Origin of the sequence: Sphingopyxis terrae subsp. terrae NBRC 15098 (genome assembly GCF_001598815.1) — a bacterium.
In the GTDB taxonomy this organism is placed as follows: domain Bacteria; phylum Pseudomonadota; class Alphaproteobacteria; order Sphingomonadales; family Sphingomonadaceae; genus Sphingopyxis; species Sphingopyxis terrae.
This window is the reverse complement of sequence record NZ_BCZQ01000012.1, coordinates 1-57,671: the sequence shown is the minus strand read 5'-3', so window position 1 is coordinate 57,671 and position 57,671 is coordinate 1. Positions and strand designations below refer to the sequence as shown.

General features: G+C 65.0%; 46 protein-coding genes, 1 pseudogene and 2 riboswitches (1 of these 49 running past the window's edge). Of the genes and pseudogenes, 20 read left to right on the top strand and 27 right to left on the bottom strand.

What is annotated here, in order from left to right:
• Window positions 1–1,518, bottom strand: partial view of a M20/M25/M40 family metallo-hydrolase gene (locus tag STE01S_RS07660; RefSeq protein WP_062766586.1) — the 5' portion only. 90 nt of this gene lie to the left of the window's left edge; only the first 1,518 of its 1,608 coding nucleotides appear in the window; it begins with the start codon at window positions 1,516–1,518; its stop codon lies beyond the left edge, outside the window.
• A gap of 147 nt (window positions 1,519–1,665) precedes the next feature.
• Here STE01S_RS07660 and STE01S_RS07655 point away from each other — a divergent pair, with 147 nt between their 5' ends.
• A complete protein-coding gene (locus STE01S_RS07655; protein WP_322787071.1) occupies window positions 1,666–2,889 on the top strand; it encodes an alkaline phosphatase family protein in 1,224 nt (407 codons plus the stop codon).
• Between the two features lie 48 nt (window positions 2,890–2,937).
• On the opposite strand, the gene STE01S_RS07650 is transcribed toward STE01S_RS07655, so the two are convergent.
• The 5 genes from STE01S_RS07650 to STE01S_RS07630 form a co-directional block, all read right to left on the bottom strand.
• Window positions 2,938–3,453: a hypothetical protein gene (locus STE01S_RS07650; RefSeq protein WP_162928230.1), complete on the bottom strand. Its 516-nt coding sequence runs from the start codon at window positions 3,451–3,453 to the stop codon at window positions 2,938–2,940.
• A 131-nt stretch (window positions 3,454–3,584) separates the two neighbouring features.
• On the bottom strand, window positions 3,585–4,343 hold the full coding sequence (locus tag STE01S_RS07645) for a crotonase/enoyl-CoA hydratase family protein (protein WP_062766580.1): 759 nt from the start codon (window positions 4,341–4,343) through the stop codon (window positions 3,585–3,587).
• A complete protein-coding gene (locus tag STE01S_RS07640; protein ID WP_062766577.1) occupies window positions 4,340–5,962 on the bottom strand; it encodes an acyl-CoA dehydrogenase family protein in 1,623 nt (540 codons plus the stop codon). Before STE01S_RS07640 ends, STE01S_RS07645 begins: the two co-directional genes overlap by 4 nt.
• Window positions 5,963–5,973: 11 nt before the next feature.
• On the bottom strand, window positions 5,974–6,843 hold the full coding sequence (locus STE01S_RS07635; protein WP_003044683.1) for a crotonase/enoyl-CoA hydratase family protein: 870 nt from the start codon (window positions 6,841–6,843) through the stop codon (window positions 5,974–5,976).
• A complete protein-coding gene (locus STE01S_RS07630) occupies window positions 6,840–8,024 on the bottom strand; it encodes a CaiB/BaiF CoA transferase family protein (protein ID WP_062766574.1) in 1,185 nt (394 codons plus the stop codon). The genes STE01S_RS07635 and STE01S_RS07630 overlap by 4 nt, the downstream gene beginning before the upstream one ends.
• Window positions 8,025–8,063: 39 nt before the next feature.
• Here STE01S_RS07630 and STE01S_RS07625 point away from each other — a divergent pair, with 39 nt between their 5' ends.
• Window positions 8,064–8,882: a hypothetical protein gene (locus STE01S_RS07625; protein ID WP_255265909.1), complete on the top strand. Its 819-nt coding sequence runs from the start codon at window positions 8,064–8,066 to the stop codon at window positions 8,880–8,882.
• An 82-nt stretch (window positions 8,883–8,964) separates the two neighbouring features.
• Here STE01S_RS07625 and STE01S_RS07620 read toward each other — a convergent pair whose 3' ends face one another.
• The 6 genes and pseudogenes from STE01S_RS07620 to STE01S_RS07600 all read right to left on the bottom strand — a co-directional run bounded on the left by STE01S_RS07620 (window position 8,965) and on the right by STE01S_RS07600 (window position 15,990).
• Window positions 8,965–10,209, bottom strand: a complete 1,245-nt coding sequence (locus STE01S_RS07620; RefSeq protein ID WP_003044690.1) for an acyl-CoA dehydrogenase family protein — start codon at window positions 10,207–10,209, stop codon at window positions 8,965–8,967.
• Between the two features lie 96 nt (window positions 10,210–10,305).
• A complete protein-coding gene (locus tag STE01S_RS07615) occupies window positions 10,306–11,214 on the bottom strand; it encodes a LysR family transcriptional regulator (RefSeq protein ID WP_058812127.1) in 909 nt (302 codons plus the stop codon).
• Window positions 11,215–11,254: 40 nt separating this feature from the next.
• Complete coding sequence (locus STE01S_RS07610) at window positions 11,255–12,223, bottom strand: acyl-CoA dehydrogenase family protein (protein WP_062766571.1); 969 nt, start codon at window positions 12,221–12,223, stop codon at window positions 11,255–11,257.
• Between the two features lie 10 nt (window positions 12,224–12,233).
• Window positions 12,234–13,385 carry an acyl-CoA dehydrogenase family protein gene (locus STE01S_RS07605; protein ID WP_062766885.1) on the bottom strand — a complete coding sequence of 384 codons (1,152 nt, stop codon included), beginning with the start codon at window positions 13,383–13,385 and terminating at the stop codon, window positions 12,234–12,236.
• A 102-nt stretch (window positions 13,386–13,487) separates the two neighbouring features.
• Window positions 13,488–14,222, bottom strand: a pseudogene (locus STE01S_RS19550) (SDR family NAD(P)-dependent oxidoreductase); the annotation flags it as partial.
• 7 nt (window positions 14,223–14,229) lie between these two features.
• Complete coding sequence (locus STE01S_RS07600) at window positions 14,230–15,990, bottom strand: N-acyl-D-amino-acid deacylase family protein (protein ID WP_062766568.1); 1,761 nt, start codon at window positions 15,988–15,990, stop codon at window positions 14,230–14,232.
• Between the two features lie 178 nt (window positions 15,991–16,168).
• Between STE01S_RS07600 and STE01S_RS07595 the strand changes: the two genes are divergently transcribed.
• Entirely contained in the window at window positions 16,169–17,179 is a 1,011-nt protein-coding gene (locus STE01S_RS07595; protein WP_062766566.1) for a hypothetical protein, read from the top strand.
• A 9-nt stretch (window positions 17,180–17,188) separates the two neighbouring features.
• On the opposite strand, the gene STE01S_RS07590 is transcribed toward STE01S_RS07595, so the two are convergent.
• From STE01S_RS07590 to STE01S_RS07565, 6 genes are all read right to left on the bottom strand, one after another.
• On the bottom strand, window positions 17,189–17,767 hold the full coding sequence (locus STE01S_RS07590; protein WP_062766563.1) for a TMEM165/GDT1 family protein: 579 nt from the start codon (window positions 17,765–17,767) through the stop codon (window positions 17,189–17,191).
• 16 nt (window positions 17,768–17,783) lie between these two features.
• Window positions 17,784–17,962, bottom strand: a riboswitch (yybP-ykoY riboswitch).
• Window positions 17,941–18,183 (bottom strand): hypothetical protein, encoded by a 243-nt coding sequence (locus STE01S_RS07585; RefSeq protein WP_062766560.1) that lies wholly within the window; start codon window positions 18,181–18,183, stop codon window positions 17,941–17,943. It overlaps the preceding riboswitch by 22 nt.
• The gene (locus STE01S_RS07580) at window positions 18,183–22,415 is read right to left on the bottom strand and encodes a translocation/assembly module TamB domain-containing protein (protein WP_255265908.1); all 4,233 of its coding nucleotides are present in this window, start codon (window positions 22,413–22,415) and stop codon (window positions 18,183–18,185) included. The genes STE01S_RS07585 and STE01S_RS07580 overlap by 1 nt, the downstream gene beginning before the upstream one ends.
• The gene (locus STE01S_RS07575) at window positions 22,415–24,751 is read right to left on the bottom strand and encodes an autotransporter assembly complex protein TamA (protein WP_062766557.1); all 2,337 of its coding nucleotides are present in this window, start codon (window positions 24,749–24,751) and stop codon (window positions 22,415–22,417) included. The genes STE01S_RS07580 and STE01S_RS07575 overlap by 1 nt, the downstream gene beginning before the upstream one ends.
• A gap of 106 nt (window positions 24,752–24,857) precedes the next feature.
• On the bottom strand, window positions 24,858–26,060 hold the full coding sequence (locus STE01S_RS07570) for a nucleotide sugar dehydrogenase (RefSeq protein WP_062766554.1): 1,203 nt from the start codon (window positions 26,058–26,060) through the stop codon (window positions 24,858–24,860).
• Window positions 26,061–26,136: 76 nt separating this feature from the next.
• Entirely contained in the window at window positions 26,137–27,600 is a 1,464-nt protein-coding gene (locus tag STE01S_RS07565; protein ID WP_062766551.1) for a protein adenylyltransferase SelO, read from the bottom strand.
• A 525-nt stretch (window positions 27,601–28,125) separates the two neighbouring features.
• Between STE01S_RS07565 and STE01S_RS07560 the strand changes: the two genes are divergently transcribed.
• The 7 genes from STE01S_RS07560 (at window position 28,126) to STE01S_RS07530 (ending at window position 35,505) form a co-directional block, all read left to right on the top strand.
• Window positions 28,126–28,518, top strand: coding sequence for a hypothetical protein (locus STE01S_RS07560; protein ID WP_003044730.1), 393 nt, complete (start codon window positions 28,126–28,128; stop codon window positions 28,516–28,518).
• Between the two features lie 70 nt (window positions 28,519–28,588).
• Window positions 28,589–28,778: riboswitch (cobalamin riboswitch) on the top strand.
• A gap of 74 nt (window positions 28,779–28,852) precedes the next feature.
• Entirely contained in the window at window positions 28,853–30,820 is a 1,968-nt protein-coding gene (locus STE01S_RS07555; protein ID WP_082813261.1) for a TonB-dependent receptor plug domain-containing protein, read from the top strand.
• Window positions 30,821–30,843: 23 nt separating this feature from the next.
• Window positions 30,844–31,641 (top strand): ABC transporter substrate-binding protein, encoded by a 798-nt coding sequence (locus tag STE01S_RS07550; RefSeq protein WP_162928229.1) that lies wholly within the window; start codon window positions 30,844–30,846, stop codon window positions 31,639–31,641.
• A complete protein-coding gene (locus STE01S_RS07545; RefSeq protein ID WP_062766542.1) occupies window positions 31,638–32,624 on the top strand; it encodes a FecCD family ABC transporter permease in 987 nt (328 codons plus the stop codon). Before STE01S_RS07550 ends, STE01S_RS07545 begins: the two co-directional genes overlap by 4 nt.
• Window positions 32,617–33,393: an ABC transporter ATP-binding protein gene (locus tag STE01S_RS07540; RefSeq protein WP_062766539.1), complete on the top strand. Its 777-nt coding sequence runs from the start codon at window positions 32,617–32,619 to the stop codon at window positions 33,391–33,393. Before STE01S_RS07545 ends, STE01S_RS07540 begins: the two co-directional genes overlap by 8 nt.
• An 85-nt stretch (window positions 33,394–33,478) precedes the next feature.
• The gene (gene galE, locus STE01S_RS07535; protein ID WP_062766537.1) at window positions 33,479–34,498 is read left to right on the top strand and encodes a UDP-glucose 4-epimerase GalE; all 1,020 of its coding nucleotides are present in this window, start codon (window positions 33,479–33,481) and stop codon (window positions 34,496–34,498) included.
• Complete coding sequence (locus STE01S_RS07530) at window positions 34,495–35,505, top strand: NAD-dependent epimerase/dehydratase family protein (RefSeq protein WP_062766534.1); 1,011 nt, start codon at window positions 34,495–34,497, stop codon at window positions 35,503–35,505. Before galE ends, STE01S_RS07530 begins: the two co-directional genes overlap by 4 nt.
• A 39-nt stretch (window positions 35,506–35,544) precedes the next feature.
• Here the strand turns inward: STE01S_RS07530 and STE01S_RS07525 are convergent, their stop codons facing one another.
• Window positions 35,545–36,195: an acetyltransferase gene (locus STE01S_RS07525; protein WP_062766531.1), complete on the bottom strand. Its 651-nt coding sequence runs from the start codon at window positions 36,193–36,195 to the stop codon at window positions 35,545–35,547.
• Between the two features lie 30 nt (window positions 36,196–36,225).
• Complete coding sequence (locus STE01S_RS07520) at window positions 36,226–36,825, bottom strand: sugar transferase (protein ID WP_062766879.1); 600 nt, start codon at window positions 36,823–36,825, stop codon at window positions 36,226–36,228.
• A gap of 299 nt (window positions 36,826–37,124) precedes the next feature.
• On the opposite strand from STE01S_RS07520, the gene STE01S_RS07515 reads away from it, so the two are divergent.
• The 10 genes from STE01S_RS07515 to STE01S_RS07465 all read left to right on the top strand — a co-directional run bounded on the left by STE01S_RS07515 (window position 37,125) and on the right by STE01S_RS07465 (window position 49,827).
• Complete coding sequence (locus STE01S_RS07515) at window positions 37,125–38,162, top strand: polysaccharide biosynthesis protein (protein ID WP_062766525.1); 1,038 nt, start codon at window positions 37,125–37,127, stop codon at window positions 38,160–38,162.
• On the top strand, window positions 38,159–39,286 hold the full coding sequence (locus STE01S_RS07510; protein ID WP_062766522.1) for a polysaccharide biosynthesis C-terminal domain-containing protein: 1,128 nt from the start codon (window positions 38,159–38,161) through the stop codon (window positions 39,284–39,286). Before STE01S_RS07515 ends, STE01S_RS07510 begins: the two co-directional genes overlap by 4 nt.
• 4 nt (window positions 39,287–39,290) lie before the next feature.
• Entirely contained in the window at window positions 39,291–40,445 is a 1,155-nt protein-coding gene (gene wecB, locus STE01S_RS07505) for a non-hydrolyzing UDP-N-acetylglucosamine 2-epimerase (RefSeq protein WP_062766519.1), read from the top strand.
• Window positions 40,446–40,467: 22 nt separating this feature from the next.
• Window positions 40,468–41,700 carry a glycosyltransferase family 4 protein gene (locus STE01S_RS07500; protein ID WP_062766516.1) on the top strand — a complete coding sequence of 411 codons (1,233 nt, stop codon included), beginning with the start codon at window positions 40,468–40,470 and terminating at the stop codon, window positions 41,698–41,700.
• The gene (locus STE01S_RS07495; RefSeq protein WP_162928228.1) at window positions 41,697–42,914 is read left to right on the top strand and encodes a glycosyltransferase family 4 protein; all 1,218 of its coding nucleotides are present in this window, start codon (window positions 41,697–41,699) and stop codon (window positions 42,912–42,914) included. The genes STE01S_RS07500 and STE01S_RS07495 overlap by 4 nt, the downstream gene beginning before the upstream one ends.
• Window positions 42,911–43,882 (top strand): AAC(3) family N-acetyltransferase, encoded by a 972-nt coding sequence (locus tag STE01S_RS07490; protein WP_062766511.1) that lies wholly within the window; start codon window positions 42,911–42,913, stop codon window positions 43,880–43,882. Before STE01S_RS07495 ends, STE01S_RS07490 begins: the two co-directional genes overlap by 4 nt.
• Window positions 43,879–44,985: a hypothetical protein gene (locus STE01S_RS07485; protein ID WP_162928227.1), complete on the top strand. Its 1,107-nt coding sequence runs from the start codon at window positions 43,879–43,881 to the stop codon at window positions 44,983–44,985. Before STE01S_RS07490 ends, STE01S_RS07485 begins: the two co-directional genes overlap by 4 nt.
• Window positions 44,986–45,057: 72 nt before the next feature.
• On the top strand, window positions 45,058–46,137 hold the full coding sequence (locus STE01S_RS07480; RefSeq protein ID WP_062766505.1) for a glycosyltransferase family protein: 1,080 nt from the start codon (window positions 45,058–45,060) through the stop codon (window positions 46,135–46,137).
• 1,023 nt (window positions 46,138–47,160) lie between these two features.
• The gene (locus STE01S_RS07470; RefSeq protein ID WP_162928226.1) at window positions 47,161–48,534 is read left to right on the top strand and encodes a hypothetical protein; all 1,374 of its coding nucleotides are present in this window, start codon (window positions 47,161–47,163) and stop codon (window positions 48,532–48,534) included.
• Window positions 48,535–48,648: 114 nt separating this feature from the next.
• Window positions 48,649–49,827: a DegT/DnrJ/EryC1/StrS family aminotransferase gene (locus STE01S_RS07465; protein ID WP_062766496.1), complete on the top strand. Its 1,179-nt coding sequence runs from the start codon at window positions 48,649–48,651 to the stop codon at window positions 49,825–49,827.
• A 9-nt stretch (window positions 49,828–49,836) separates the two neighbouring features.
• Here STE01S_RS07465 and STE01S_RS07460 read toward each other — a convergent pair whose 3' ends face one another.
• The 7 genes from STE01S_RS07460 to STE01S_RS07430 all read right to left on the bottom strand — a co-directional run.
• The gene (locus STE01S_RS07460; RefSeq protein WP_062766493.1) at window positions 49,837–51,054 is read right to left on the bottom strand and encodes an acyl-CoA reductase; all 1,218 of its coding nucleotides are present in this window, start codon (window positions 51,052–51,054) and stop codon (window positions 49,837–49,839) included.
• Window positions 51,051–52,130, bottom strand: a complete 1,080-nt coding sequence (locus STE01S_RS07455; protein WP_218016977.1) for a LuxE/PaaK family acyltransferase — start codon at window positions 52,128–52,130, stop codon at window positions 51,051–51,053. Before STE01S_RS07455 ends, STE01S_RS07460 begins: the two co-directional genes overlap by 4 nt.
• Window positions 52,127–53,485, bottom strand: a complete 1,359-nt coding sequence (locus STE01S_RS07450) for an AMP-binding protein (RefSeq protein ID WP_062766487.1) — start codon at window positions 53,483–53,485, stop codon at window positions 52,127–52,129. Before STE01S_RS07450 ends, STE01S_RS07455 begins: the two co-directional genes overlap by 4 nt.
• Before the next feature lie 19 nt (window positions 53,486–53,504).
• Window positions 53,505–54,263: a 3-oxoacyl-ACP reductase family protein gene (locus tag STE01S_RS07445; RefSeq protein WP_062766484.1), complete on the bottom strand. Its 759-nt coding sequence runs from the start codon at window positions 54,261–54,263 to the stop codon at window positions 53,505–53,507.
• Entirely contained in the window at window positions 54,256–54,480 is a 225-nt protein-coding gene (locus STE01S_RS20770) for an acyl carrier protein (protein ID WP_062766481.1), read from the bottom strand. Before STE01S_RS20770 ends, STE01S_RS07445 begins: the two co-directional genes overlap by 8 nt.
• Window positions 54,481–54,531: 51 nt before the next feature.
• Window positions 54,532–55,806 carry a hypothetical protein gene (locus STE01S_RS07435; protein ID WP_062766478.1) on the bottom strand — a complete coding sequence of 425 codons (1,275 nt, stop codon included), beginning with the start codon at window positions 55,804–55,806 and terminating at the stop codon, window positions 54,532–54,534.
• Window positions 55,803–57,671 (bottom strand): GumC family protein (locus tag STE01S_RS07430; protein WP_062766475.1); only part of this gene is annotated, 1,869 nt, incomplete at its 5' end. The genes STE01S_RS07435 and STE01S_RS07430, both read right to left, overlap by 4 nt.

Genomic DNA, 57,671 nt, shown 5'->3' with positions numbered 1-57,671 from the left:
CGCCGTGACGAGCATCCCCGCCATCACGACCGAAGCCTGGCGCAAATCGTCGGCTTTCAGATGGTCGAAGGTATCGGCGTTGCTGTGGTGCGTGCGCGATCCATAATCGAGCGGATCCTGGATGAACTGGAACCCAGGCACGCCGACCGACTGCATATAGACATGATCGGTGCCGCTCGTCGGCCCCGCAACGACCTTGCCCGCGCCCATGCTCGCAAAGGGTGCGAGCCAGGATTGCAGGATCGGAACCGCGCCGACATTGCCCTCGGCATAGATGCCGCGCAGCTTGCCCGAGCCATTGTCCATGTTAAAATAGGCCTTGAGGTCGCCGTAACCGGGCTTTGGCGTGATCGGGTACCGGCTCGGCCAGCCATAATAGAGCGCGTTGCCGTCCTCGCCCTCGGTCGGGCCGGGGCGCGCCGCGAGATATTTGTCGACATAGGCGAGCGACCCGAGCAGCCCCTGCTCCTCCGCGCTCCACAGGACGAAGCGGATCGTGCGCTTCGGCCGGATGCCGAGCTTGCGAATGATGCGCGCGGCCTCCATCACGACGGCGCTGCCGGCGCCATTGTCGGTCGCGCCGTCGCCCGCCACCCAGCTGTCGAAATGCGCACCGGCCATGACATAGCCGGCCTTGGGGTCGGTCCCCGGAATTTCAGCGATAATATTATAGGCGCGCGTGTCGCTGTCGTCGTAACGGACGTTGGAATCGATCTCGAGCTGCGGCGGCGCCCCGCTTTTCGCGAGCCGTGCCAGGCGGCGATAATCCTCTGCGGCGAGTTCGATGCCGGGCAGCGTCGGCGAATGGCCGACGCGATAATTATAGCCCTCGCCATGGACGAGCTTGCCGTCGCGATAGGACTGCCGAACCATCGCCACCGCGCCTTCGGCCTTCAGAAAGGCATCGAGCTTTTCGGCAAACGTCACGCGCTCCAGCCGGCGATTGAGCGCATCGGGATCATATTTGGGCTGGCGAAACTCGTCGAGCTTGCCGATGTCGTCGCTGCTCAGGCGGCGAAAGGCCGGCTTGTCGGGCTCGTCACCATCGCCCGGCAGCGACACGAGCACGATCTTGCCGGCGAGCTTGCCCTTCCATTCGGCGAAATGTTCTTCCTTCGACATCGGCGCGACGATGATCGGGGCGGTCACCGGTCCGTTGGTCGACGGCGTCCAGGCAATCGGAATGGCGGTCAGCGCGAGCGGGCGCGGCGCGACCATACGTGCGCTGACCGACAGGATTTCCCATCCGCGGCCGAATTCAAAGCCATCGCGGCGGACATTGGACAGGCCCCAGCCTTCGAACTTTCCGATCGCCCAGGCTTCGGCCCGGCGCATGGCGGGCGAATTGGTCAGGCGCGGACCGATACCGTCGGTCATTTCCTGTGCCGTCTGCATCACCTGGCTGCGGTTATAGCCTTCATCGATGATGCGATTGGTGTCGTCGCCGCCCTGCCCGGTCGCCGGCACAGCCAGACATGCTGCGCCGACCAGCAGCGCCGCCATCAAACCCCTGTTCATAAACGCGTCCCCTTCATTTCGTCCGTGGTTTCGGTTGAAACCGGGTGCACCATGGCAAGTGTGCGATTGCAAGCATGATATGGCCGAACCGCCTCGCCGACGCGCAATGACCTTGTCGCGCGGTTGTCACGCCGCCATCCTAGCGCGATGACCATGACTCGCCTGATGATCCTGATCGCCGCGCTTTGCTCGCTGGCCTCGCCCCATGTCCGCGCTACGGAAGCGAACGCCGAACCGCGCGCGCCCGTCACCATCCTGATTTCGATCGACGGTTTCCGCGCCGACTATCTTGACCGCGGAATCACCCCCAATTTGTCGAAACTCGCCGCCGAGGGCGCGCGGGGCGCGCTCCGCCCCTCCTTCCCTACCAAGACCTTCCCCAACCATTATGCGATCGTCACCGGCAAACGCCCCGACACCAACGGCATCGTCGGCAACAACATGATCGACCCGCGGCGTCCCGCCGAACGCTTCAGCCTGGGCAATGCGAAGCAGGCGCTCGACCCCTTCTGGTGGGACGAGGCCGAACCCGCGTGGGTGACGGCGCAAAAGGCAGGCGTGCGAACGGCAACGATGTTCTGGCCGGGCAGCGAGGTCGCGATCCACGAGGTGCGTCCGGCCGATTGGCTGCGCTACGATGAAAAAGTCAGCAATGTGCAGCGCGTCAACGCGGTCCTCGACTGGTTGCGCCGCCCGCGCGCGATCCGCCCGGCCTTCGTGACGCTCTATTTCGACGCCGTCGATACCGCGGGGCATCATTTCGGCCCGGACTCGGCGGAACTCAATGCCGCGGTGACCGAGGTTGATGCCCGCATCGGCGACCTCTTGTCGGGGCTGAAAGACCTCGACCAGCCCGTTCGGCTTCTGGTCGTGGCCGATCATGGCATGCACGCGATCAGCGACGCGCGGATCGTCGACCTTGCCGACCTGATCGATTTGCCGAGTATTATCGCGGTGGAGACCGGCCCCTATGCCGCGATCGAACCCGCCGCCGGCACCGACGACCGGGTCTATGACGCGCTGCTGAAGCCGCACGACCATATGACCTGCCGCCGCCGCGAGGATCTGCCGGAACGCCTTCACTATGGGCACAATCCGCGCGTCGCGGCGATCATCTGCATCGCGGAGAACGGCTGGACGATCGTCGCGGGCAAGCCGGCCTACCCGGTGATGGGCGGAGCGCATGGTTATGACAATGACGACCCCGACATGCGCGCCTTGTTCATCGCCTATGGCAGCGGCCTGCGCGGCGACGTCGGGCTGGTCGACAATATCGAGGTCTATCCGCTTCTGATGCGCCTGATCGGCGTAAAGCCGCTGCCGAACGATGCGCGCGGCGCGCTGCTCGAAAGTCTTGCGCCGCAACGCTGACCCGCGAAACGCGATCGGAACCGCGCGCGCCGGTTCCGCTATGCCCGATCAGTCGCGCAACACCGCCATCGCGCGGATCGACAATTCGGGTGCGTTGACGATCTGGACGAGGTAGCGGCCCGGCGTCACGTCATATTCGACCATCTTGCGGATGCCCGAGCAGGCGGGGCCATGGCCGTGCGCCGCCGCCGGCTGCGCCTTGCCGTCGCGTACCAGATCGATCCAGGCGCCCGCGTCGAGCGCGATCACGAGCCGGCCGGCCCGTTTCACCTCGACCGGGATCATGCCGCCGAATTTGAACACATCCTGCCGTCGCTCGGGCGCGATCCAGTAGCGCAGGCTTTCGGCCTTATGGAGCAACAGGCCCGTTCGCGCCGCGCCGAGCGACGGCCAGTCGGCGGCGCGCGCCTCGCCATAGGCATAGATGGTCTTGGCCGAACTCATCCGCCCCCAATCGGCCAGATCGGGCGGCAGCGCGGGGTTGGCGGGACAATCGGCCACCGCCTTGACCTTGCGCGGCGCCTTGCCTGCCGCCGGCACCGCCAGAATCACGGCAGCGCTCAACGCCGCACCTGCAAAGACCCGAAACCGCATCGCTCACCCTCCCGCGCCGGAATAACCGTCGGCGGCAATCTATACCGGTGCGGTCGCTTTGTGGATGCCGGAAATAGCAGACGCGCCGGACCGTCACGCGATCAGTCGAAGCGCCCACTCCGCCCCGCCCCGCCGACAAAGCGTTCCGCCCCCTTTGCGGCTTCGGCGCGCAACGGCGCGGCGCCTTCGCGCCCCTCGAAGCGGAGCGCGTCGGCAAGGTCGAAATCCCATTGGCGATAGGCCGACATGCGGTCGGTACGCATGCACAGCGCCGGAAAATGTGCGATCTCGGCGGCGAGCGCCTGCGCGGCCGCCAGCGCCTGCCCTTCCGCCACGACCCGGTTGGCAAGCCCGATTACGAGCGCTTCGGCCGCATCGACCGGGCGCCCGGTCAGGATCATGTCGAGCGCGCGCCCCTGTCCCACGATGCGCGGCAGGCGGACCGTCCCGCCATCGATCAGCGGCACGCCCCACCGGCGGCAGAAGACGCCGAACACCGCGCTGGCGGACGCGACGCGCAGGTCGCACCACAGCGCGAGTTCAAGGCCGCCGGCAACCGCATAGCCTTCGACCGCCGCGATCACCGGCTTCGAAAGCAACATGCGCGACGGCCCCATCGGCCCGACGCCTTCGGGTTGGTAACGCTCGTTGCCCGCCCCCACTGCCTTCAGGTCGAAGCCTGCGCAAAAATGGCCCGACGCGCCGGTCAGCACCGCGACCGCGGCGCTGTCGTCGGCGTCGAAGTCGGCGAACGCCTGCCGCAACAGGTCGGCGGTGGCCGGGTCGACCGCGTTGCGGCAGTCCGGGCGGTCGATGGTGACGGTGCGCACCGCGCCGTCGTTGGTGATCCGTACGCTCATGCCGCGGGCATCGCACGGTCGACGATCGCGCGCGCATCGACGGCTGCATCGAACGCGCCATGGGCGCTGCCACGTGGGCTCAGGCGAAGGCGGCAGAAGGCCTCGGCAATCGGACTATCCTGTCCGATCAGGATCGCGGCCTGCGCCGCAAGCGCCAGCCGCTCGACGAGCAGCCGTGCGCTACTCTCGTCGGCGCGCGTCAGATCGATGTCCTCGACCCAGCGATCATAAAGGGCGTCGCGTCCGCGCTGCGCCGCCAGAAAATCCTGAAGCGCCGCCACCCCTTCTGGTTCGCGCGCGATGGCGCGCAGCACGTCGAGCGCGATGACATTGCCCGATCCTTCCCAAATCGCGTTGAGCGGCGATTGGCGGAACAGCCGCGGCATCGGCCCCGCCTCGACATATCCCGCGCCGCCATGCGCCTCCATCGCCTCGTAAACCAGCCCCGGCGCGCGTTTGCATACCCAATATTTGGCAATCGGCGTCAGCAGCCGCGTCAGCGCATCCTCTTCGTCGAACGCCTGCGCCAGCCGGAAACCGAGCGCCGTCGCCGCCTCGCTTTCGACGGCAAGGTCGGCCAGCACCGCCGCCATTGCGGGCTGGTCGATCAGCCGTTTCTGAAAAGCCGACCGATGGGCCGTGTGCCACAGCGCCTGGGCAAGCGCGCCGCGCATCTGCTGCGCCGAACCGATCACGCAGTCGAGCCGCGTATGCTGCACCATCTGGATGATCGTCGCGACGCCGCGTCCCTCGGCGCCCAGCCTTTGGGCCAGCGCACCATGATATTCGATTTCGGACGAGGCGTTCGACCGGTCGCCCATCTTGTCCTTCAGGCGCATGACGCGGAACCCCGCATTGCGGGTGCCGTCGGGCAGCCAGCGCGGGACAAGGAAACAGGTCAGTCCGCTTGTCGCATAGGCCAGCGTCAGGAAGGCGTCGCACATCGGCGCCGAACAGAACCATTTATGCCCCGTCAGGCTGTACCAGCCCGCTTCGCCGGTCGGTTCGGCGCGCGTCGTGTTGGCGCGCACGTCGCTGCCGCCCTGCTTCTCGGTCATCGCCATGCCGATCGTGACGCCCGCTTTCTCCGCCGCCGGGCGGAAGGCCGGATCGTAGCGGCCCGCCGCGATGCGCGGCACCCAGACGTCGGCGACCGCCTGCTCGGCTCGCAGCGCGGGCACGGCGGCATAGGTCATGGTCATCGGACAGCTTGTGCCCGAATCGGCCTGCCCGGTCAGGAAGAGGATCGCCGCGTGGAGCGTATGGCCGCGTGCGCTGCCGTCCCACGCCGATGCCGCAAAGCCGCTATCGAGCCCCAGCCGCATCAGGTCGTGATAGGCGGGATGAAAGCGCACCTCGTCGACGCGGTGGCCATAGCGGTCATAGGTTTCGAGCACGGGGGGCTGGCGGTTCGCCTCGACGCCCCATTCGATCACCTCGGCCGAACCACAGCGCTGCCCGAGCGCGGCGAGCCGGGCGCCATGCTCGCCCGCGCCTGCGCTGTTCACCGCATCGACCAGCGCCCGGTCGCCGGTAAACAGGTTCCTATTTTCGAACGGCGGCGCCTGGTTGAACACATCATGGGTGTCGAGCCGGTCGATCGGCTGGAGTGCGGTCATGCTTCGTCTCCTCAATCGTCGGCGGGCAGGCGCTTCGACACCTGGCTCGCGATCGGATCGCCGCTGTCGCGTTCGGCCACCGCCTGCTTGAAGCCGACCTCCTGCGCGCGGTCGCGGAACCATATGCCCTCGGGCGAATGGCGCGATACCCCGTCGAACAGCGTCGCGAACATCTGGGTATTGTTGAGGCCCATATTGTCATAGGCCTGATTGACCACCGTCTTGGTCATCATCAACTGGTTGCGCGGAACCCCGCGCAGCCGCCCGACGAGCCGCTCGACCGCATCGTCGAGTTCGGCCTCGGGCACCGCTTCGAGCGCCAGCCCGATCCGTTCGGCTTCGCGCCCGTCGATCAGGTCGCCCGTCATCATCATGCGCTTCGCCATCTGCGGCCCCAGGCGATAGACCCACATCGCCGGGGTCGGCACGCCCCAGACGCGCGCAGGGGGATAACCGATGCGCGCATCGTCGGCCATGATCAGAAAGTCGCAGCACAGCGCGATGTCGGACCCGCCGGCAACCGCGGCGCCATGAACGCGCGCGATTGTGGGCTTGGTCGCGCGCCACAGTGCCATGAAGTCCTGCGTATTGCGCCACATCATCTGGAAATCGAGCGTCGGATCCCACGGCATATCCTGCGACCCGCTGATCTCGCCCTTGCGTTCGGCATAATGTTTGAGGTCGTATCCGCCGCAAAAGCCCGGCCCCGCGCCGCGCACGACGATGACATGGACGTCCGCATCGGCCTCCGCCCGCTCGACCGCGGCGCGGATCTCACGCGGCATACCGTGCGCGATCGCGTTGAAATGTTCGGGACGGTTGAGCGTGATCGTCGCCACCCGATTTTCGGCGGCATAGGACAAGGTCTGATAGGTTGTCATGGGGTCTCCTCAGGGCAGCAGGCGGCGCCGTTTGCGATGGCGGCTTCGATCTCTTCGGGGGTGAGGCCGGCCGCGGCGAGCACCGTCCGGCTGTGCTCGCCGACGCGCGGCGCATGCATCTCGAACCCCGGCCGCGCGCCGTCGAAGCGCGCCACGGGCCGGGTCCGGCGCACCGCACCGGCCTGCGGGTGGTCGGTCAGCGCGACGAAGCCGTCATGGACGATCTGGGCGTGACCGGGGAGCGCCGCCGACCGGTTGGCGACGCCGCACGGCACGCCCGCATCGGCCAGCCGGGCCACCGCCTCGCGCGTGCTCAGCGCGGCAATGCGCGGCGCCGAGATCGCGCGCAGATCGTCCCAGTTGAGGAATCGCGTCGTCATGTCGGCAAAGCGCGGATCGGCGAGCAATTCGGGCGCGCCGATCGCGCGCGCCCAGCCTTCGAATTCCGATTGCGACAGCATGACAACGACGATCCAGCCGTCGCCGGTCGCCCAGGGGCGATAGACGGCGGCGATGTCGGGCATGCGCGAGGACGTATGAGGAAAGGCCTGCGCCCCGTGGAGGTCGATCCAGCCATAAGCGACCGCGGCCTCCAGCATCGAAATATCGACGACCGCCCCCTTTCCGCTGCGCGCCCGTGCGACGAGCGCGGCGGTCGCCGCCTGCGCCGCGTAGAGCCCGGCGGTCTTGTCGCAAATCCATTGCGGGGCGAGCAGCGGGCCTTCGGCGGTCCAGCTGACCATCCCCGATTCGGCCTGCACGATCGGATCATAGGCGCGCCCGCCCGCCATCGGCCCGTCCTGACCGAAGCCGCTGATCCGCGCGATGACCAGATCGGGGCGCAGCGCATGCAGCACATCGGTGCCAAGTCCCAGCCGCTCCATCACCCCGGGCCGGAAATTATGGATGAGGAGGTCGGCGTGCGGCACCATGCGGCGCAACAGCGCCTGCCCGTCAGCGCGCGCAAGATCGATCGCGACCGATTGCTTGTCGGCGTTGAGCGCGACATGCGCCGAGCTGAACCCCGGCGCGGCGACCGCGCCGAGCAGGCGCGCGCGATCGCCTTCGGGCGGCTCGACCTTCCATACGCGGGCGCCCTGCTGTGCCATGATCTGCGTCGCCAGCGGCCCCGCGACAACGCTGGTAAGATCGATTACGGTCACGCCGTCGAGGGGCAGCATCTTCCTCTCCCATCTTATTTGTTGCATATATTGTCGGATATGGACACAGAACGCAATATAGTAAACTCGGCCGATGCCGGAGGGATGAGCGCGCGGATGCTCATTCTCGATCTGCTCGACACCGGCGCTCCGCCGGCGTTCACGGTCGCCGAACTGGTGCGCGCCGGCGGGGCCTTCGGGATCGAGGCGCCGGGCATCCGGACGGCGTTGACGCGCCTCAAGTCGGAAGGCCGGGTTCAGACGATCGCGCGCGGTCGCTATACGATCGGCGCGAATGCAGAGGTGTTGAAGCAGCGGATCCTCGGCTGGCGCACCCGGCTCGAGCGGCGGCAGCCCTGGGAGGGACGCTGGCTCGTCGCGGTCGCGGGGCCGCAGGAGCGCGCCGACCGCACCATCTGGCGCCGGACTCTGCGCGCGCTTGATCTTGAAGGATTTGCCGAGGCCGACGCCAGTATCTGGGTGCGCCCCGACAATCTGGAGCGTGGGGCCGCGGGGATGCGGCAAGATTTGATCGAACTCGACGCCGCGCCATCGCTGTTCGTCGTCGAAGCGAGCGGGCTGGACGCCGCCCGCGACGCCCGCTTCCGGACCTTGTGGCAGGGCGAAGCCCTGCGCGCGTTGCACCAGCGGCTCGCCGCCCGCCTCGACGAAAGCGCGGCGGGCATCGATGAAAGCCGGCTGCCCGCGGCGGCGGCCGAAACGCTGCTCCTGGGGCGGCAGGCCATCCGCGCCATCATGCGCGATCCGCTGCTACCCGAAAGGCTTTGTCCAAGCGATGCGCTCGCCGCGCTGATTGCGGCGATGACGCGCTACGACCGCTTGGGCAAGCGCATCTGGGCGCGCTATCTCGAAAGCTGATCGGTCGCGGCGCGGAAAACGAACGCCGGCGGATGCGGGGCGAGCGGCGCTCCGGCGCCGCCCACCCCGCCCTTTCCGCGGCTTAGTGGCGCGCGAGTTCGTCGCGGCCCACGACCATATAGTGGACCTCGTCGGGGCCGTCGGCGAAGCGCAGATGGCGCACATCGGCATAAAGCTCGGCGAGCGGCGTCCAGTGCGAGATGCCGGTCGCGCCGTGGATCTGGATCGCCTGATCGATAATCTGGCACACGCGCTCGGGGATCATCGCCTTCGCCATGCTGACCCAGACACGTGCTTCACGATTGCCGAGCAGGTCCATCGCCTTCGCGGCCTTCAGCACGATCAGGCGCATCGCCTCGATATCGCAGCGCGCCCGCGCAATGACTTCCAGATTCTTCCCGAGCTGCGACAGCGGCCGGCCGAAGGCGGTCCGCGAATTGCCGCGCTTGACCATCAGGTCGAGTGCGACCTCGGCCTTGCCGATGGTGCGCATGCAATGGTGAATGCGGCCCGGCCCGAGGCGCATCTGCGAAATCTCGAATCCGCGCCCCTCGCCGAGCAGGATGTTATCGCGCGGCACGCGGACATTTTCGAACCGCATATGCATATGCCCCTGCGGCGCATGGTCGGCACCGAACACCCGCATCGGCCCGAGCACCTGCACGCCCGGCGTGTCCATCGGCACCAGGATTTGCGAATGCTGCGCCTTGCGCGGCGCCTCCGGGTTGGTCTTGACCATACAGATCAGGATCTTGCAGCGCGGATCGCCGGCGCCGCTGATGAAATATTTCTCGCCATTGATGACCCATTCGTCGCCCTCGAGCGTCGCGCTGGTTTCCAGATTGCTCGCGTCCGACGAGGCAACGCCGGGTTCGGTCATCACATAGGCGGAGCGGATTTCGCCGTTGAGGAGCGGCTTCAGCCAGCGATCCTTCTGTTCGGGCGTGCCGACCATTTCCAGCACTTCCATATTGCCGGTGTCGGGCGCCGAACAGTTGAGCGATTCGGATGCCAGCGGCGATTTGCCGAGTTCGGCCGCAATATAGGCATAATCGAGGTTGGTGAGCGGGGTTCCCGTATCGCCGTGGGGCAGGAAGAAATTCCACAGCCCTGCCGCCTTCGCCTTGGCCTTCGCGCCTTCAAGCAGCTCAAGCTGCCCCGGCGCCCAGCTCCAACGGTCGGCGCGCCCTTCGCCGAGGCGGAAAAACTCCTCGGTGATCGGATCGACATTTTCGGCGATGTGGCGCTTCACCGCATCGAACAGCGGCTGCGCTTCCTTTGACATTCTAAGGTCGTTGAGTTCGGCTTCGAGTTCGATCGGCGTCATCGCTATTCTCCTTGGTTGGGGCCAAGGCTAGTGCCCCTGCGGCATCAGGAAAAATGATAACTTCGAATAAAGTCTATTCGCCTGAGGAATAGGTGCCTATTCTTCGCGCATCACCTCGAGGATGATCGCGCGCAGCCAAGCGAGGCCGACATCCGCCTGAACCGCGCGATGCCAATAGAGATAGCTGCTGCTCTGTGCGACCGCGATCGGCAGGTCGAACAACTGCATCGGCCAGATGTGCTGCAACATGCGGACATGGCTGCGCGGAAGCGTGCAGAGCATGTCGGTCTTCGCCACGATCTGCCAGGCGGTGATCGCATGCTGGCAGCGCACCGCGACGCGGCGCTGCAAGCCGAGCCGCGCCAGCGCGATATCCTCTATCCCCGGCCCGTGCGGACGCGGTGTCGCGAACACATGATCGAGCGCGAGATAGCGATCGAGGTCGAGCGTCCCGTCGATGCGGTCATTACCGATCCGCGCCGCCACCAGCAGCGGCTCGACACCGAGCGGCTCGCGGCACAGCCGGTCCTCGACGGGCAGGTCGACGTCGATCGCGACGTCGAGATCGCCGTTGGCCAGCGCAGCGACCAGATCGCGGCGCCGAAAGGCGGTCGATATCAGGCGGACGTGCGGTGCCTCCGCAAGCACGCGCGAGGCCAGTGCCGGAAAGCGCGACATCTCGCCCGCCAGCCGGATTCCGATACGAAACTCGCGCGTCGATTGTGCGGGATCGAAGCTCCCCGCCCCGTCGAGCGCTGCGACCAGCTCGCGTAGTGCCGCATGGATCGGCTCGGCAACCGCCCGCGCGGTCCCGGTTGGGACGAGGCGGTTGCCCTGGCGGATGAACAAGGGATCGTCCAGCATCGCGCGCAGCTTGGCCAGCGCATGGCTGATCGCGGGCTGCGACAGATTGAGGTGCGACGCGGCGGCCGACACGCCGCCCTTGGTATAGATGGCGTCGAATATCTGGAGCAGGTTGAGGTCGAGCCGCGGCAGGCGCTTCATATCATGTTCCTATCGCCCTTGCCTCGGCAGCGCCAGGAGGTCAGGCCGGTGCCAGTGCCGTGCGGACGAAATCGACCGAACCCGACGGCGCCGCCAGCCGTTCGGCGCCGAGCAAGCGGTTCCAATAGCTTTCCGATCCGTCGGCGAGCCGCCAGGCCTGCAGCCGGCGCGTATAGAGCTGAAGATCATATTCCTCGCTGATACCGATCGCACCATGCACCGCATGCGCGATCGCCGCGACCCGCGCGGCGGCGCTGCTCGCAACGGATTTGGCGGTCGCCGCCGCCGCGAGCGCAGGCGGGAAAGAACCCGCGCCGCCGATATGCGCGGCAATGCGCGCCGCGACCATATCCTCCGCCATCACGGCAAGCTGCTGTTGCAGCGCCTGCTGCTTGCCGATCGGCTTGCCGAACTGGATACGCTCGTTCGCATAGCCCGCCGTCATGGTGGTCAGCCGATCCGCGGCGCCCGCGATCAGCGCGGCGCGCAGCACCGCCGCCGCGCGGCGCAATCCGTCGGGGACTATCGGCCCCACCGGTGTCGCGGCTTCGCTATCCCAGCGCACCGATGCCGCGAGTTCCCCCGCGCCGCCATCCGCTTCGCCTGCCACGCCGGCAAGATAGAGATTGCCCTCCCATTCGACGAGCAGATGTCGCGCCAGCGCCGCACCGATCACCCGCCCGGCTGCGCCGGACGCCTGCGCGGCGATCGCGATCGGTCCATCGGGCGCGGCCCTCCCCGCTTGCGCGAGCAACGCGCGCGCAATCATCGTTTCGCCGACCGGACAGGGTACCGCATGGCGGCCAAGCACCAGCCACAGCGGGACGATATCGGCAAAGGACAGCCCCGCGCCGCCGGCGTCTTCGGGAGCCAGTGCATCGAGAAAACCCGAAGCCGCGAGCTCCGTCCATGCCCTGTCGTCCGGCTCGCCGCGCTCCGCTGCGCGCACCGCGGCGGGGCTAAAAAGCGCGGCGATCATCCGTTCGAAAGGGTCGAGGAAATCGGTCATCTATGGCTCCTCACCGAAGGCCCATGCCGCGGGCGATGATGCCGCGCAATATTTCGCGGGTGCCGCCGCGCAGCGAAAAGCTGGGCGCGACATGCGTGACATAGGTCAGCGTGCGGTAAAGCTCGTCCGAGACGGGTTCATCGGGATGCGCGGCAAGGTCGTCGCCGATCGCGACCGGAAGCTGCTGCTCGAACGCCGTCCCCAGATCCTTGACCAGCGATGCCTCGACCACCGGGCTTTCGCCCGCCGCAAGCCGCGCGGTGCAGGCGATCGACATCGCGCGCAGCGTCGCGAGCCGCGCGGTGAAATCCCCCACCAGCGCGCGCACCGCCGTATCGTCGCGTCCGATATGCTGCAAATGCCGCACCCAGGCATCCAGAAGCACGACGCTCGAGTAGATACGCTCGGGGCCGCTGCGTTCGAAGGCGAGTTCGGCGGTGACCTGCTTCCACCCCTCGCCCTCGGCGCCGATCAGCGCGTCGGCGGGCAGATCGACATCTTCGAAGAATATTTCGCAGAAATGCGCGTCGCCGGTCAGATCGACGATCGGACGGATGGTGATCCCCGGCGCCTTCAGGTCGATGATAAGCTGCGACAGCCCGGCATGACGATCCTCGGCGCTTCCCGAGGTGCGGAGCAGCGCGATCATATAGTCGCAGTGCATCGCGCCGGTCGTCCATATCTTCTGCCCGTTGACCCGCCAGCCGCCCGCGGTGCGCTCGGCGCGGGTGCGAACGCTCGCAAGGTCCGATCCCGATCCCGGCTCGCTCATCCCGATGCAGAAGAACAATTCGCCGCGGCAAATGCGCGGCAAATAAAATTGGCGCTGCGCCTCGGTCCCGTAATTCAGGATCAGCGGCGCGCTTTGCCGGTCGGCGATCCAGTGCGCCGCCACCGGCGCGCCGGCCGACAGCAATTCCTCGACGACGACGAACCGCGCGAACGGGCCGCGCTCGCCGCCGCCATAGGCTTTGGGAAGCGTCAGGCCGAGCAGCCCTGCAGCGCCGAGCTTGCGGCTGAAATCGGCGTCGAACCCTTGCCACGACCGGGCGCGGACGTCGGCGGGCCGCGCCGCCGTCGCCGCCTCGGCGAGCGCACGGACGCGGCTGCGCAGCGCCTCATCCTCGGGCGGCAGGCTGCTCGGTTCCAGCGTGTCGAACACAATAGTCTCTCCCGCACCGACTCTGCAAAATCGCGTAGCCGCCCTCTCCTGCCGCGAAAATCGCGGCGCGTCACCTGCAGGAATTGATGGGGCGCCCGATCGGAGCGAGAGGCCCCCGTCGACGATCAGCGTATGACCGGTGACATAGGAGGCAAGCGGCGAGGCAAGAAAGATCGCCGCCCCCGCCATGTCCTCGGGCGTTCCCATCCGTCGCTGCGGGATATGCGCGAGTGCCCCCTCCAGCCGGTCGGGATTCTGCGTCGTCACCTTGGTCAGCTTGGTATCGACCAGCCCCGGCGCGAGGCCGTTTACGCGGATGCCGTCGGCAGCGAAGGCCTGCCCCAGCGTCTTGGTCAGGCTGATCGCCCCGGCCTTCGACGCGGCATAGGCGGGATTGCCGATATTGGCCTTGAGCCCCGAAATCGAACTGACGATGACGATCGATCCGGCGCTTTGCGACAGCTGCGGCCGGAACTTGCGCGATATATGCATCAGGCTGTCGAGGTTCACCGCCATCACCCGGTCCCATCCCTCGCGCTCGAACTCGCCGCGCCGATAGACGACCGTGCCCTGGCACAGGATCAGCACATCGAGCCGGTCGAACGGCATTGCCGCCGCCTCGATCGCGTCGGGGTCGCCGACATCGACACAGCTATAGCCGAGCCCCGCAAGATCGGACCCATCGTCCGGGTCGTAATCGGTCGCCTGCGCGCGTGTCCCCCAGACATGGACCGCCGCGCCGCGCGCGCGAAAGCCATGGGCGATGCCGTTGCCGATCCCGCTCGATCCGCCAACCACCAGCACCGCCTTTCCGGCGAAGTCGGTATCGTCCTTCATGCTGACCCTAGGCGGCACGCGGGATCGCCGGATCGCCCGCGCCGGCTGGCGCCGCATCCCGTCCCCGCCGCACGAGCCGACCAGGGAGCACGCCCGTCGGCTGCCCGTCGCGATAGGTGACCGCGCCCGATACGATCGTCGCCACATAGCCGTCGGCGGCCTGATGCATGCGCTTCCCGCCAGCGGGCAGATCGTAACGGATTGTCGGAACATGCAGGCGCAGTGCGTTGAAATCGATGATGTTGAGGTCCGCCTTCATCCCCTCGGCGATGCGACCGCGGTCGGTCATGCCGACGGTCGCGGCGGGACGCGCGGTCAGCTCGGCAATGGCGTCGGCGAGCGCGATCCGGTCGCCGGGATCGGCATCGCGGACCCAGCGCTGGAGAAAATAGGTCGGAAAGCTCGCGTCGCAGATCAGGCCGTAATGCGCGCCGCCGTCGGCGAGCGCCATCACCGTATCGGGATGACCCAGCATTTCGCGCACCGCGTTCAGATTGCCCTCCGAATAATTGGCGGCAGGCAGATAGAAGAGCCGCCGCCCTTCGTCCTTCAGCAGCAGGTCATAGGCGAATTCGGCAACCGACTTGCCCGCCGCCGCGGCGCGCGCCTCGATCCGCGTCTCGCGCTGCGGTTCATAATCGGGGCCGTCGCTCCATTCATGCGCGGCGCGGAACGCATCGATCAGCGCCAGCGTCACCGGATTGCTGTCCTCGGCCGTCTCGGCGAGCAGACGCGCGCGGAAGGCCGGATCGCGCATCGCCGCCACACGCTCGGCCAGCGGGCGGGCGGCGATCGCCTTGTAGCTCGGGTGCGAGCTGAACGGATGGAGGCTGAGGTCGAGGCCGAAGAACGTGCCGACCGGACGCGGCGCGACCTGGCCGCGCATCTGCAGCCCGTCGCGGCGCGCCTGTTCGAGCCCCGCGAGCATCGATCGCCACCCCGCCCCCGGCTGGTTGGGCACATCAAGCAGGGTGAAGGACAAGGGGCGCCGCCCATGTTCGGCAAGCGCGCGCAGCAAGGCGAATTCGCTCTCGGCATCATTGGCCGGTGCCGGGATGATCTGGAACACCCCTGCATCGGCATCGCCAAGGCCGTCCATCAGCGCGCGCAGCTCGTCGGCCTCGGAATAAAGGCTCGGCGCCAGTTCGCCCGCCTTGGTCCGGTGCATCATGTTGCGCGACGTCGTGACCCCGAAGGCTCCGGCGGCGACGGCATCGGCGACCAGCGCGCGCATCTGCGCCAGATCGTCGGCGGTCGGGGCCTCGTGCTGCGCGCCGCGTTCGCCCATCACGAAGATGCGCAGCGCCGAATGCGGCACCTGCGCCGCGATATCGATGTCGAGTTCGCGCGCATCGAGCGCGTCGAGATAGTCGGGGAAACTCTCCCAATTCCAAGGCAGCCCGTCGACCATCACGACCTCGGGAATATCCTCGACCCCCTCCATCAGCTTGACGAGCATGTCGCGTTGGTGCGGCCGGCACGGCGCGAAGCCGACGCCGCAATTGCCCATCAGCACCGTCGTCACGCCATGATTCGAGGAGGGCGCCATGCGTGTCTCCCACGTCGCCTGCCCGTCATAATGGGTGTGAATGTCGATGAAGCCGGGGGTTACGATGCGGTCGCTGGCATTGATCTCCTCGGCCCCGCGGCCCGTTATCTGCCCGATTGCGGCGATTTTTCCGCCGCGAAGGCCGATGTCGCCGACGAAGGGAGCGGTACCGCTCCCGTCGAAAACCAGCCCGCCGCGCACGACCAGATCGAAGTCCATAAGCCTCTCCTCGAAGCGCGCCGGCCTCGTCCGGGCGGGTCGTCGCTTGCCTTGCCGCTTTCAGCCATCCGCGAAACCGCACCCGATTGCAAGCGAGGGCGGGCGAACACCGCCCGCGATTTGCGTGGCAAGGCGGGGGCGGTTCGTGTTAGCCTTCGCCGCGACGGGAGGGACCACCATGTCGAACATCCGGATGCTGTTGGGTTTGTCACTGGCCGCGCTGCCGCTTGCCGGTCCGGCGCAGAGCGCGGCGCAGGGTACGGCGCAGCCGCGCCTGACCAGGGAACAGAGCATCCAGTTGTTCGAAGCTGCAGGCTTCCGGGTCGAAAACGGGCGCGCGATCAACCGCTGCGGCGGCGCGTCGAACCCGCGCGTCGCCTTTGCCGATCTCAACGGCGACGGACGGGCGGAGGCGCATGTCGCCGATGTCGATCCCAAATGCTATAGCAAGCCCGGCGCCTATTTTGCGGTGCTGACGCTCGGCACCGACGGGCGCTGGCGCCGTCTGATCGCCGAGGATGGCATCGTCGGCTTCGCCAAGACGCGCACCGGCGGCTGGCGCGACCTGACGCTCGAGGCGCGCTATTCGGCCTGCCCCGGCACGCGCCATTTCGCGGGCGGCAGCTACGGCGCGCCGACGGCGTGCAGCCAGGACGGGAAGGCCGCAGCCGCCCCGGCAAGCGCCGCGCCGCCGCGTAGCGGCCCGATGCCGATTTCGCGCGACTATCTGTTCGATTGGGACGGCTCGCAAACCCCCGAAGCCAAGGCGATCCCGGCGACCGAGCGCCTCGCGCTGTTTCGCGCCGCCGAAATCAAGCCGGTCAAGGGCGGCCGCTGGACAGCCTGCACCGACGACGACAGCGGCCATTCGGAGGCGCAGGTCGATTTTATCGGCGACGTCAACGGCGACGGCCGACCCGAAGCGATGATCCACGACAATGGCATCTTCTGCAACGGATCGGCCGGCGTCAATTCGATCGTCCTGACCAAGACGCCGGCGGGAAGCTGGAAAGTGATGCTGACCACCCAGGGCTTTGCAAACTTCCTCAAAAGCCACGGTGTCGACAATTATCCCGATATCCAGGTCGGCCTTCCCGGCTTCTGTTTCCCCTATCTGCGCTGGAACGGCCGCGAATATGATCTCGCCGCCCGGTTCGACGACAACGGCAAGCCCTGCAAGCCGTTCTGATCGCGGCGGTCAGCCTGCGCGGAACAGTCCCGCGGTCTGGGCCAGAACCCACAGGCCGATCACCAGGAACAGCGCCGCAGCGATCATGCGGACCTTGTTCAGATCGACGCGCTTGAGCAGTTCGTGGCCAAGGAAGATCGCGGGCACATTGGCGATCATCATCCCCAGCGTCGTACCCGCCGTGACGGTAAAGACATCGTGGAAGCGCGCGCCGAGCGCGATCGTCGCTACCTGCGTCTTGTCGCCCATCTCGACGAGGAAGAAGGCGACGAGCGTCGTCATGAACGCGCCCGCATGCGATTTGGGCGCATCATCATCCTCGAACTTGTCCGGAATCAGCGTCCACGCCGCCATTGCGACGAACGAAGCGCCGATGACATAGCGGAAGATATCGCTGTCGAGGAAGGCGGCCGCCTGCGCCCCCAGCAGCGCGGCGAGCGCATGATTGGCGAGCGTTGCGACCAAAATGCCGAGGATGATCGGAAGCGGCCGTTTGAAGCGCGTCGCAAGCAGAATCGCGAGGAGCTGCGTCTTGTCGCCGATCTCGGCGAGCGCGACGACCGCGGTCGAGGTGAACAAGGCTTCCATGAGTTACTCCGGGGCCGAGCGGCAAGCGAACTCCAACAGCGATCGCGCCCGCCGCCCGGCCCGGACGAAGGTGCGACGCCATTGGTCTCGCCCAAACGCTTTCGCGCTTCCGCGGCGCCACGGCCTCTCGACCGAGTATGTTGACGCTGCGGCCCGTCCGGCAGGACGGCTGGCTACTCCCCAGATGACGGGGGTGCGTTAGACGCGGTCGACGCGGCTGGCAAGCCCTTCGTCAGCGAACCATTGCCGGGTGCGGCCGCGGCGGCGGCCTTGTCCGCCTCCGACAGATCCTTGTCCATCGCCCGCGCGCGCGCTTCGATGTCGGATGCAGCCTTGTCGTACCGCTGGTCGAAATCGGGCTGCTGTTTGCACGCCGCCAGCGCGAACAGCGGCAAGAGCATCAGCGCGCGGCGCATCAATAATCCTTGCGGTAGCGGACGGAGAAGTTCGATTGTCCCGACCCGCCCGCCTGGCTCAGGATCGACAGCGCGCGCGTCAGGCTGATCTCGAGCTGGGTCGCGGTATAACCGCGTGCGTCGGTGATGACCTCAAGATAGATGTCCTTCGAGATATATTGCCCTGCCGCCAACGCGGTGCCGCGTCCGGTCGTATCGTCGGGCCCCAGAATGCGCAGGCGGTCGATCCCCGCCGCCGACTGGAGCGCGCCGAGCGGGCTGAGCCCGCCGCCGCCGCCGCGCAGCGTGTTGAGCGACGCAGCCAGTTGCACCGCCTGAAGCGGAGACAGCGAGGTGATCGAATCGCCGAACAGGATGCGCGAGACGATTTCGTCCTGCGGCAGTCCGGGCACGCTCGAAAAGGCGACCTGCGGGTTGCTCGCGCGCCCGGTCACCGCGACATTCACGGTCACATTGTCGAAAGTGTCGGTCGCAAGCAGGTTGATCGCGGGGTCATAGGCGTCGCCGGTGGGGAAGGTCACCTTGCCCTGTTCGAGGTTAAACGAGCGCCCCGCGAAATCGAGCGTGCCGCGCACCAGTTCGATCTCGCCGGTCACGCGCGGCGCGACGGTGGTTCCCTTCAAGGTGACGTCGGCCTGCCATTCGGATTCGAGCCCCATGCCGGTCACATAAATCTGTTCGCCGGCGCGCAGGCGGATGTCGAGCCGGATCAGGTCGAACAGGCTGCCGCCCACCGCCGCCAGCCCGTCGCCGCTGATCCGGCGGCGCCCGCTCGGCGGCTTGCGGCGCACGCCGGTGAGCACGGGAACGCTCGCCGCGCCCTCGCGCACGATGCGATAGCGCGTTTCGGGCAGGCGCAGGTCGCCCGACAGCAGCGCTGCCTCTCCCGCTGCTTTTGTGAGGGTCAGCGTGCCGGTCGCGCGCGCGCCGATATTCTCGCTGCGCGCCAGCCGCGCATTGTCGAGCGTGGCGACGATGTTCATCGGATAACCATCGGCCGACGACAGGCTGACATAGCCCTTCGCCGCGACGCTTCCGGTGCCGGCCTTGGCGGTAAGCTGATCGATTTCGAGCCGGTTGCCGGTAAAGCGGCCGCTGACCACCATGTCGGTCAGCTTGGTGCCATAGGTCTGGTTCTCATAGGTCATGCCATTGCCCTTGAGCACGCCCTGCAGACAGGGATCGGCAAGCTGGCAACTGAAGTCGGCCGCCACCGCGATCGGGCCGGCAAGCCCCTGATCGGCTGGGCCGACGAAGGAATAGAGCGTGTCGGCAGGTCCATTATAGCGCAGCCCGCCGCCGAGCGGTGCGGCGCGCAGGCGCGTCATCCAGTCTCCGGCCCCCGGCCCGAGCGGGCGCAGCGACGCCTGCAGCCGTCCGATCACGCTGCCGCGCTTGCGCACCACGGCGCGCAATTCGCCCCCGTCGGCGAGCAGCTTGCCCGCGAAATTGACGTCGACCGGCTGGCTGACCGCCGCCGCGGTCGTGCGCGTGAAATCGTTGATCGTCAGCCGCGCGTCGGCACGCGGGAAAGCGTCGGAATTTTCCTGCGCGAAGTCGAGGCTGCCGGTCGCGCGCCCGCCGAGCCCCAGTCCCGGATAGACGGCGTTGAGGATCGTCATATTGGCGCGCTCGAGGCGGCTCTGGACGACGATGCCCTCGCCGAAGCGCCCCGCGAGGCGCGCGCTGCTGCCGCGGCCGAGGTCGATGGTCGTCGGAAGCAGTTCATAGTCGTCGGCATGCGGCACGATGCGCGCCGGCGACGCGGTGCGGAAGTTGATGCCGCTGGCGCGGCCCTGCACCGATGCGCGCCACAGCTCGGGGGTCAGATCGGCATTGGCGGCGATGCGGAACGGCACGCCGCTGGTCCCCTCGACCAGCGCCTGCGCCTTGCCGCGCCCGTCACGATAGTCGATCTTCACCCGCCCGACCGCAATGTCATAATCGCGGATGCGCGTGTCGGCGAGCTGGATGTCGGCGATGATCCGCGGCTTGTCGTAAAGGATCATGTCGGCATCGACGATCGCGCTGCCGACCGCGAGCCGCGCGGCACCGGGCAGCACGACATTGTTCGCGCGGATATTCGCCGCAACCGCCTGATATTGACCATCGGCGCTCAGCCGCACGATGCCGCCCAGCCCCTGCCCCGACGCGTCGAGCTGTCCGACGAACGGCCCCGCCGCGCTTTGCTGCAGCCGTCCCTTGAAGCCGATTCCCGACAGGTCGGCGCGTTCGACATCGATGGTCAGCGGGCCGGCGGCGGTCAGCAGGACGACATCGGCGGTCAGCGGACCGTAATCTGTCTCCCCCTTCGCCGCGAGCCGGTATCCGTTGGGGGCGCCCGTCAGTCGCGCTTCCAGATTGGCGAGGCCGATGCCGAGGCCGGGGCGCTCGGCGCGCAGCGTCGCGCGCGGGTCGCTGATCGTCCCCGCCACCTCGACACCAAGCGGACCGTAATCGACCGAATTGGCGCGCGCGACGAGCTGGAGCTGGCCGCCCGGCGCATAGCTGCCCTGCCCGCTCGTCACCCGCAGCCGCGGCGCGGTGAGGCGCAGATTGGCGAAGCGCACGATGCCGTCGGTGCCATAGCGAATGTCGCTCGTCGCCACGGCATTGCCGCCGAGCAGGTCGCGAACGCCCGAATTGAACAATTGGGTCGATCGCGCGCGAATGCGGCCGGCAATCTCGAACCCGTCGGTACCGACACGCTTCAGATCGACGTCGGTGCCGATGTCGAAGATGCCGACGCTTTCGATGCGGTAATTATTGACCCGCCCGTCGATGGCGCCGGTGTAGAAGCCGCGGTTGAGGTCGGCGACGATGATCGCCTTGGCGTCGATGCGCGGCGACCGCAGCCGAAGGTTGTCGCTGAGCAGCCGCCCATTCTTGTAAGCAAGGTCGCCGTCGAGCCGCACCGCGACGAGCGTTCCGCCCGCCACCGTATCGAGCCCGCGGATGCGCGCCGCGCGCCCCGTCACCGGGATGACGATCTGGTCGACATCGACGCGCGCCTTGCCCGACAGGTTCAGCGCCTCGACGACGATATCATTGACCGCAAGGCTCGCCGCATCGACGCTATACGCGACCGTCGGCGTCGCAAAGGCGCCATCGAGCCGCGCCGACGCCCGGCCGCCGCTCGCCCGAAGCGCCGGCGCGATCGCGGCGGGGCGCAGCAGCACGAACGCCAGTTGCAGGCCATCGTAACGATTGGCGCCGAGATCGAGGCCGCCGCTGATCCCGAGCCGCATCGCATCAGACGAAAGCCGTCCGTCGAGATCGGCCTTGCGCCGGGCGAGCCGCGCCGTGACATCGACCGCCGTCTCGCGGCCGAGCAGCGCCGCCGGCGTGCCCGCAAACAGCCGCGCCGCCCGCGTGGTACCCTTGACCGCGAACGTCCCGTCGCGCGCGCTCAGCGCCAGCCCGGCGAGCGGCGCCGCGCCCAGCGTCGCGTCGAGGCGCCCGTCCCAGCGCGTCCAGTCGCCGCGGCCGGCAAGCTTGGCCGTCAGCGGCTCCTTGAACCCGCCGAGTGCCGCCAGCACCCCACCGGCGGGAGCGTTGACGTCGAGCGTCAGCGCCAGGCGGTTCTTTTCGGGCACCGCGTCGAGAAGCAGCGCGAGCCGGTCGCCCTTCGCCTTGCCGCCGATGGTCTCGGCCTTCGCCGTAACCTGCGCGCGCCGGTCGGCGATCGCGACCTTGCCGTCGATGCGGAGTTCCTGCCGCGCGCCCGTCACCGCAGGCTCGACGACGAACCGGTCGACGCGCAGCCGCCCGATGTCGATATCGAGGTCGGGAAGCAGGGGTTCGCCAGTGTCAGGCGTCGGACGGAATGCGGGCAGCCGTTGCAGCACGATCGTCGAGGCGGTCGCCGAACGGACATCGACATGGTTGCTCAGATAGGCGAACGGCCGCCAGTCGATCCTGACCTCGGGCGAGCGCAGGAACACGCCTTTCGGATCGGACAGCGTGAAGTCGCGCACCACCATCGCGCCGTAGAGCGATCCGTCGAGCCGGCCGATGCCGATCTTCATCCCGTTCGAAAATTCATATTTCTCGATCTGGGTGACGACAAAGCGGCGCCCGGCGTCGCTGTTGAGACCGACGACGAACAATGCGATCAGCGCGAGCAGCCCGCCGACGACGATCCCCGTCCAGCGCAGCACGCGGCGCGGCCAAGGGTTACTCCGCCGCGGCGGCGGCGTGTCCTCCATCGGCTCGGCTGCGCCCGCGGCCATCAGAAAGCCTGCCCGATCGAGACATAGACGCTGAGCCGCGATTCACCGGGCTTGCGATCGATCGGCGTCGCGACGTCAAGCCGCATCGGGCCGAAATTGGTGTAAAAACGGCCGCCGATACCGGCGCCGAAGCGCATATTCGAAAAATCGGGGGTCGATCCGGTATAGACCTGCCCTGCATCGACGAAGCCGACGATCCCGAAATTACCGAACCGGTAGCGCGCCTCGAACGCGGCTTCGTTGACGCTGCGCCCGCCGATCGGGTCGTTGTTGGGATCCTTGGGACCAAGCTGTTGATAGCCGAAGCCGCGCACCGAACCGCCGCCGCCGGCGTAGAAGCGCCGCGACGGCGCCAGCCGCTCGCGCGCGGCGCCGAGGATCGAACCGACGCGCAAGCGGCCCGCGAGCACGATATTCTCGGCCACCGGATAATAGCCGCTGACATCGACGCGCGCGCGCGCATAGGGCGAGAAGCGCCCGCTCATCGATCCTTCGGGCTCGATCAGCGTGGTGACGCGAAATCCCTTGGTCGGATCGAGCAGGCTGTCGGTGCGATCGATCCCGATCTGTCCGGTCAGGCCGACGATATAATATAGGTCGCGTTCGCGATCGGCGAGCAGGAAACTGTAATCATCCTCGCTCGTCGCGATAAGCTGCACGCCATAGGCATAGGTCAGCTTTTTCTGCCAGATCGGCGTCGAGTCATAGCTGACCCGCGCCGCAATGCGCCCCGTCAGCGCCTCGAACGCGTTATAATTGCTCCGCGTCGCCTCACCGACCAGTTCAAAGGTGCGATCCCGCCGCCCCGCATTCGACCGGCGGAAGGTGACCCCCAGCCCCTGCTCCTGCGTCCCCGCGACGCCGCGCACGATCAACGCGCCTTCAGGCGGGAAAAGATTGCGGTGGGTCCAGCTTCCTTCGACGCGGATTCCCTCGCCGGTGCCATAGCCGGCACTGGCGGCGAGCGTGCGCGGCGGTCCCGCCTGCTGGTTGACCAGCATCGTCACATATTCGGTATCGTCGCCCGCGCTCTCGCCCGTCGCCTGCGGCTCGACCGACACGGTCGCGAACAGGCCGGTGGCGACCAGCGCCTGCCGCAGATCGTCGACCTTGCGGCTGTCGTAGAGATCGCCGCGCTTGAACCGTGCCATGATCGCGACATGGTCGGCGCCAAAGGCCTCCTCGCCGCTACTCGCAAAGCCGCCGAAACGGGCGCGCGGGCCGATGTTGATCGGCAGCGTGTAGACGCCCGTTGCCTTGTCGCCATCGAGCAGGATGTCGCGCTGGCCGACCTTGGCAAAGGGATAGCCTTCCTCGGGAAGTTTGAGCGAGATCGCCGCTTCGGCGCCCTGAACCCGTTCGGCGACGATCGGCTCGCCGATAGCGAGCGGGAAATTGTCGGCGATCAGCCCCGGCGGCACCGTCGGCTTGGCATCGAGGATGATGTCCGAAAAGCTGTAGCGCGGACCCGGCTTTACATCGATCACCGCTGAAACCGGCTGCCCGCGCTCGCGGCCGGCGCGATCGATACGCGTATCGACGCTGCCGTCATAATAGCCTTCGGACGACAAGATGCGCTGCATCAGCTCCGCATCATTGCTCAGCCGGGCGCGCAGCATCGCGAAATTGTCGGCCTTGCCATCGCCGTCATAGAGCGCCGACAGGTCGCCGAACAACCCGGAGAGGTCGGCATCGGTGCTGTCGTCGGCTGCGGCAAGACCATTGACCTGCACCGAATAGGCGACCTGCCGGTTCTCGCCCTCGGGCTCGGCATCGACGAACTGGACCGGCTGAACGTCAAAGCTTTCGAGCGGCGGCAAGGGCGCGGCGAGCTCGGTATCGGTTATCGGCGCATCGCCGATCGGCTCGACCGTCTGCCCGTCGGCGAGCGCGGGAACGGGCGTGCCATCGACCTGCGGCACGGCGTCGGCGGTACCGTTCGCCTTCTGCTTCGCCGCATCGGCGACGCGCTTTTCGAAATCGGCGATCGATTCGAGCGGCTTGTCGAGCTCGGGATCGTCCTCCGCACTGATCGGAGGAATCGCCTTCTTGAATTCGTCATCGGGAATGATCGGCGCCACCTCGGGCAAGACCGCGCCCTCGGGCGGCGGCGACGGGCTCGCGATCGGGGTATCATCGCCGGGAGCCGGCGTATCGGCCGCGGCGGGCTCCGCGGTCGCGGCCTCTTCTGCCGGCGGCGCGGCCGGTTCGCGCTCCTGCGCCGCGACCGCATGGGCGCAGGCGAGCGAGAGCAGCGACGCGGACAATAGTCCCCACCGCCGCCGAGCATCGACGCCAAAGCCGTTCAATTCGTGACGCTTTTTTTCGCTGGCCATCTGTCCACAACCGATGCGCACTTGTGGCTTGCCCGCCGCACGCACGCAACCCGGTTTTCGGGGAAACCGGCTCGGTCCGTCGAAAAGGCGGCCCCGTGGCAACCGCTCAGCTATCGGCGCCGAACAGATCGCGGCTGTAGACCTTGTCGGCCACATCGGCGAGTTCGTCGGCGACGCGATTGGCGATGATCACGTCGGCCTCGGCCTTGAAGGCATCAAGATCGCGCACGACCCGCGAGTTGAACAGCCGATCCTCCTCGATCAGCGGTTCATAGACGATAACCTCGATCCCCTTGGCCTTGACGCGCTTCATCACGCCCAGGATGCTGCTCGCGCGGAAATTGTCGGATCCCGCCTTCATTGCAAGCCGGTGGATGCCGACGACACGCGGTTTGCGGCGCACGACCTCGGCGGCGATGAAATCCTTGCGCGTGGTGTTCGATGCGACGATCGCCTGGATCAAATTCTGCGGCACATCCTGATAATTGGCAAGCAGCTGCTTGGTATCCTTGGGCAGGCAATAGCCGCCATAGCCGAAGGACGGGTTATTGTAGAATTGCCCGATCCTGGGGTCGAGCCCCACCCCGTCGATCACCTGTCGGCTGTCGATACCGTGCATCGCGGCATAGGTATCGAGTTCGTTGAAGAAGGCGACGCGCATCGCAAGATAGGTGTTGGCGAACAGCTTGATCGCCTCGGCCTCGGTATTGCCCGTCTGCAGCACATCGGTCTTGTCCTTGAGCGACGCCTGCTCGAGCAGCCGCGCGAAATCGGCGGCGCGCGGGTTGGTGTCGCCGACGATGATCCGTGAGGGGTAGAGATTGTCATAAAGCGCGCGTCCTTCGCGCAGGAATTCGGGTGAGAAGACTATATTGTCGCTGCCGAATTCGGCGCGCATGCGGTCGGTGAAGCCGACCGGAATCGTCGATTTGATAACGATCAGCGCGCGCGGCGCGAGCGCCAGCGCATCGGCGATGACCGCTTCGACCGTGCTCGTGTTGAAATAATTATTGTCCGGGTCATAGTCGGTCGGCGTCGCGACGATCACGAAATCGCTGTCGCGATAAGCGTCCTGCTTGTCGGTCGTCGCGACCAGGTCGAGCGGCCGGTTCGCCAGATACTCCTCGATCTCCGGATCGGCGATCGGCGAGGTCCGGGCGTTGATGAGATCGACCTTCTGCTGATCGATATCGAGCGCGACGACGCGGTTGCGCTGCGCGAGCAGCACCGCGTTCGAAATGCCGACATAGCCGGTACCGACCACGGTGATTTTGGGCGAGCTGGTCGCCGCCGATTCAGTCTGGGACAAAGATGCGATCCTCGATTGGGTTGGCGGCCGCTCTAGCAAGTGCCGGGCGACCGCTCAACAGCGCCCGGCACGCCGGTCAGGTTCCGCAAAAGGTCGTATAGGGTCCGAAGCCTTCGGGCGCCGGACGGGCAAACGCCTCCCATTCGCTGCGCGGCACGAAAGGCTGGCGCACGACATCGAGCAGTTCGCGCCACGCCGTCATATCGCCGGCCTCGGCGTCGGCGAGCGCCGCCTCGACCAGATGATTGCGCGGGATATAGAGCGGGTTGACCCCGTCCATCGCGTCGGCGCATTCGAGCGGCCCTGCGGGCTCGCGCTCGATCAGCGCCCACCACTCGGCGATCCACGGCGCCATGGCGTCGGGCGCCGGGAGCAGCGCCTGCAACATATCGCCCTCGCCGCGAAGCAGCATGGCGAGCGCGCGGAAGAACAGCGTGAAATCGACCTGATGCGTCTCGAGCTGATCAAACAAGCCGTCGATCAACTCGGCATCGCCATCGCCCGGCTGCGTCAGCCCGAGCTTGGCGCGCATCCGTGCGAACCAGGCCATGCGAAAGCGTTCGGGAATGGCGTTGGCAAGCGCCTTCGCCTCTTCGACATCGCCGGGCTCGACCGCATGGATCGCCGGAAGCAGTGCTTCGGCGAAGCGCGCCATGTTCCAGTGCAATATCTGCGGCTGGCGGCCATAGGAATAGCGTTCATTCGCGTCGATCGAGCTGAAGACCGTGTTCACCGCGAAGCGGTCCATGAAGGCGCAAGGGCCATAATCGATCGTCTCGCCGCTGATCGCGACATTGTCGGTGTTCATCACCCCGTGGATGAAGCCGACGCCAAGCCAGCTTGCGACGAGATCGCACTGCAGGCCGATCACCCGGTCGAGCAGCGCCAGATGCGGATTGGCCGCCTCGGCAAGCTCGGGAAAATGGCGGCGCACGGCATAGTCCGACAATTGCGCGACATGGTCGGCGCCGAAATGCGCGGCGAAGAACTGAAAGGTGCCGACGCGGATATGGCTGCTCGCGATGCGCGTCAGCACGGCACCGGGATGCGCCTGCTCGCGCTGGACGCGATCGCCGGTGGCCACCGCGGCAAGCGCGCGCGTCGTCGCAATGCCCATCGCCGCCATCGCCTCGGACACGAGGAACTCGCGCAGCACGGGGCCGATCGCCGCCTTGCCATCGCCGTTGCGCGAAAAAGGCGTCGGCCCCGACCCTTTGAGCTGCACGTCGAACCGCGCCCCGTCGGGCGCGACGATCTCGCCGAGCAGCAGCGCGCGGCCGTCGCCCAGTTGCGGCGAGAAATGCCCGAACTGATGCCCCGCATAGGCGAGCGCCAGCGGGTTGGCGCCGCCGGGCATTTCCTCGCCCGAAAAGATCCGGGCGAGCTGCGCATCGCTCACGCCCGCCGCATCGATCCCCAACCGGTCGGCAAGCGCATGGTTGAAGATCAAGAGCGTCGGCGCCGACGGCTTCGCCGCCTCCGCGGGCGCGTAAAAGCCCGGCATCGCGTCGTGAAAACTATTGTCGAACGCAAAATCCATGCCCGGCTCCCTAAGGCAGCAATGTCGGTCGAAGCGCCAACGATTGCAACCCACAGCAAGTCAAGGTTAGCGTCATTATCCGCGCTGCGATCGATATATCGCGAAGCGGCGTCCACTCGCCGCGCAGCGGATTTCAATCTTCGCAGGGCATGGCAAAAGCAACGCCAGCGATCGCAAAAAAAGATAGTATATTGAAACGGAATTCATTTCCGCATGAGGGCAAGCGATGCTGAATCCCCGTCCATCGACGAATGCACAATAGCATCCAATTTGGCTCGAAATAAATTATCGTTCGTTGACAAATATTTGTAGCGGTGAAAAATCTCATGGCAGATTGAGTTTTGGACAAGGGCCGGGCACCTCCAGTGGATAGGATTGCACCAGCCTCGAAGGCCCCGCCGGACGGCGGGGCCTTCAACTTTTCTGCCAATGCGCGCAAGCTCGATGCATACAAGCCTGGTTCAGGCAGCGCGCGCCAAAGGGCAGCGGCCCGATTCGAAATCCCGCGCAATTTGAAAGAGATCAATGCAAATTCTGCAGCAAGCCGCCGCCGATTATCACGGCCTCATTCTCGATATCGGGGCGACGACGGGCCTCCCCGATGCGATGCTGCACCTGCATGCGGGGATGCTCATCTTCCTCGCGACCGCGCTCGTGATGCGCCGGGGCCTCGATGACATATTGCCGCTCGGCATCGTCATCATCGCCGCCTGCGGCAACGAAGTGCTCGACCGGATCAATCTCGGCAACTGGAACTGGCCCGACACGCGTATGGACCTGTTCAATACGATCGTCTGGCCGCTCACGACCCTCCTCGTTGCCCGGGCCGTTCGCGGCCGCCATTCTGGCGCCGCCGACAGGAAAGTCCCGGCCGAGCCCGCTATCGAGCCGGCCGCGGCCAACCCCGACTTCACCTGAAACACGGCGCGCCGGTCCAACCTCGGCCTGCGAATTGGCGATTGCAGCGCGGCCGCGCTTTTGCTAGCGGCCCGCACCGTGACCTCGGGTTGCCTGGAAACAGGCATGAAAAGGGAAGACCGGTCGATCCGGCGCTGCCCCCGCAACTGTAGTCCGGCGAGGTGGATGCAATCATGCCACTGGAAGCTTGTCTTCCGGGAAGGCCGCATCCCACCGCTGACCCGGCGAGCCAGGAGACCTGCCAGGGCGTCGCCGTTATCTGCACGCGGGCGGGGTGTACCGGGCGCAGGCGAGGATCCTCGCGTGACGGCAAGCCGTTACGCTGGAGGTACTCGTGAAGTCATTTTTCTGGAAATCCACCTTGTCGCTCGTGGCGGTTGCCGCGGCCTCGCCTGCATGGGCGCAGGACGCTGATCCCGATGGTTCGACGATCACCGTCGTTGGCGATCTGCTCGGCGCCGACCAAAGCAATGCCTCGGTCTCGGTCATCGACGCCGCCGCCATCCGCCGCGCCCAGAACGGCACCGCCGCCGATCTGATTGCGCGCCTGCCCGGGGTCAGCATCACCCAATATGGCACCCTCGGCAGCGTATCGAATGTGCGCATCCGCGGCGCCGAGGGCGAGCAGACGCTGGTCGTCATCGACGGGGTGCGCGTCGGCGACCCCTCCTCGCCGGGCGGCGGCTTCGACTTCGCCAATCTGATGCTCGGCGCGATCGACCGCATCGAGGTGCTGCGCGGCGCAAACAGCCTGCCGTGGGGCAGCCAGGCGATCGGCGGGGTCGTCGCCATCTCGACCACCGAGCCCGACGCGGTCGGCGGCGGCACGAGCGGCCGGATCGGCGCCGAATATGGCGCGCGCGATACGGCGCGGGTCAACGGCCAGTTCCGCGCCGACCTCGGCGCGTCGCAATTCGGCCTCGGCGGCGGCTATGTCCGCACCGACGGGATCAGCAATGCCGCGGTGGGCACCGAGCGCGACGGCTACCGCCAATATGCGCTCAACCTCACCAACCGGACCGAAATCGGCAATACGCTGACCTTCCGCGCCTTCGGCCTTTATGCCGACAGTCGCGTCGACCTCGACGGCTTCGCGCCGCCGACCTACAGCTTCGGCGACACCGCCGAATATCAAAAGACGCGCGAACATTATGCCGCCGCCTCGGTCGAACACCGCCCGGGCGGCAACGACAGCACGACCGGCTTCTCGCACAAGCTAGCGTTCGGCTTTGCCGACATCAACCGCAACAATTTCGACCCGGCGGCGGGCAGCGATCCGAGCTTCAAGGCGCGCGGACGCGGCGAACGTCTTTCGTACAGCATCGACTGGCTGACCGCGGGCAATGCAAGCGGACAGCAAGTGCGGCTGATCGCGGGCGCCGAACGCGAATGGACGCGCTCGCTGACCGCCGACGCCTTTTCGAGCGACAGCGGCCGCACCGCGACCACCGGACTATGGGCCATGATCGTCGGCAAGCCGACCGAGACGCTGTCGCTGACCGCGGGAGTGCGCCGCGACAATCACCGCGACTTCGGCGGCGCGACGAGCCTCGCCTTCGATGCGGGGCAGAAGCTCGGCGATCATGTCACGTTGCGCGCGAGCTATCGCGAAGGCTTCAAGGCGCCGACGCTGTTCCAGCTTTCGGATACCGCAGGCGCCTACGGCAATCCCGATCTGCAGCCCGAGCGCGCCCGCGCCTATGAAGTCGGGGTCCGCATCGCTGCCGCACCGCTCGCGTTCATCGACATCGCCTGGTATCGCCGCGACACGCGCAATCTTATCGATTTCGTGAGCTGTCCCGCCGGTCCCAATCCCCTGCCCCCCATCTGCGCGACGGGCAACCGTCCCTTCGGCACTTACGACAATATCAACCGCGCGCGCGCCCAGGGGGTCGAGGTCGAGGGCGCGGTACAGCTGTCGCCGGGCCTGCGCTTCAGCGCCAACTACAGCCTCGTTGTCGCCACCGACCGCACCCCCGGTTCGGTCTACGAGGGCAACCGGCTGGCGCGGCGCCCGAAGCATCTTGCCAATGCCGAACTCGGCTGGGCGCCCGGCGGCGCTTTTACCGGCGCCGACCTGTCGATCGCCGCGCGCTATGCCGGCAAGAGCTTCGATGATCGCGCGAACAATGTGACGCTGGACGATTATTGGCTGGTCGATCTGCGCGCGAGCTACCCGCTCGTCGCCGGAATCGAAGTCTATGGCCGCATCGAAAATCTGTTCGACACCGATTATCAGACCGTGGCGGGCTATGGCACCGCGGGCCGCTCGGCCTATGTCGGGGTCCGCTGGGCCTTCTGATGCGCGCGGGAGCGGCCCTCGCGATGCTGGCGGCCCTCACGGCCTGCCAGCCGCGCGCGCCGCTCGCCGCCCGTCACGGCATCGTCAGCATCGATTATTGCGCCGACCAGATGCTGCTTGGGCTGGTGCCCCGGGAGCGCATCCGCGCCGTATCCTTCGAGGCAGCGAGCGACAGCGCCTTTGCCGCGCCGCGCGCCGCGGGCCTGCCGCGGCTGCGCCCGCAGCTGGAGGATATTGCGATGCCGCGCCCCGCGGTGGTTGTGCGCTCCTATGGCGGCAGCGCGAAGCTCGACCGCCAGCTCGAAGCGATGGGGATAAAGGTCGTGCAGCTCGGCTATGCCGGCACGCTCGCCGATGTCCGAAGCCAGATGCTCCGGGCAGGCGCGGCGCTCGGCGCTGGCCCGCGCGCCGCGGCGCTGGTCAAGGCCTTCGATACCGAGGTCGCCGCAGCGCACCAGGGCGGCGGGCACGCGGGCACCGCGCTTTACATCACCCCCGGCGACGTCACGACCGGCCCCGGTTCACTGGTCGCCGAGGTCATGGAAGCGGCGGGCTTCACCCCCTATCGCACCCGCCCCGGCTGGGGCAGCCTGCCGATCGAGGAGATGGTGCGCCGTCCGCCCGATCTCGTGTTCCGTGCCTTTTTCGACAGCGCGCGCTATCGGCAGGATTATTGGACCGCCTCGCGCCACCCCGTCGTGGCGGAAGCCACGCGCCATGCCCGCGATGTCGAGGTGCCCGGCGGCTGGCTCTCGTGCGGCAATTGGTTGACGGGACACGCGGTCAAGGCGCTCGCCGATGCGCGAAGGGATATGCGATGACGCGCCTCAACCTTACCCTTGCCGCGATGCTGCTGCTCGCCGCGATGCTCGCGCTGGCGACCGGCCCCGATGGCGTGTCGCCGTCGCTGTTCGCCGGCTGGCTCGGCGGGCATGATCCCGCCGCGGCGATCATCCTTGCCGACATCCGGCTGCCGCGCGTGCTCAGCGCCGCGGTCGTTGGCGCGTCACTGGGCCTCTGCGGCGCCGCGCTGCAAGGGCTCACGCGCAATCCGCTTGCCGAACCCGGCATCCTCGGCGTCTCGGCGGCGGCAACGCTCGGGGCAACGCTGACGCTCTATTTCGGGCTCGCGGCACTCTTCCCCTGGGCGCTTCCCCTCGGCGCCATCGCAGGCGCTGCGCTCGCGACTCTGCTCCTCGCCTCGGCGGCGGTGCGGACGCAGGGCATGGCGAGCCTGATCCTCGTCGGGGTCGGCCTCTCGAGCCTCGCGGGCGCGTTGATGGCGCTGATCCTCAACTTCGCGCCCAATCCCTTTTCGCTCTCCGATCTCGTCAACTGGACGCTCGGGTCGGTCGCCAACCGGTCGCTCGCCGATCTTGCGATGACCGCACCGCTGATCCTCGTCGGCGCGCTATTCCTGTTCGCCCAGCGCGCGAACCTGTCGCTGCTCACGCTTGGCGAGCCCGCCGCCGCCGCGCATGGCCTCGACGTCCGCCGCACGCGCATCGCGATCGTCGCCGGAACCGGAATCGCGACTGGCGCTGCGGTGGCGCTGGCCGGCGCGGTCGGCTTCGTCGGGATCGTCGCGCCGCATCTGGTTCGCCCGTGGACGAGGCACGATCCGGGGCGGACGCTGGCGCCTTCGGCGTGGCTGGGCGCGCTGCTCCTCGTGCTTGCCGATCTCGTCGTGCGTATCCTGCCGACCGACAATGAGCTGCGCCTCGGCGTCGTCGCCGCGCTTGCGGGCGCGCCCGTTTTCACGCTGATCGTGCTGCGCCGCGGCCGAGGAGCTTCGCGTGGCTGACGATCTGATCATCGAAGCGCTGCGCGTCGAGGCGCAGGCCCCCCCCCTCATCGCCAATATCAGCGCCCGCTTCGCGCCGGGGCTATTGACCGCGATCGTCGGCCCCAATGGCGCAGGCAAATCGACGCTGCTTCGCGCGATGGCGGGCGTCGTGCCGACGCAGGGCACGATTCGCATGGGCGCCGCCGACCTCACCGCACTGCGCCCCGCCGAGCGCGCGCGGCGGCTTGCCTATCTGCCGCAGGTGCACGAACTGGCCTGGGATATCAGCGTCGCCGACATGGTCGCGCTCGGCCGCTTCGCTTATGGCGCCGCGCCCGGCCGGCTCTCGGCCGAGGACAAGGCAGCCGTCGACCGCGCAATGGCGGCAACGGGCTGCATCGACCTTGCCCACCGCGGCGTTACCAGCCTGTCGGGCGGCGAAGCGGCCCTCGCCTGCCTCGCACGCGTCCTTGCCGCCGAAACGCCCGTCCTGCTCGTCGACGAACCGGTCGGGGCGCTCGATCCCGCCAATCAATATCGCGTGATGGAATGCCTCGCCGCGCTCGCCGCCGACGGCCGCACGGTGGTCGCGGTACTTCACGACCTGTCGCTGGTCGCACAATTTGCCGACACGGTGCTGTGGATGGCGAGCGGCCGACTTGCCGCGCAAACGCCCGCCACCCACGACGCCTTTGCGCAGCATGTCCCGGCGCTCTTCGCCCGCACGCCCGTCTTTGCCAGCGACGGATCGAGCGCCCTCTATTTTCGTCGCAGCCAAGGCACGTAACGCCACCTTTGCTTCTGGTGCCTAAGCCCTTTTGAATTGACCATAGCCAGCGAACCGCTAGGCAGGCGGTGCAAGGAGGCGATGGGTGAAAGTCTTTGTTACCGGCGGCGCCGGATATATCGGCAGCCACACGCTCGTTCAGCTTTTGGCGGCAGGGCATGAAGTGTGCGTTTTCGACAATTTCGCGAACAGCTCGCCCGTCGCGCTCGACCGGGTGCGTCAATTGACCAACCGCGGCATTGGGCTGGTCGAAGCAGACATTCGCGACGCCGACGCGCTACGCGATGCGGTGACCACATTCGCCCCCGACGCCGTCATGCATTTCGCCGGGCTCAAGGCCGTCGGAGAATCGAGCAGCCTCCCGCTGCTCTATTATCAGACCAACGTCAGCGGCACGATGAACCTGCTCGCGGCGATGGATGCGGCCGGGTGCAAGCGGATTGTCTTTTCCTCCTCGGCAACCGTCTATGGCGAGGCGCATTATCTGCCGTTCGACGAGGATCATCCGATCGCCCCCACCAACCCCTATGGCCGGACCAAGGCGATGGCCGAGGGCATCATCGGCGACTGGGCCAAAGCGACCGCGGGCGCATCTGCGGTGCTGCTGCGCTATTTCAACCCCGTCGGCGCGCATGAATCAGGCCGTATCGGCGAAGATCCGCGCGACATTCCGAACAATCTGATGCCCTTCGTTGCGCAGGTTGCAGTGGGGCGACGCGACAGGCTGTCGATATTCGGCGACGATTACGACACCCGCGATGGCACCGGCGAACGCGACTATATCAATGTCGTCGACCTCGCCGCCGCGCATCTCGCCGCGATCGAATATGCCTCGCGCGCCGCTGGATGCGAGGCGATCAACGTCGGTACCGGTCGGGGCATCACCGTGAAGGAACTGGTCGCGGCCTATGAGCGGGCCTGCGGCCGCACGCTGCCGGTTGAAATCGCTTCGCGCCGCCCCGGCGATGTCGCGAGCAGCTATGCCGCCACCGTCAAGGCCCGCGACCTCCTCGGCTGGAACGCCGTGCTCGACATCGACGCCATGTGCGCCAGTAGCTGGCTGTGGCAGTCGACCAATCCCGACGGGTATGGAGACAGGCAATGACCGTCCTCGTCACCGGTGCCGCGGGTTTCATCGGCATGCATGTCACCGCCGCCCTGCTGGCCCGCGGCGAGCATGTGATCGGCATCGACAATTTCAACGATTATTACTCCCCCGAGCTCAAGGAAGCGCGAATAGCTGAACTCGAACGGATCGGTGGCGACCGGCTCACGATCCACCGCGTCGATATCGGGGACGACTCCGAACTCGCCGCAGCGCTTGCAGGAGAGGATTTCGACCGGATCATCCACCTCGCCGCCCAAGCCGGCGTCCGTTACTCGTTAGACAACCCTAGCGCTTATGTCCGCGCCAATCTTGCCGGCCATGTGAACATCCTCGAACTCGCGCGGCAGATCAAGGTACGGCATCTCGTCTACGCCTCCTCATCGTCGGTCTATGGCGCGAACAAAACTATGCCCTTCCGAGTAGAGGATCGCGTCGATCAACCCATCTCTCTTTACGCCGCTACCAAGCGGGCCGACGAACTGATGAGCGAGACCTATGCGCATTTGTTTCGCATTCCGCAAACCGGGCTGCGCTTCTTCACGGTCTACGGGCCTTGGGGGCGCCCCGACATGGCGCTTTGGAAATTCACCGCCTCGATCCTCTCGGGCAAGCCCATTGACGTCTACAACCATGGCAATATGCGCCGCGATTTTACTTATATAGATGACATCGTCGATGGCGTGATCCGCAGCCTCGACCGGCCGCCAGCCGATGACGGGCTGGCAAAAGCAGGCGGATATCAGACCCCGCATCGGCTCTATAACATCGGCAACAACCGTCCCGAACCGCTGATGGACCTGATCTCGACGATTGAAAGGGCGTGCGGCCGCAAGGCGGAACTCAACATGTTGCCGATGCAGGATGGCGATGTTCCGGCGACTTTCGCGGACATCGCTGCAATAAGCCGCGAAGTGGGCTATAGCCCAAGCACGGACATTGAAATCGGCGTGATTCAATTCGTTGACTGGTTCCGCACATATCAGGGTTCGGCAACTGGCGGATGAGTCCGACGACGACCGCTTAACTCGCGTAAACGCAGGATATCACTTCTTTTCGAGCAAGCGGGCGGGGTTTCCGATAACAGTGGCTCCGGGGGCGACGTCTTTAGTGACAACCGCTCCCATTCCCACCACTGCGCCTGCGCCGATTACGAGCGGCTTTTCACCGGTACCCTGCCGCAGGATTGCACCCGTTCCGATATAGGCAAAGTCGTGGATATTAACATTGCCGTTGCATTTGACGCCCGGAGCAAGCGTCACGAAATCGCCGATAACGCAGTCATGCGCGACATAGCTGTAGATATTGGCATGGAATCCGCGGCCGATCCGGATGTTTGAAGTGATCGAAGAAAAGGGCTGCAAAATAGCGCCTTCGCCGATCTGCACATCGTCGCCAACCGTCACATTGGAGGCGCGAATTTCGCAAATCGGGACGCCCGCCGCGACGCAACGATCCATGAGCATCCGACGCACAGGAGCATCGGCGATGGCGACCGCTACTCCGGCTGCAGGGCCAGCCTCCAAGAAGGTCTCCCAAGTAAGGATATCATGGCCGTTTGCTCGGTCAACTGCCTGCGTCGGATCATCATCGATGAACACGAAACGGGCATCGTCGTGCGCATAACGGTCTCGTGCAATCGGCATGACCTCGCGACCGAAACCACTGGCTCCGTAAATGCCGATCAAACGCGTCATAGATCTCTCCTTCACAGGTGGGGTGCTTCGTTATTGGCTGCGTGTTCCGACGAACTTCGGCATCGTCGCTTCGCCGTCAGCGCTGACGCCTTCGCGCTTTAGAACTTTTGCGACCGTTGAAAACAGGATACGGACGTCCAGCCAAAGACTGCGGTTGTCGACATACCAAGTGTCGAGGGCGAATTTCTGCTCCCAGGTCAACGCATTCCGTCCATTGACCTGCGCCCATCCCGTCACTCCAGGTCGCACCTCATGGCGCCGCGCCTGTTCAGTGTTGTAAAGCGGAAGATAGTCAATGAGTAGCGGGCGCGGGCCAACAAGGCTCATCTCGCCCTTCACGACATTCCAGAGCTCGGGCAATTCGTCAAGACTCGACGCGCGCAGGAAACGGCCGAGGTGGGTTATCCGCTCAGCGTCGGCGAGCGGCCTCCCGTCCGGACCGACCGCATCGCGCATGGTGCGAAATTTTAGCATTTCAAACGGCTGGCCATACAGCCCCGGGCGCTGCTGGCGAAAGATCACCGGCGATCCCATCCGGCGGCGCACCAGCAGCGCGACGATCGCTATAACCGGCAGCAGCACCGGCAGCAGGACGATCACCAGCAAAATATCAAACAGGCGCTTCAACATCGCTGGCATCCATCGTTCTTTGGCGACCCGTGCTCGGCAAGGAGCCGCGGCCTTGCGCTGCCCCATGCAATCCTTGCCGCGCGAACGCAAGACATCGGCCTTCGTTGATCCTATTCCCCGTCATCTTCCGGCCCACTGACATGCCGCTAATCGCTTGGAATCAAAAGAATGTTCTGCGGCCGGGCAAAGTCCCATTATCGTCATTGAACCGGACGATGATGTCTGCCATAGGAGCCGCGCCTTTCAGGGCGGACGAAAAGGAAGCGGGCGCAGGGTGTGTGCGTCCCTAAGGACATTAAATGATCGACGGAAATTCGCGCATTCTGATCACCGGCGGCACGGGATCGTTCGGCAAGACGATTTTAACCCAGTTGCTCGAGAATGGCGTCGGCGAGGTTCGCGTGCTTAGCCGCGATGAGGAAAAACAGGACGCCATGCGCGCCGACCTGCGTGATCCGCGCGTTCGCTATTACATTGGCGACATCCGCGACCGCGGCAGCGTCGATCGCGCAATGCACGGCGCAACGGCCGTTTTCCATGCCGCGGCGCTGAAGCAAGTGCCGAGCTGTGAATTCTTCCCGCTCGAAGCGGTTCGGACCAATATTCTGGGTTCCGAAAATGTCATCCGGTCGGCGATCGAGTCGCGCGTCGGCAGCCTCGTCTGCCTGTCGACCGACAAGGCCGTCCATCCGATCAACGCGATGGGCGTGTCGAAGGCGATGATGGAAAAGCTGGCCAACGCCGCCGCGCGCGAAATCGGCACCGACGCCCACACCAAGATCAGCTGTGTACGCTACGGCAATGTAATGTGCTCGCGCGGATCGGTCATTCCGCTGTTCATGAAGCAGATCATGAACGGACGGCCGATCACTGTGACCGAGCCCGCGATGACGCGCTTCCTGATGCCGCTGCGGGACAGCGTCGCGCTGGTGCGCTTCGCCTTCACCCACGCGCGCCAAGGCGACCTCTTCATCAAGAAGGCCGCCGCCTCGACCATCGGCGACCTTGTCACCGCGCTGAAGGAACTGTTCGATGCGCCCGATCATCAGGTCGACGTCATCGGCTGGCGCCACGCCGAAAAACTATATGAAACCCTCGCCAGCGCGCAGGAACTCGGCACGTCGGAGGACCTCGGCGAATATTGGCGCATCCAGCTCGACGCCCGCGACCTCAATTACCCCGCCTATTTCAGCGAGGGTGACGATCTCGATTCCGAACGGGAGGATTATCACTCGCACAACACCGAGCAGCTCGACGTCGAAGGCGTCAAGCAGCTGTTGCTCAGCCTTCCCGAAGTCCGCGCGCAGCTTGCGCTGTGGAAGGGAGAAACGGCTTGAAGATAGCCGTCACCGGCGCCGGCGGCCTGCTGGGATGGCATGCCGCGGCCCGGCTGCACGCGGTGAACTGCGCGGCGCGCTTCCGCGGCGACGCCGCGCCCTATGAACTGGCGCTGCTCGATCATTCGGCGTTCAAAGACAGCGACCGGCTCGCCGCCGCCGTGGATGGCGCGGCGGCCGTACTGCACTTCGCCGGGGTCAACCGTGGCGCCGAGGCCGAGGTGGAGGCGGCCAATCCGGCAATCGCGCAGCAGCTTGTCGATGCGTGCCGCCGCACCGGATCGACGCCGCGCATCGTCTATGCCAACAGCATCCATGCAGGCAGCGACACCTTTTACGGCCGCTCGAAGCGGATCGCGGGCGAGATACTTGCCGCGGCCGACGGCACCTATAGCGAGATGATGCTGCCGCATATTTTCGGCGAATGCGCGCGCCCCTATTACAACAATGTCACCGCGACGCTGATCGACCAGATCTGGAAAGGCGAGCAGCCGACTATCAATCCCGAAGGACGCGTTTCACTGTTCCACGCCGGCGCCGCGGCCAATCTGGCGATCGACGCCGCGCTGGCCAAATGGTCCGGCACGGCGAAGCCCGCGGGCCGCGACATGAGCATCGTCGAGCTGCACGAACGACTGACGGGCTTTCACGCCCTCTACAGCGCCAATCTGTTCCCCGATCTCGACGACGCGTTCGACCTTGCACTGTTCAATAGCTATCGCACGGGCGGCTTTCCGAATTTCTATCCGAAAAAGATGGAACCGAAGAGCGATGCGCGCGGAACCCTGTTCGAAACCAGCAAGGCAAATGGCGGGTCGCAAACATTCGTGTCGACGACCTTGCCTGGAGCTACACGCGGGGATCATTTCCACACCGATCTCGTCGAGCGCTTTCTGGTCGTGTCGGGCCGCGCAACGATCCGCATCCGCAAGGTGCTGACCGACGAGGTGCGCAGCTTCGTTGTATCGGGCGACGAGCCGGTTGCCATCGACATGCCGCCGCTTCATACCCACCATATCGTCAACGACAGCGGGGATCATGTCGTGACCTTCTTCTGGTCGCATCGGCTGTTCGATCCGGCGAACCCTGATACCTTTGCCGATCCCGTCCTTATCCAGGCATAAGATTATGAGCACATTGAAGGTTACGACCGTCCTCGGCACCCGGCCCGAGATCATTCGCCTGTCGCGCGTCATGGCGCGGCTCGACACGCTGACCGATCACCGGATCGTCCACACGGGGCAGAATTGGGACTATGAGCTCAACGAACTGTTCTTCAGTGACCTCGGAGTGCGCAAACCCGACAGCTTTCTGGGCGTCGATACCTCCAGCCTCGGCGCGGTCCTCGGCGGCATCCTGATCGAGACCGAGAAGGAATTGAAGGCGAACCGTCCCGACGCACTGCTGGTGCTCGGCGACACGAACAGCGCGATCGCCGCGATCATCGCACGCCGTATGAAGATTCCGGTGTATCACATGGAAGCCGGCAACCGCAGCTTCGACCGCAACGTGCCCGAAGAGACGAACCGCCGCCTGGTCGATCACATCGCCGATTTCAACCTTGTTTATACCGAGCACGCTCGCCGCCACCTGCTGAGCGAAGGCATGCAGCATCGCCGCGTCTATCTGACCGGGTCACCGATGAAGGAGGTTCTCGACCATTATCGCCCGCAGATAGAGGTCTCCGACGTGCTTTCGCGTCTCGAGCTTACGCCCCGCAGCTATTTCATCGTTTCGATGCACCGCGAGGAGAATGTCGACAGCAAGGAGCGGCTGAGGGCGCTCGTCGGCACGCTGAACGCGCTTGCCGACAGTTATGACCAGCCGGTCGTCGTCTCGACCCACCCGCGCACGCGCAACCGGCTGGAAGCCCTCGAAGGCGTTACGCTCGACCCGCGCGTGCAGTATATGAAGCCCTTCGGCTTCCACGATTATAATCATCTTCAGATGCACGCGTATTGCGCGATCTCCGACAGCGGCACGATCGCCGAGGAAAGCTCGATCCTCGATTTCCCGGCGATTACGCCGCGCGATGCGATCGAACGGCCGGAGGCGATGGACACCGGCAACATCATCGTCACCGGGCTCGACCAGCGCGCGATGCTCGAATCGATCGCCGCAGCGGTGCAAATCCATTCTGAGCGTGTCACCGCCGGCCTGCCTCCTATCGTTCCCGCCGACTATCAGATCGCGAACACCAGCGAGCGCGTCGCCAAGCTGATCCTGGGCACCGCGCGCCTGTCGAATGGCTGGGACGGGATCCGCATGCACGACTATGTGTGATTCGGCCCGCTAACTGGACGCGATGCCGATGCGCATCCTCTATCTCACTCAATGGTTCGATCCCGAACCCGCCTTCAAGGGCGCCGCCTTTGCGCGTGCACTCGCAGATGCGGGACATGAGGTCGAGGTCGCAACCGGATTCCCCAACTATCCGGGAGGAAAGCTCTATCAGGGCTACCGTCTGCGCCCCTATCGCAGCGAGACGATCAATGGCCTCAAGGTCCATCGGCTCTTGCTCTACCCCTCGCACAATGCTTCATCACTAAAGCGCGTTTTCAACTATCTGGGTTTCTTCTTGTCGTCGCTGCTGTTCGGGCTCCTGCGCGGATCGCGCTACGACATCGTATATGTCTATCATCCCCCGCTGACGCCCGCGCTCGCTGCTGCATTATTCTGCGCCGTTCGCCGCAAACCGTTCGTCGTCGATATCCAGGATTTGTGGCCCGACAGCGTCGCGGCGTCGGGCATGGCGAACCCCCGGATCGTGGGAGCGCTTATGCGGGCATGCAATTTCGTGTACCGCCGTGCGGCGTGCTTAATCGTGCAGAGCGAAGGAATGAAGGGCGAGTTGGCGCGGCGCGGCGTCGCGGACGATCGGCTGTCGACGGTGTTCAACTGGGCGACCTATCAGCCGCCCGCCGAAGGCCAGCGTCTACCCGAGACGATCGTGGCGGCATTCGCTGGCCGGCTGAACCTCGTCTATGGCGGCAACATGGGCCAAGCGCAGCAATTGACGGTGTTGATCGACGCCGCGATCGCTGCGCACCGCCGCGAACCGGCCATCCGCCTGCACCTGATAGGCGGCGGCATCGAGCGCGATCCGCTGCGACAGAAAGTTCGCGACGCGGGCGCTGACGATATCGTCCATTTCCATCCGCCCGTCGCGCGCGATATAATGGACCGCGTGTTCGACACCGCCGATATACTGGTAATGCATCTGAAGTACGATCCGCTCTATCTGATTACCATCCCATCGAAGACGCAGCATTATCTCGCCTGTGGTAAGCCGATTGCGGCGGGTGTGTCCGGCGAAGCGGCTGATATATTGAACGGATCGGGTGCGGCGCTCGTCGTGCCTCCAAGCGATTCCGCCGCGCTTGCGGGCGCCATAGAGGCGCTCGCGGCGGCGAGCGCGTCCGATCGCAGCGCCAAAGGTGCAGCCGGCCGCGCCGATTATGACGCGCGCTTTTCCTTCGCTCATGCGATCCACGCGACCGAGGCGATCCTGCACCGCATATGGGAGGCACGCCGGTGAAGATCCTTCTCTGTCTCACCAAATATCCCGACAAGATCGGCGATTCCTACCTCACCAGCGAGCTAGCCGACGAATGGGCTGCGATGGGGCACGAGGTGACGGTCATCGCCATCCAGTGGGAGCATAAGGGTGGCACTGAAACGCGCGCGCTGAACTTTCCCTCGGGTGTCACGGCGCATTATTTCTCGCCGATCCAGTATCGGGGCCTGGGGCGGCTGTTCGAGCGCATCAGCCGATGGACGCTGTCGAGCTACCGTCTCCGTGCACCGATCGCGGCGGCGGTCGGAAATGGCGCGGATTATGATGTGGCAATCTTTTTTGCCCCAGTGGTCACGCAGGCGGCGCAGGTCGCCGATTTTGCGACGAAGGCAAAGCATAGCTATCTTTATGTCACCGACTTCTTCCCTTATGCGGCGCGCAACGTCGGGCTGGTCCCAAAAGGGCCGGTATTCCATATCGCACGCTGGGCCGAAAACCGGCTGATGCGTAAGTTCGGGACCATCGGTACGATGTCGCCGCGCAACGCCGACTATCTCCGCCGCAACTATGTCGTCGATCCCGACCAGCGGGTCGCCGTCGACATGATCTGGGGAACCGACCCGGTCGATGTCACAGCTGACCATGACGAGACGCGCGCGACTTTCGGCCTGCCAGCCGATCGCCAATTATTGCTGTTCGGGGGGCAATTGTCCGAAGGCCGCGGCGTCGAGGACGTGATTGCCGCCGCCGAAATCGCGGCGCGGCATCAACTCGACCTCGCATATGTCGTCATCGGCGATGGACGTTTGCGCCCGCAGATGGAACAAGCAGCGGCACGCCTGCCACAGCATCTCCACTATCGCCGCCCGGTCCCCCGCGACCGCTATCTCGAACTGGCGGCTGCCTGCGATGCGGGACTCGTCGTCACCGTCCGCGACACCGACGTTCCGACTTTTCCATCGCGCACGATCGACTATCTACGTGTCGGCCTGCCTATCGTCGCCGCGGTCGAGTTGTCGACCGATTTCGGCGAGATCATAGCTGATATGGGACTTGGCGTGCATGTAGCGGCCGGCGACCCCCGGGCGCTAGTCGACGCGGCGCTGTCCCTGTTCGCCGATCGGCGGCGCTATTCCGAAATGCGTACCGCCTGCGTCGCAGCTGCGCGCGATCTGTTCAACGCGCGCCGCGCGGCGCGCGATATGCTGGACCATGCGATAGGAGCGTCAGCATGATCGGGTTTGCGCATCGCGTGCTCGCCCGGATCCCATTAGCCGAAGTCGCGGTTCGTCAGCTTTACTGGCGTGTTCCGCTCGCGCGGCGCGCGGCGCAGAAGCTGGCGTCGATGAAGGGTGGCAAAGCCAAGGCGCCGCCCGCTCCGCAGCCCCGCCTTTCCCTTGCCGACCTGATCGAATTGCTCGGGCGTCTCGGCATCGGCGCCGACGACATGCTGATCGTACATGCCGGCAGCATCGTCGTCGAAGCGACTGGCGAGACACCGCGCGCGATCAACACCGCGCTACGTGCGCTACTTGGTCCAAAGGGCACGCTGGCGATGCCCGGCTTCCCCACTTTTCGCAGCGAACCGTCAATGGCGGATCAGATCGCAGGCGGCGCGGCGCTGCCGGTTCATGACTATGACCCGGCGCGAACGCCGTTGTGGACCGGATTGCTTGCGATGGATCTGCTTCGCACGCCCGGCGCGGTGCGCAGCAGCTTTCCGATCAACCCGCTGATCGCGATCGGGGCCGATGTGCCGGCGATGTTCGCCGCCGAATGGGACGCGGCGCTGCCCACCGCCTGCGGCGGCGGCTCGGGCTGGGAATATGCGGTCGCGCGCGGGGCGAAGATCCTGATGCTGGGGGTCGATGTCGCGCATAGCCTGACGCTCAACCATCACGCCGAAGACGCGTACCCGGACAGCTGGCCAATCGCCGGCTGGTATCGCGAACGCATCTATAGAGTGCGGGTGGACGGCACTTGGTCCGAGCGCCGGGTGCTCGAACGCGATCCCCGTTGGGCCTTGCATTATGCCGAGCGCGCGCTGAACCAGGCTATGACGGAAAACGGTCATATGCAGCAAGTAACGATCGGCGGCCTGACCGTGTCGCTGATCGATGCCCGCGCGCATATCGCCTTTTTGAATACGCAAAAATCCGCCGCTTTTCCCTATTTTGGCATTTCGCGCCGTCACCGGAAATGACCATGCCGCACCCCGCACTTCCGGTCGTCGCCGGCATCAGGCCCTTATGGGCGAACGACGAGATGGTCGTCGCCTATCACCGCGGGCGCATCGCGGTGACAGATATCGATCTGTCGGCAATCCGGTGGCAGGTCGATCTGCCCGCGCTGTCGCGGCGCGCCGCCTTGGCTGCGAAGACCAGGCTGACACGGCGGATATTGCGCGTCGAGCCGACCGACGCGATCGAGGGGGCGCCCGGCTCGATCTTCATCAACAACCGTTCGGTGATCTGGCGTCTTGACCTCGATAGCCGGACTCTTGTTCCGGATTTTGCGATTCCCGACGGCCGCAACGCGCTGGCGCTCTGCCCGTTGACCGGCGTTCCGGGATTCGACGACGGCCTGTGCTTCGGCGACTATTTCGACAATCCTGGGAAAGGCGAGGTGCGAATCTGGCGCCGTTCGATCGCCGGCGACTGGGATGTCGCTTATCGTTTCGGCGCCGGCGAGATCGACCATGTTCACGCGCTTGTCCCCGATCCTCATCGGCAATGCCTGTGGATCCTCACCGGCGATATCGGGAGCGGCGCCGCGCTGTGGCAGGCGCGCGACAATTTCACCGACGTGCGACCGGTGCTGCGCGGCGATCAGCTCTACCGCGCGACCTGGCTCTATCCGACTCCCGAAGCGCTCTATTACGCCACCGATACGCAGCTTGAGCAGAATTACCTCTGCCGTCTGACCGGGTCGGGCGACGCCTGGCGCGTCGATCGCGTGCGGACGCTGCCAGGATCGTCGATCTATGGCGCACCCATCCCCGACGGTTTCCTGTTTTCTACGGCGATCGAGCCGGGCATGCCGAGCGGACGATTGATCCCCGACCTGATCGAGCGGCGACCCGGTCCAGGAATCCAGGGTAACCGCGCCTTCGTCTACCGCCTCGGCCTCTATGGCCGGTGTACCGAAATTTTGGCGGCCGAGAAGGATATATGGCCGCTTCGCCTGATGCAATTCGGCACCTTCCACCTGTGCGCGGCGCCCGGCGGCCGCGCTTATGCCTACGGTGTCGCTGTTCGAGCCTGGGATGGCAAGGCTGCCATCATCGATACTTCCATTCCCGCATAGGCGCGTGACTGGCGCAAAGCCGTGCGCCTGTCTAAGACCAGCCCAAGATTCAGATCGTCAGGTTTCCCAATCATGCCTCAAACCAACCCGGCTTTCGACACGCCGACGATGCGGCGGGCGCGGCCGGTGCTTCTGCTCGGCTATGGAAGTATCCAGCAGACGACCAACCAGCTGCTTGCGGCGCTGCACGACGATCTCGATCGTAGCATCGGATCGCGCTTGGCAATCCACGCGCTCCCGCAAGGCGTGATGGCGAAGATTCTGTTCCAGATCCAGAATCTGGTCGCGTCTTATCGCGACATCTCGCACTCGTCCGGACTCGTCATCTACGCGTCGGCCGCACTGTCGCTGTTTCATGTCCTGTGGGCGCGGCTGCTAGGACGACGTGTCACGATCCTTATCTGGGATCTGTATCCAGATGCCAAAGTGCACGAAGGCGCGGCGAAGGCAACGTCGCTGGCGACGCGGCTCTATGCGCTCACCGAGCGGTTCGCGCTTCGCCGAGCTTCAGTCATCGCAGTACCCAGCAGTGACTATTCGGGCCATCCTTATTTCCGCGGCTTCGACAACCTTCGCCAGCTTCCGCTGTGGCCGACGCTCGCGCTGCAGCCTCCCCGATCGCGAACTCCGTGGCAGCCGGGCAGCGATCGCCCCGTTGAAATTGCTTTCGCGGGCCAGAATCTCGCCTCGCGCGGCATAAACGAAGCCATCGAAAAGTTGCGCCGCGTTTTTACGGGGCCGCTGAGGCTATCGATCTTCGAGCCCGGCCGGACGGTTCGTGAAACCCGTTCGCCGTCCCCCGATGTCGCCATCGATTTGATGCCGGAAGTGCCACACGGCGACCTGCCCAAAGCCCTCGACGGCTTCGATTTCGGACTCGTCGCAATCCAGCCCGACTATCCCCTGCCCTGCGCGCCGTCGAAAACGCTTTTGTATGTCGCGGCGCGCTTGCCGATCCTCTATCACGGCCCGCACAATGCCTTCATGGAGGATTTTGTCGGCGGCAGGATCGGCATGACCATTACGCAGTTGGAAAGCGCGAAGGAATTATCCGATCGCTGGTCAGCGATGCAAGACGAAGTTGAGGATAATTTTGAAAGAATCTATGCAGAGCTTTTGGTGAGCGAGAAGAAAATTGCTGAAATTTTTTAATATTTGGGTCGTCTTCACGCTCGCGATTTTCTATTTCGGCCCGATCCCTTGGCCGCTGCGCAACGATTATTCGATCGGTGCCTATGTCCTTCTGTGCCTCATGTTCTTTAACGCCGCTTACGTCTTTACGCCCATGCGATTGGGACAGCGCGCACAGCTTCCTGAACTCACCCTGTCGTCGCGCGCCGAATATATCGTCATTGCTGCATATCTCGTGCTCGTGGCGATCACCATCTTCATCACCTCGGACAAGTGGATATTCGATCCCAGCGCCTACACCCTCAATTTCGGCGATGTGTACACCGAGTATCTGAAATCGAGCGCCGATGCCGATGCCCGTAACTCTGTGCCGGCCTATATCGCCATCCTCGGAAAAATGGCTCTATTTCCACTAGTTATCTATGTCTTTCTGAAAAATAGCGGCAAGAACTGGTTCAAGGTCGGAATGATCGCGGCGATATTTTTGATGTCGAGCGCGATCCGTGGGACTGACAAGGAAGTCTTCGACATCATCATCCTCATATTCGTGGCGATGCTTTACAAACGGATGCTGGGACGGGTCGCCATCGTATCGATCCTCTTGGGTCCTGTCGCGCTCCTGCTGTTCACAATACGCCGCGTCGACCGCTATGGCGGCGCGCTGCCGCCGTGCCTGCCCGACGGGATTTCCTGCTTCAATTTTCAGAGCCCGCTCGCAAAAATCCATGAATCTATTGAAATCCTCTATGTGTTCTTCTCATCGTACATCAGCCAAGGCTATAATGCGCTTGGCATGACCTTCGATATGGATGCGGGCTGGAATTATGGCCTCGGCCATATGCCCACCTTGCAAAGCGTGACCTGTTCGCTCGCCAATTTGAACTGCAATCCCAACAATTATCAATATCATCTCGATATGGTCGGATGGGATCCCAGCGCCCAATGGACGACGGTGTATCCAATACTGGCAAACGACTTCACTTATTATGGCGTACCGCTCTATTTCGCTCTGTTCGGCTTTCTCTTCCGGTTCATGGAAAGCCAATGGCGAACCTTCCAGAATATCCCGGCGCTTTGCGGGCTTCTGCTGATCACCCAATTCATGGTGTTCAGCTGCGCGAACATGCAGATCGCGGTTTCGCTCGACTGGTCAATGGCGACCCTTATCTTCCTGTATTTCCCGGCGATATGGCTGCTTCGACTTCAAAAATAATAGCGACTGCATGGCGGTTGGCGGTCGGTCAGAGCTGGCTGGCCGGCAGCATCATCGTTCGCGCGTTGTTCGGCCTATTAATTTCGGTCGCTGCGGTCGGTCATCTGGCGCCGGCAGACTCTGCGCGCGCCTTTCAGCTGATGATGCTGCAAGCCATCGTCGGTATTTTGATGACCGGCCCCGGCTTCGTCCGCGGCGCGACCGCCGAGCAACGCGGGGAAGTTCGCCAAGCGCTGATCGCTTCGTCGCTGTTGGCCGCAGCCATATCGCTGGCGCTGATTGCCGCAGAGGCGATAGCGCCGGCCGAAATTCGGCGCTTCGCACCCTTCGATTCGACCGTCACTTGGTGGGTGCTGATGACGGGCGCCGCGGCGGGCGCGCTGACCCCTACGGTCCAAGGCGTACTCGCGGCCGCGAACAAAGCCAAATTCGCCTATGCGCCGATCATGCTCGCCAATCTTCTATGCATCGCGGCCATCCCCTTTACCGTCAGTTCTGTTCACACACTTTTGCTCTTATGGTCGGCAGCGCAGATCGGCGGCTTCATCGCGACGATACCTTTCCTGCTGCTCCACCTCAAAGCGAGCCAAGGGCCAGTGCGAGCGGCGCCGGCCAGGTCCATCCTGCGCGAAGGATTCGGCGTGTCGGGGATAGGAGTGATCAACGCCGCAAATATGCTGATCGTGTATGCGTTCCGCGAGGAATGGCGTATCGGCGCCGATCCGCATATCGTCGAGATTATCTTCTTCCTGCTTCGAATTTCGGACGTCTTTTTCCAGCTGTCCTTCTACCTTTTCTCGCTCGGCAAATTCGGAGTGATGGCGAATCTGGCAATCTTCGAACGTCGCGGCCACGCGACGGTATTTCTCGTGACAGGTTTGGCCATCACTTTTGCCGCTGCCTGTACGCAGATCGAAGCGCCCCGTCCGATCGCCCTCCTTCTGCTAGCCATTATGATAGCCCATGCCGCGATGGATCTCATACGTTTCTTCTCGTCGTGGGTGACGATCGATACGCTTCGCGACTTGGGCATCGGCGACTATCTCGCGGTCAGTATGGCGCCCTATCTGATCTCGATGCTCTTCGTCTGGGGCGTCATCGGGGTGCACCAGCCAGCAGCGCTTTACGTGTTTCTGGCGGGCGCAGCGGGCCTTCAGGTTGCCTTTGGCGTCGCTGCGTTCGCGCGGCGGCGCGCATCGACTTAAATGATTGTTCCGGTGCAAACTTGTGCGGCAGACACCGACATTGACAATCAAGCTCCGCCGTTGAAAGGGCGGGGCCTCGCCCCTACGCCATTAGTCGACGTTATAAAGGCCGCAATGCTTACCGCCCAGACCTCCCCTTGGCCCGCGTTCACCGACGAGGAAATCGCCGCCGTCACCGCTGTCCTCGCCTCGAACCGCGTCAATTACTGGACCGGGCAGAAAGGGCGCGAATTTGAAGCAGAGTTCGCCGCATGGGCGGGGTCGGCACGGGCGATCGCGCTGGCGAACGGCACGCTCGCGCTCGACCTCGCGCTGCAGGCGCTGGGAATCGGTACGGGCGACGAAGTCATCGTCACGCCGCGCACTTTCATCGCATCGGTATCGACGGTCGTGAATGCCGGCGCGACCCCGGTCTTCGCCGACGTCGACCCTGACAGCGGCAACATCAGCCCTGCCAGTATCGCCGCTATCCTGACCGACCGAACCCGCGCCATCATTCCGGTCCATCTTGGCGGATGGCCGTGCGACATGGACGGCATCATGGCGCTCGCCACGCCGCGCGGGATCGCGGTGGTCGAGGATTGCGCGCAAGCGCATGGCGCGAAGATCGGAGAGCGCAGCGTCGGCAGCATCGGCCATATCGGCGCATGGTCCTTTTGCCAGGACAAGATCATGACCACCGGTGGCGAAGGCGGCATGATCACCACCGACGACGAAAAGCTTTGGAACGCGATGTGGTCGTTCAAGGATCATGGCAAGAACTGGGACGCGGTCTATAATCAACAGCACGCCCCCGGATTCCGCTGGGTCCACAACAGTTTCGGAACCAATTGGCGGATGCTGGAGATGCAGGCGGCAATCGGCCGCATACAGTTGACGCGCATGGCGCGATGGACCGCGCGGCGGACCGCGATCGCCGACCGGCTCCGCGCCGCGTTGATACCATATGCGACGGCGGTTAGGGTGCCGGCGCCCGCAGCCGGCATGACGCACGCCTATTATCGTCAATATGCCTATATCCGGCCGGAAGGGCTGCGGGATGGCTGGTCGCGTGACCGGATCATCGCCGAGTGCACCGCGCGCGGCGCTGTCGTAATGCAGGGCAGCTGTCCCGAAGTCTATCTGGAGAAGGCGTTTGACGGTACGCCCTGGCGTCCGCTTCGCCGACTACCCGTCGCGCGCGAACTGGGCGAGACCAGCCTGATGTTCCTTTGCCATCCGACGCTGACGGACGCCGAGGTCGATACGACCATCGCGGTGATAACCGACGTTCTGAACCAAGCGAGGCGGTAAGCGCGCGGATCAGAGGCGGATGGCGATCCGCCGCGTCATCTGGTCGAACAAATCGACACCGTCCCACAGGATGTCGAACTGCAACGCCTGCCCGATCGGCACGATGCGATAGCCGCCGCGCCCGGCGATCGCCTGCCCCAGTGCCTCGAGGTCGCCGCGATCGAAGCCGAAGTGACCGATCGTCTGAACCTTGCGGCCGACATCGGCGGCGATGTCGATAATGCTGCCCACGACCGTTTGTCCGAGCAGCCCGCCGCCATGCGTCTGGCTCAGCATGGCGGCAGGCCGATCCGACTTCAACACATGAAGAGCATTCGAGACCCGTGTCGCGCTGGCGCCGATGCCTTCGGCCAGCAGATCGTTGACCGCAGCGAATTTTCCGATCGCAACGCCCGTTTCGGTCAAATGCCCCTTGCCTGTAACTTGCGCGTCGAGCCGGTCATAAAGATCAATGGCCAGATCGCCCGATTCACCTACCCAATAGAGCATGCGTGGCGAGCCACAGCCCATCTGGTTGAACCAATATATGTCGTTGAAGAACCGCGCGGCCAGCGCATCGCGTTCGGTCTCGTCCGCCGCGCGATAGCTCGCGGCGCAGATGACCGCGAGCGACTTTCGGTCGGGAAAGCCGATCGACAGGCCATCGGGACGGATCGGCGTGCGCGAGACGCTGTCAACCTTTGCATCGCCGCCCCAGATCATGCGCAGGTCGCAATGACGCGAGATTGCTTCGATCAGCGGTCCATCTTGAGGCATCTGGCAAAAGAGGTGGCGGTCGCCCTCACCCGCTTCCGCGATCGTCGTCGCAATCAGCCCCGCAAGCCATGCTGTTCCTTCGTCGAGTTGAGAGGGCAAGCGAATGATGTTGCAATTGCCCGCGAGCACCGACACCGCCCAGCTGTAGACAAAGATCGTATCGACGTTGGTCGGCGGCAGATGAAGCGCAAGGCCGCGCGGTGCGGGCACGAAGCTGCCGTCGAAGCGTGTGCGCAGCTCGCCCGCCAGGCGCTCGAGCGCGGCCGGGCGCAACCAATAGGCGAGCGCGACATATTGCGGCTGTACGCGCGCTTGGGGCGAACTGAACAGCGCCTTCGATATCGCGCCGAGCAGGTCGAGTGACGACTTCGCGAGCGGCGCGCGTCCGGCATAGGTCAGCGCCTCGACGCGGCGCAGTACCTCGGTATCGTCGAGCACGACGGGCGCCGGATTCCAGAGGGTGAACGTCATGCCGCCTCGGCCGCGATCACGTCACTGCACCCGCGCAACTCGGCCTTGGCGACGCGTCCCAGAATGCGCAGCCCCTTCCCCATCCATTCGTCCCCGCCAGCATCGACCGCCTCGATGACGCCCATGTCCTCGGTCAGCAAACTGTGGCCGGGATAGGAGCGCGGCAAAAGCGACAGTACCTGAACGACCCCGGGCTCGCCGACCGGTGCGAGCTCCCATGTCACGGGATTGCGGATGATGACGTCGGAAAAATTGGGCGGATAGAGGAGACCGTCGGGCCCCTCCATGAAGATCGAACCGATCTGTTCGACCATGCCATAGAAATTATGGACGCGGATCAGGCCGAAGCTGTCCTTCAGCGCCGCGCGAAACACCTGGTTGTCGACGGCCTTCTCCACAAGTTTCTTCCATCCGCCCGAATGGATCAACACGCCGTTCGACAGGTCTAGGCCTGCATCGCGGAACTGCTCGTATAAATTCGCCCAGACCATGAAGGTGAAGCCGAACATGAAGAAAGGCGCATCGCCATGCTTGGCGAGAAAGTCACGCACGGCATCAATGTCGGGGCGCAGGTCAGGGGTCAGTGCGAACGCATGATCGCGCCCGAAGCGCATCTGCCCGAGAACGCCCGCGCCACGCGCACTCATCATCCGCGGATCCTTGAATACCGCGTCGGTGTCGATCACGAGCATAGGCAATCGCTTCGGTCCCAGCACATGCATCAGCGAATTGGCGAGCGCCTTTTGCTGGAGCATCGAGGATTCGCGATCGACGAGAATCTGGCTGACCGCCTGCCCCGTCGTGCCGCTCGAGGTGAGTGTGACGCGAATATCATCGTCGCTCACCGAAAGCATCCTGCGCATCTTGAACAGCGAGACGGGCAGATAGGGCAGATCGGCCAGGCTGTCCGCCGCGCGCAGCCCGCCCCAATATCCATCGACAATGCGCGCATAAGGCGCGCAATGCGCATGATGATGCGCGGTCAGTTCGTTGAACGCACCGAGCAGCAGCGCCTCCCGCTCCGCGGCGGGGATCGAATAGGGCGGCCGGGCGAAGCATTGCTCCAATATCGTCACAATTCGCGCTCCAGCTTGCGATAATCGACCTTGCCCCGCCCCGTGTAGGGGATGGCATCGATTTGGTGAAGCCGATAGGCGGTGCGCGGGATCGTGAACAGGTCGGCGAGGCGCGCCACCACATCGCCATCGATCGGATCGACGTGCGCGATATGCAGCAGCTCGCCGGTCTGGACGACCGCACAACGCCCGATCATTCCCGCCACGGCGCGCTCGATTTCGTCCAGATTGACGCGCAGGCCATAGATTTTGCCGAAGCGCTTGGCGCGGCCGCTGATCGTCAGGCGGCCTGCCGCGTCGAGCCGTCCTATATCACCGGTCTCGAGGCGGCCTTTGTTCGTATCGCCAAGCGCCAGATCCTCGCGCCGTTCGGCATAGCCCCACATGACGTTCGGGCCGCGATAAATGACCAGGCCGTTCTCGCCCGGCGCGACGGCCTCTCCCTGGTCGTCGACGATTTCCAAGCGGCCTCCGGGAAGCGCGGTGCCCACCGAGTCCGGGGTCAGCGGGAAATCCTCATGCGCCAGCGTCGTCATCCGCGGCGCGGCTTCGGTCTGACCGTACATGACGTAAAAACGTCCGCCGCGGCCGTCCATGAAGCTGTGCGCCGCTCGCCGTTCCTCCACGCTCAGCCCGCCGCCCGCTTGGGTCAGCACACGCAGATCGGGCAGATCGAGGCGTTCGTACCGCAACCGCTGCATCATCTGGAAGTGAAAGGGCACGCCCGGCATATGCGCCACCTTCGCTGCGCGTGCCTGCGTCCAGAATGCGCGGTCGGTAAAGCTGCGCTCGGTCAACAGCACCGGCGCGCCGCGGACGAGGTGACTCGTCAGGATCGACAGCCCATAGGAATAATGGAGCGGCAGATGTCCGCACCCGACCTCGTCTGCGCGGATGTCCAGCACATCGGCGATCGCCTCGGCATTGTGGCGGATCTGCGCCGAGGTCAACCGAACGAATTTGGGGCTGCCCGTCGATCCCGAGGTCGACAGCAACAGGGTCAGGTCCTGATGCGGGGCGGGGCCGGCCTTGCCAGTCGACACATCGAGATTGCCGTCGGCATCGTCCGCGATCACATATTCGGGAAGATAGGCGTCGAACAACGCGATCCGTCCTTCCGCGCCCAGCCCAGGGTCGAGCAACGCAACGGCATGGCCGGCCTGCCACGCGCCAAGCAGCGCCGCGACGCCATCGACGCGGTTCGGCACATACAGGAAAACCAGCGCCTTCGAACCGTCGAGGCGCGCAGCCCAGGCGGCCGCTCGTGTCTTCAGTTCCCCATAGCTGACGAACCGCTCGCTTCGGTCGTCGCGAAGCGCCGGCGCATCGGGGGCCAGGATTTCGGGAAATTTCATCGGGGTTCGCCGCGGCCGGTCAGACGAGCATCCCGCCGTCGACGCCGATCACCTGTCCAGTGATATAGGACGCCATTTCCGACGCCAGAAACAGCGCGAGATTGGCGACGTCCTGCGGCTGCCCGACGCGGTTGATCGCGATGTTTCGTACCTTTTCCTCGACCTTGTCGGCGGCGAGCTGCGCGGTGAGATCGGTCGCGATGAATCCGGGCGCAATCGCATTGACGCGAATATTGAGCGGCGCAAGTTCCTTCGCCGCGGCCTTGGTCGCGCCCAGCACGCCCGCTTTTGCGGCGCTGTAGACCAATTGGCCACTGTTGCCGACGCGCCCCATGATCGACGATATATTGATGATCGATCCGCCGCCACCGCGCCGCATGGCGCGCGCCGCCGCCTGCGTGCCGTGAATCACGCCTTCCAGATTGACGCCGATCACCGCATCGACATCCTGCTGCGGCACCATGCCGATCAGCCCGTCGCGCATGATCCCGGCGTTGTTGACGTAGATGTCGAGCCGCTTCGCCAGCCCGAACGCCTTGCGTGCCAACTGATCCGCGGTCTGCGCGAACGCGACGTCGCCGACGACATAATCGGTTTCGACACCGTAAGTGGTGGCGAGCCGGCGCGCGAGGTCCGATGCCAGCGCTTCATTCGCATGTGTGTTGATGACAACCGAGGCGCCATGTGCCGCCAGCGTTTCGGAAATTGCCAAGCCGATACCGCGCGTGCCGCCGGTGATCACCGCCAGCTTGCCGCTCAGCGAGATCGGGTCAGCCATATTTCTGCATGATCTCGACCGCCTTGGCGAAAGAGCTCATGTCCAGAATATCGTCCATTTCAAGCATGCAGTCGAATTCGGTTTCCAGCGCCGCGATCAATGTCATGTGCGCGACCGAATCCCAGCCCGGATACTCGTTATAGACCAGTTCGGCACGGTTGGCTAAAGGATCGAGAGCCAGAACGTCGGCAAATTGAGCAAAAACGCGATCTTCCACTATAAACTCCAAAACAAGGCTTCGAATATCTGCCAACCGGCTCCGGTCGGATCAGTCGCGGCCGACCGCAGCCTTCGCCAATCCCAGATGGCTGACGATCAGCGAAGCCGGATCGCGGCCGATGCCGCCCGTCACGCGCATCTCCAACCGCACCAGCTCGCAGTCGGCGGGCAATTGCATTGTCAGCGTCTTCCGCAACGGCGCGGCATCGCCCAGAAGATCGATCGACGCACGACTTTGCCCCTCGGCCTTCCCGCTCAGGCAGGTCGCGACCCAACTCGCCGCGCTTTGCAAATTGGGCGAGCGCTGCTGCACCCGCCAGCGAAGCTGGGTCGCCGCCTGCGGCGCAATCAGCTTCGTCGCGGCATTGCCGACGGTTCCCGAGGCCCCGAAAAATTCGATCCCGCTGCCGCCGTCGTCCAGCCCTACCAGCGTCCCACCCTGGGGTTCCCCATCGGGGAAATACCAGATGAAGGGGGGATAGCCGGTAAGCGGCTTACCGCCGACGACGCCGCTGACATTAGCCAGCGCCGCGTTGCTTCCCTGCGGCAGCAGGGGATAGAGCTGAAGCGCCACATCGTCGGCCCCTTCCGACACGAGCCGCAGGACGAGGCGCGCATAAGTCGGATCGAGCTCGGGCAAGTTCGGCGCCTTGCCCTTGCGTTCCAGGAACAGCCGGCCGATCGGCTCGGCTTTCGGCAACCGTTCGGTCGCGGCAACGAGCAACGACGGCAGCCATTCATTGTCGGCGCGGATATAGGGAAAAAGATACCGCCGCCCCTCGCGGGCCGTCATGATGGCCGCGAGGCGATTGATGACCTCGCCGCCTGCCTCGGGTTCGGTGCGGATGATCAGGTCATAGTGGCGCAGCGACGCGGCGATCTTGCCTTTGCGAAGCTTGTTGTCGCCCAGCCACAACTGCACAGCGGCGTCGCGGCGCGTCACCTTTTCGGCGCGCGTCATCACCCGCAGCGCGGCATCGTTTCGCTTGCGCGCCTCGAAACCTTGCCCCACCAGCCACATTGAACGCGCCGACAGCGGCGCGTAGATCAAACCCGCGCGACCGGCGGCGATCAGCGTCGCAGGCGTGGCCTTCTTGCGCCCCTGATAGAGACTCAGCGCCAGATTGCGTTGACCTGCACGCCAGGAAAAGAAGCTGCCGCCGAGTGGGCGAAATGTCTCGATCGCGACGCCGATCGAAGCGGCTACTTGCGAAAAAGATAGCGCCGCGAGCATCGCGCCGACGAAACCTGCCACCAGAAGTCGCGGATTGAGCCGAAACGCCTGACCGCCTTGCCGGGACCGAGCACGATAGGAATCGGTCATTTTCCTCGATCCGCGGCTTCGTCTTCAACGCGATCCTGGCCATAACCATAACCATAACCATAACCATAACCATAGCCCGACTGCTTCGCGCGATATTTAGTGAGCAGCGCGCCAAGCAAATGCGCGCGCGATTCACGCAGCCGCTGGATTGCGGCCTGCGATGCGCGCACCGCAGTACGGTCAGCCTCGATCACATAGACCACGCCTTCGACCACATTGGCAATCAACGGTGCATCAGACAGGCCCAGCATTGGCGGACTATCAACTATGACGTGATCGAATCGGGTCGCGAGATGCCGGATGAACAGCGCAAGACGCTCGCCGCTCAACAACTCCGAAGCGCTTGGCGGCGTCGGTCCGGCCGCGATGAACGAGATGTTTCGCTTGCCCGTCGGCTGGATCAGGTCTTCCCAATTTTCCTCGCCAGCGAGGAAGTTGGATACGCCGCGCGTGTTGCTGAGGCCAAGGCGCGAGGCCAAGATCGGGCGACGCATGTCGACGTCGACGAGCACCACCGAACCCGAGGTCCGCGCCAGCACGCGTGCCAGCGAATAGGCCGAGGTTGATTTGCCCTCAGATGGCGAGGTGCTGGTAAGCGCCATCGTCTTCGGCACACCATGGTCGGTCGAGAAGCTGAGGTTCGTCCGGACGGTCATGTAGGCTTCGTACAGAACCGACTTCGGATCGTCCATATTTTCAAGTGCATCGTCATGAACGACCGGAATCGCGCCAAGCAATGCGATGTCGAGCTTTTCCGAAACCTGACCCGGTTCGCGAAGACTCTCGTCGAGATTTTCGAGGACGGCTATTGCGATCGCAGCGAGACCGAAACCGGCAAGCAGCGCCATGATCAGATTGACCAGAAGGCGAGGCGACGAGGGCACTTCAGGAAGCCCGGCTTCGTCCACAACCGATATGTTGTTCGTCCCGACACCCGCGACGCCGATTTCCTTGTAGCGCTGTAGCAGCGAATCATAAAGCTGGCGGTTGGTGTCTACCTCGCGCTGATAGATGTTATACTGGATGCTCGAACGGCTTTCGGTGTCGAGCCGGGCAAGCAAGTCGTCAACCTTGCCGCGCAATTCACCCTCGCGCGATCGTGCCGCTTCATAATCGGCCACATAGGAATCGCGGACGCGCTTTTCCTCGACAGCGATCGACCGGTCCAGCGCCGCGACCTGCTCCTTGGCGGCCCGCGCTTCGGGATATTCGGGCTCGAAATGAACAAGTAGATCCTGATACGCTGCGTTCGCCTCGGCCCGGCGCTGACGCATTAGGTTCAACGACTGATTTTGCAGCGCGAGTTGCGTGCTGTTCGAACTGCGGGCGGCCCGCAAGCGCGCTTCGGCTTGGGTGCGCTCTGCGGTCGCCTGCACCAGCACGCTGTTCAGCTGCTCAAGGTTGCTTGACGCCAGTGTCTGCGTGGTCTGGGTGCGTCCCTCGTTGCTCCGCGTTTCCGAGAGGCGCACAATGCCCTGTTCGGCAGCATAGTTGACGAGATCGCGTTCAGATTGTTCCAGCCGCTCGCGCAGCCCCTGCAATCGTGTTTCGAGGTAGACGCGGGCATCCGCCGTCGAAGCGAAGCGACGATCCATGCTTTGCTGGGCGAATTCGGTGACCCACGCCTTGGCAACGAGCCGCGAAATCGCAGGCGAAGCGCTGGTATAGCTGACATCGACTAGGGCCGAACCGCGCACCGGCGCGATGCTGATATGATCGATCAGCAGGTCCGCCGCTTGGCGCTGCCTTTCGCGCAGCCCGGCAACCGAGGTCGTACCCGTATTCCCGCCGGCGAGCAGCCCCTCGCCACGCGGCGCCACGCCATGCGCGGCAAAGAATTCATTATTGCCCGCTAAGCGCAGTCG

Bases quoted from the DNA above. Each gene is read 5' to 3' on its own strand.
- STE01S_RS07450 (WP_062766487.1), bottom strand. From the start codon at position 53,485: ATGAAATTTCCCGAAATCCTGGCCCCCGATGCGCCGGCGCTTCGCGAC.
- STE01S_RS07575 (WP_062766557.1), bottom strand. From the start codon at position 24,751: ATGGCCAGCGAAAAAAAGCGTCACGAATTGAACGGCTTTGGCGTCGAT.
- STE01S_RS07585 (WP_062766560.1), bottom strand. From the start codon at position 18,183: ATGCGCCGCGCGCTGATGCTCTTGCCGCTGTTCGCGCTGGCGGCGTGC.
- STE01S_RS07435 (WP_062766478.1), bottom strand. From the start codon at position 55,806: ATGACCGATTCCTATCGTGCTCGGTCCCGGCAAGGCGGTCAGGCGTTT.
- STE01S_RS07515 (WP_062766525.1), top strand. From the start codon at position 37,125: ATGATCGACGGAAATTCGCGCATTCTGATCACCGGCGGCACGGGATCG.
- STE01S_RS07580 (WP_255265908.1), bottom strand. From the start codon at position 22,415: ATGGCCGCGGGCGCAGCCGAGCCGATGGAGGACACGCCGCCGCCGCGG.
- STE01S_RS07465 (WP_062766496.1), top strand. From the start codon at position 48,649: ATGCTTACCGCCCAGACCTCCCCTTGGCCCGCGTTCACCGACGAGGAA.
- STE01S_RS07525 (WP_062766531.1), bottom strand. From the start codon at position 36,195: ATGACGCGTTTGATCGGCATTTACGGAGCCAGTGGTTTCGGTCGCGAG.
- STE01S_RS07485 (WP_162928227.1), top strand. From the start codon at position 43,879: ATGACCATGCCGCACCCCGCACTTCCGGTCGTCGCCGGCATCAGGCCC.
- STE01S_RS07520 (WP_062766879.1), bottom strand. From the start codon at position 36,825: ATGTTGAAGCGCCTGTTTGATATTTTGCTGGTGATCGTCCTGCTGCCG.
- STE01S_RS07640 (WP_062766577.1), bottom strand. From the start codon at position 5,962: ATGACCGCACTCCAGCCGATCGACCGGCTCGACACCCATGATGTGTTC.
- STE01S_RS07560 (WP_003044730.1), top strand. From the start codon at position 28,126: ATGCAAATTCTGCAGCAAGCCGCCGCCGATTATCACGGCCTCATTCTC.
- STE01S_RS07615 (WP_058812127.1), bottom strand. From the start codon at position 11,214: ATGAAGCGCCTGCCGCGGCTCGACCTCAACCTGCTCCAGATATTCGAC.
- STE01S_RS07545 (WP_062766542.1), top strand. From the start codon at position 31,638: ATGACGCGCCTCAACCTTACCCTTGCCGCGATGCTGCTGCTCGCCGCG.
- STE01S_RS07530 (WP_062766534.1), top strand. From the start codon at position 34,495: ATGACCGTCCTCGTCACCGGTGCCGCGGGTTTCATCGGCATGCATGTC.
- STE01S_RS07625 (WP_255265909.1), top strand. From the start codon at position 8,064: ATGGACACAGAACGCAATATAGTAAACTCGGCCGATGCCGGAGGGATG.
- STE01S_RS07620 (WP_003044690.1), bottom strand. From the start codon at position 10,209: ATGACGCCGATCGAACTCGAAGCCGAACTCAACGACCTTAGAATGTCA.
- STE01S_RS07645 (WP_062766580.1), bottom strand. From the start codon at position 4,343: ATGAGCGTACGGATCACCAACGACGGCGCGGTGCGCACCGTCACCATC.
- STE01S_RS07600 (WP_062766568.1), bottom strand. From the start codon at position 15,990: ATGGACTTCGATCTGGTCGTGCGCGGCGGGCTGGTTTTCGACGGGAGC.
- STE01S_RS07630 (WP_062766574.1), bottom strand. From the start codon at position 8,024: ATGCTGCCCCTCGACGGCGTGACCGTAATCGATCTTACCAGCGTTGTC.
- STE01S_RS07655 (WP_322787071.1), top strand. From the start codon at position 1,666: ATGACCATGACTCGCCTGATGATCCTGATCGCCGCGCTTTGCTCGCTG.
- STE01S_RS07565 (WP_062766551.1), bottom strand. From the start codon at position 27,600: ATGGATTTTGCGTTCGACAATAGTTTTCACGACGCGATGCCGGGCTTT.
- STE01S_RS07500 (WP_062766516.1), top strand. From the start codon at position 40,468: ATGCCGATGCGCATCCTCTATCTCACTCAATGGTTCGATCCCGAACCC.
- STE01S_RS07590 (WP_062766563.1), bottom strand. From the start codon at position 17,767: ATGGAAGCCTTGTTCACCTCGACCGCGGTCGTCGCGCTCGCCGAGATC.
- STE01S_RS07595 (WP_062766566.1), top strand. From the start codon at position 16,169: ATGTCGAACATCCGGATGCTGTTGGGTTTGTCACTGGCCGCGCTGCCG.
- STE01S_RS07445 (WP_062766484.1), bottom strand. From the start codon at position 54,263: ATGGCTGACCCGATCTCGCTGAGCGGCAAGCTGGCGGTGATCACCGGC.
- STE01S_RS07480 (WP_062766505.1), top strand. From the start codon at position 45,058: ATGCCTCAAACCAACCCGGCTTTCGACACGCCGACGATGCGGCGGGCG.
- STE01S_RS07550 (WP_162928229.1), top strand. From the start codon at position 30,844: ATGCTGGCGGCCCTCACGGCCTGCCAGCCGCGCGCGCCGCTCGCCGCC.
- STE01S_RS07635 (WP_003044683.1), bottom strand. From the start codon at position 6,843: ATGACAACCTATCAGACCTTGTCCTATGCCGCCGAAAATCGGGTGGCG.
- STE01S_RS07460 (WP_062766493.1), bottom strand. From the start codon at position 51,054: ATGACGTTCACCCTCTGGAATCCGGCGCCCGTCGTGCTCGACGATACC.
- STE01S_RS07470 (WP_162928226.1), top strand. From the start codon at position 47,161: ATGGCGAACCTTCCAGAATATCCCGGCGCTTTGCGGGCTTCTGCTGAT.
- wecB (WP_062766519.1), top strand. From the start codon at position 39,291: ATGAGCACATTGAAGGTTACGACCGTCCTCGGCACCCGGCCCGAGATC.
- STE01S_RS07490 (WP_062766511.1), top strand. From the start codon at position 42,911: ATGATCGGGTTTGCGCATCGCGTGCTCGCCCGGATCCCATTAGCCGAA.
- STE01S_RS07610 (WP_062766571.1), bottom strand. From the start codon at position 12,223: ATGACCGATTTCCTCGACCCTTTCGAACGGATGATCGCCGCGCTTTTT.